This window comes from Pseudomonas sp. S04 (genome assembly GCF_009834545.1).
Taxonomy (GTDB): Bacteria; Pseudomonadota; Gammaproteobacteria; order Pseudomonadales; family Pseudomonadaceae; genus Aquipseudomonas.
Genome location: NZ_CP019427.1, coordinates 3421583 through 3479083 on the forward strand (window position 1 = coordinate 3421583; position 57501 = coordinate 3479083).

At 63.4% G+C, this 57501-nt stretch carries 48 protein-coding genes and 1 tRNA gene (2 of these 49 only partly in view); 26 read left to right on the forward strand and 23 right to left on the reverse strand.

Annotated features, from left to right (window positions below; translation table 11 throughout):
- The 3 genes from PspS04_RS15050 to PspS04_RS15060 form a co-directional block, all read left to right on the forward strand.
- A protein-coding gene (locus PspS04_RS15050; protein WP_159996235.1) for a dihydrolipoamide acetyltransferase family protein crosses the window boundary here: on the forward strand, window positions 1–1241 show its 3' portion. It extends 43 nt beyond the left edge of the window; 1241 of the gene's 1284 nt are visible here — the last part of the coding sequence; its start codon lies off the left edge, out of view; the stop codon is at window positions 1239–1241.
- A 3-nt stretch (window positions 1242–1244) separates the two neighbouring features.
- Window positions 1245–2627 (forward strand): dihydrolipoyl dehydrogenase, encoded by a 1383-nt coding sequence (lpdA, locus tag PspS04_RS15055; protein WP_159996237.1) that lies wholly within the window; start codon window positions 1245–1247, stop codon window positions 2625–2627.
- 242 nt (window positions 2628–2869) lie between these two features.
- The gene (locus tag PspS04_RS15060; protein ID WP_095168736.1) at window positions 2870–3889 is read left to right on the forward strand and encodes a branched-chain amino acid aminotransferase; all 1020 of its coding nucleotides are present in this window, start codon (window positions 2870–2872) and stop codon (window positions 3887–3889) included.
- 36 nt (window positions 3890–3925) lie between these two features.
- On the opposite strand, the gene PspS04_RS15065 is transcribed toward PspS04_RS15060, so the two are convergent.
- On the reverse strand, window positions 3926–4840 hold the full coding sequence (locus tag PspS04_RS15065) for a LysR substrate-binding domain-containing protein (protein ID WP_159996239.1): 915 nt from the start codon (window positions 4838–4840) through the stop codon (window positions 3926–3928).
- Between the two features lie 105 nt (window positions 4841–4945).
- Here PspS04_RS15065 and PspS04_RS15070 point away from each other — a divergent pair, with 105 nt between their 5' ends.
- The gene (locus tag PspS04_RS15070) at window positions 4946–5554 is read left to right on the forward strand and encodes a LysE family translocator (protein ID WP_159996241.1); all 609 of its coding nucleotides are present in this window, start codon (window positions 4946–4948) and stop codon (window positions 5552–5554) included.
- Here PspS04_RS15070 and PspS04_RS15075 read toward each other — a convergent pair.
- Entirely contained in the window at window positions 5551–6315 is a 765-nt protein-coding gene (locus tag PspS04_RS15075) for an ArsR/SmtB family transcription factor (RefSeq protein WP_159996243.1), read from the reverse strand. The genes PspS04_RS15070 and PspS04_RS15075 overlap by 4 nt on opposite strands.
- 80 nt (window positions 6316–6395) lie before the next feature.
- Between PspS04_RS15075 and PspS04_RS15080 the strand changes: the two genes are divergently transcribed.
- Window positions 6396–7502 carry a cytochrome P450 gene (locus PspS04_RS15080; RefSeq protein ID WP_159996245.1) on the forward strand — a complete coding sequence of 369 codons (1107 nt, stop codon included), beginning with the start codon at window positions 6396–6398 and terminating at the stop codon, window positions 7500–7502.
- Window positions 7503–7509: 7 nt separating this feature from the next.
- Here the strand turns inward: PspS04_RS15080 and PspS04_RS15085 are convergent, their stop codons facing one another.
- Window positions 7510–7848 (reverse strand): FKBP-type peptidyl-prolyl cis-trans isomerase, encoded by a 339-nt coding sequence (locus PspS04_RS15085; protein ID WP_159996247.1) that lies wholly within the window; start codon window positions 7846–7848, stop codon window positions 7510–7512.
- Between the two features lie 231 nt (window positions 7849–8079).
- On the opposite strand from PspS04_RS15085, the gene PspS04_RS15090 reads away from it, so the two are divergent.
- Both PspS04_RS15090 and PspS04_RS15095 read left to right on the forward strand, forming a co-directional pair.
- Window positions 8080–9891 carry a monovalent cation:proton antiporter-2 (CPA2) family protein gene (locus PspS04_RS15090; protein WP_095168732.1) on the forward strand — a complete coding sequence of 604 codons (1812 nt, stop codon included), beginning with the start codon at window positions 8080–8082 and terminating at the stop codon, window positions 9889–9891.
- A 216-nt stretch (window positions 9892–10107) separates the two neighbouring features.
- Window positions 10108–11211, forward strand: coding sequence for a DNA alkylation repair protein (locus PspS04_RS15095; protein WP_159996249.1), 1104 nt, complete (start codon window positions 10108–10110; stop codon window positions 11209–11211).
- A gap of 5 nt (window positions 11212–11216) precedes the next feature.
- Here PspS04_RS15095 and PspS04_RS15100 read toward each other — a convergent pair whose 3' ends face one another.
- On the reverse strand, window positions 11217–12113 hold the full coding sequence (locus PspS04_RS15100) for a LysR family transcriptional regulator (protein WP_159996251.1): 897 nt from the start codon (window positions 12111–12113) through the stop codon (window positions 11217–11219).
- A gap of 133 nt (window positions 12114–12246) precedes the next feature.
- On the opposite strand from PspS04_RS15100, the gene PspS04_RS15105 reads away from it, so the two are divergent.
- Both PspS04_RS15105 and PspS04_RS15110 read left to right on the forward strand, forming a co-directional pair.
- A complete protein-coding gene (locus PspS04_RS15105) occupies window positions 12247–13899 on the forward strand; it encodes a GMC family oxidoreductase (protein WP_159996253.1) in 1653 nt (550 codons plus the stop codon).
- A gap of 108 nt (window positions 13900–14007) precedes the next feature.
- Entirely contained in the window at window positions 14008–15630 is a 1623-nt protein-coding gene (locus PspS04_RS15110) for an MFS transporter (RefSeq protein WP_095168727.1), read from the forward strand.
- 104 nt (window positions 15631–15734) lie between these two features.
- On the opposite strand, the gene PspS04_RS15115 is transcribed toward PspS04_RS15110, so the two are convergent.
- The 3 genes from PspS04_RS15115 to PspS04_RS15125 form a co-directional block, all read right to left on the reverse strand.
- Complete coding sequence (locus tag PspS04_RS15115; RefSeq protein ID WP_159996255.1) at window positions 15735–18212, reverse strand: TonB-dependent siderophore receptor; 2478 nt, start codon at window positions 18210–18212, stop codon at window positions 15735–15737.
- 106 nt (window positions 18213–18318) lie between these two features.
- A complete protein-coding gene (locus PspS04_RS15120) occupies window positions 18319–19290 on the reverse strand; it encodes a FecR domain-containing protein (protein ID WP_159996257.1) in 972 nt (323 codons plus the stop codon).
- Window positions 19287–19808 carry a sigma-70 family RNA polymerase sigma factor gene (locus tag PspS04_RS15125; protein WP_095168724.1) on the reverse strand — a complete coding sequence of 174 codons (522 nt, stop codon included), beginning with the start codon at window positions 19806–19808 and terminating at the stop codon, window positions 19287–19289. Before PspS04_RS15125 ends, PspS04_RS15120 begins: the two co-directional genes overlap by 4 nt.
- Window positions 19809–19974: 166 nt before the next feature.
- Here PspS04_RS15125 and PspS04_RS15130 point away from each other — a divergent pair, with 166 nt between their 5' ends.
- The 3 genes from PspS04_RS15130 to PspS04_RS15140 all read left to right on the forward strand — a co-directional run bounded on the left by PspS04_RS15130 (window position 19975) and on the right by PspS04_RS15140 (window position 25897).
- Window positions 19975–20193 carry a DUF4287 domain-containing protein gene (locus PspS04_RS15130; protein ID WP_095168723.1) on the forward strand — a complete coding sequence of 73 codons (219 nt, stop codon included), beginning with the start codon at window positions 19975–19977 and terminating at the stop codon, window positions 20191–20193.
- 922 nt (window positions 20194–21115) lie between these two features.
- Window positions 21116–23830, forward strand: a complete 2715-nt coding sequence (gene mgtA / locus PspS04_RS15135) for a magnesium-translocating P-type ATPase (protein WP_159996259.1) — start codon at window positions 21116–21118, stop codon at window positions 23828–23830.
- Between the two features lie 123 nt (window positions 23831–23953).
- Entirely contained in the window at window positions 23954–25897 is a 1944-nt protein-coding gene (locus PspS04_RS15140) for a DNA topoisomerase III (RefSeq protein WP_159998840.1), read from the forward strand.
- A 286-nt stretch (window positions 25898–26183) separates the two neighbouring features.
- Here PspS04_RS15140 and PspS04_RS15145 read toward each other — a convergent pair whose 3' ends face one another.
- The 4 genes from PspS04_RS15145 to PspS04_RS15160 form a co-directional block, all read right to left on the reverse strand.
- Window positions 26184–26762 carry a hypothetical protein gene (locus PspS04_RS15145; protein ID WP_159996261.1) on the reverse strand — a complete coding sequence of 193 codons (579 nt, stop codon included), beginning with the start codon at window positions 26760–26762 and terminating at the stop codon, window positions 26184–26186.
- Window position 26763: 1 nt separating this feature from the next.
- The gene (locus PspS04_RS15150; RefSeq protein WP_095168711.1) at window positions 26764–28932 is read right to left on the reverse strand and encodes a xanthine dehydrogenase family protein molybdopterin-binding subunit; all 2169 of its coding nucleotides are present in this window, start codon (window positions 28930–28932) and stop codon (window positions 26764–26766) included.
- Window positions 28933–28934: 2 nt separating this feature from the next.
- A complete protein-coding gene (locus PspS04_RS15155) occupies window positions 28935–29396 on the reverse strand; it encodes a (2Fe-2S)-binding protein (protein ID WP_095168710.1) in 462 nt (153 codons plus the stop codon).
- Between the two features lie 159 nt (window positions 29397–29555).
- Complete coding sequence (locus tag PspS04_RS15160) at window positions 29556–30710, reverse strand: NnrS family protein (RefSeq protein ID WP_159996263.1); 1155 nt, start codon at window positions 30708–30710, stop codon at window positions 29556–29558.
- A gap of 358 nt (window positions 30711–31068) precedes the next feature.
- Between PspS04_RS15160 and PspS04_RS15165 the strand changes: the two genes are divergently transcribed.
- The 4 genes from PspS04_RS15165 to PspS04_RS15180 all read left to right on the forward strand — a co-directional run bounded on the left by PspS04_RS15165 (window position 31069) and on the right by PspS04_RS15180 (window position 36168).
- The gene (locus PspS04_RS15165) at window positions 31069–31593 is read left to right on the forward strand and encodes a sigma-70 family RNA polymerase sigma factor (RefSeq protein ID WP_095168708.1); all 525 of its coding nucleotides are present in this window, start codon (window positions 31069–31071) and stop codon (window positions 31591–31593) included.
- A 6-nt stretch (window positions 31594–31599) separates the two neighbouring features.
- On the forward strand, window positions 31600–32592 hold the full coding sequence (locus PspS04_RS15170) for a FecR domain-containing protein (protein ID WP_159996265.1): 993 nt from the start codon (window positions 31600–31602) through the stop codon (window positions 32590–32592).
- Window positions 32593–32704: 112 nt separating this feature from the next.
- Window positions 32705–35185 carry a TonB-dependent siderophore receptor gene (locus tag PspS04_RS15175; protein WP_178112609.1) on the forward strand — a complete coding sequence of 827 codons (2481 nt, stop codon included), beginning with the start codon at window positions 32705–32707 and terminating at the stop codon, window positions 35183–35185.
- A 149-nt stretch (window positions 35186–35334) separates the two neighbouring features.
- Window positions 35335–36168: an AraC family transcriptional regulator gene (locus tag PspS04_RS15180; RefSeq protein WP_159996267.1), complete on the forward strand. Its 834-nt coding sequence runs from the start codon at window positions 35335–35337 to the stop codon at window positions 36166–36168.
- A 3-nt stretch (window positions 36169–36171) separates the two neighbouring features.
- Here the strand turns inward: PspS04_RS15180 and PspS04_RS15185 are convergent, their stop codons facing one another.
- The gene (locus PspS04_RS15185) at window positions 36172–36759 is read right to left on the reverse strand and encodes a LysE family translocator (protein WP_159996269.1); all 588 of its coding nucleotides are present in this window, start codon (window positions 36757–36759) and stop codon (window positions 36172–36174) included.
- 192 nt (window positions 36760–36951) lie between these two features.
- Between PspS04_RS15185 and PspS04_RS15190 the strand changes: the two genes are divergently transcribed.
- From PspS04_RS15190 to PspS04_RS15205, 4 genes are all read left to right on the forward strand, one after another.
- Window positions 36952–37236, forward strand: a complete 285-nt coding sequence (locus PspS04_RS15190; RefSeq protein ID WP_159996271.1) for a hypothetical protein — start codon at window positions 36952–36954, stop codon at window positions 37234–37236.
- Between the two features lie 1460 nt (window positions 37237–38696).
- Entirely contained in the window at window positions 38697–40442 is a 1746-nt protein-coding gene (gene capB / locus PspS04_RS15195) for a caprolactamase subunit beta (RefSeq protein WP_159996273.1), read from the forward strand.
- A 37-nt stretch (window positions 40443–40479) separates the two neighbouring features.
- Entirely contained in the window at window positions 40480–42570 is a 2091-nt protein-coding gene (capA, locus tag PspS04_RS15200; RefSeq protein WP_159996275.1) for a caprolactamase subunit alpha, read from the forward strand.
- Window positions 42571–42667: 97 nt separating this feature from the next.
- A complete protein-coding gene (locus tag PspS04_RS15205; protein ID WP_159996277.1) occupies window positions 42668–43654 on the forward strand; it encodes a helix-turn-helix domain-containing protein in 987 nt (328 codons plus the stop codon).
- A gap of 9 nt (window positions 43655–43663) precedes the next feature.
- On the opposite strand, the gene PspS04_RS15210 is transcribed toward PspS04_RS15205, so the two are convergent.
- From PspS04_RS15210 to PspS04_RS15225, 4 genes are all read right to left on the reverse strand, one after another.
- Entirely contained in the window at window positions 43664–46039 is a 2376-nt protein-coding gene (locus PspS04_RS15210; protein WP_442966554.1) for a TonB-dependent siderophore receptor, read from the reverse strand.
- Window positions 46040–46082: 43 nt separating this feature from the next.
- Complete coding sequence (locus tag PspS04_RS15215) at window positions 46083–46487, reverse strand: hypothetical protein (RefSeq protein ID WP_159996281.1); 405 nt, start codon at window positions 46485–46487, stop codon at window positions 46083–46085.
- A gap of 149 nt (window positions 46488–46636) precedes the next feature.
- Window positions 46637–47587 (reverse strand): FecR domain-containing protein, encoded by a 951-nt coding sequence (locus PspS04_RS15220; RefSeq protein WP_159996283.1) that lies wholly within the window; start codon window positions 47585–47587, stop codon window positions 46637–46639.
- Window positions 47584–48093 carry a sigma-70 family RNA polymerase sigma factor gene (locus PspS04_RS15225; RefSeq protein WP_095168696.1) on the reverse strand — a complete coding sequence of 170 codons (510 nt, stop codon included), beginning with the start codon at window positions 48091–48093 and terminating at the stop codon, window positions 47584–47586. Before PspS04_RS15225 ends, PspS04_RS15220 begins: the two co-directional genes overlap by 4 nt.
- 176 nt (window positions 48094–48269) lie before the next feature.
- Between PspS04_RS15225 and PspS04_RS15230 the strand changes: the two genes are divergently transcribed.
- Window positions 48270–48782: a PaaI family thioesterase gene (locus PspS04_RS15230; protein ID WP_159996285.1), complete on the forward strand. Its 513-nt coding sequence runs from the start codon at window positions 48270–48272 to the stop codon at window positions 48780–48782.
- A gap of 43 nt (window positions 48783–48825) precedes the next feature.
- Here PspS04_RS15230 and PspS04_RS15235 read toward each other — a convergent pair whose 3' ends face one another.
- From PspS04_RS15235 to PspS04_RS15250, 4 genes are all read right to left on the reverse strand, one after another.
- Window positions 48826–49155: a hypothetical protein gene (locus tag PspS04_RS15235; RefSeq protein ID WP_095168694.1), complete on the reverse strand. Its 330-nt coding sequence runs from the start codon at window positions 49153–49155 to the stop codon at window positions 48826–48828.
- Window positions 49156–49231: 76 nt separating this feature from the next.
- On the reverse strand, window positions 49232–50086 hold the full coding sequence (locus tag PspS04_RS15240) for a phytanoyl-CoA dioxygenase family protein (protein ID WP_159996287.1): 855 nt from the start codon (window positions 50084–50086) through the stop codon (window positions 49232–49234).
- Between the two features lie 10 nt (window positions 50087–50096).
- On the reverse strand, window positions 50097–50876 hold the full coding sequence (locus PspS04_RS15245; protein ID WP_159996289.1) for an ABC transporter substrate-binding protein: 780 nt from the start codon (window positions 50874–50876) through the stop codon (window positions 50097–50099).
- Between the two features lie 48 nt (window positions 50877–50924).
- Complete coding sequence (locus PspS04_RS15250) at window positions 50925–52100, reverse strand: M20 aminoacylase family protein (protein ID WP_159996291.1); 1176 nt, start codon at window positions 52098–52100, stop codon at window positions 50925–50927.
- A 192-nt stretch (window positions 52101–52292) separates the two neighbouring features.
- Here PspS04_RS15250 and PspS04_RS15255 point away from each other — a divergent pair, with 192 nt between their 5' ends.
- Window positions 52293–53207: a LysR family transcriptional regulator gene (locus tag PspS04_RS15255; protein WP_095168690.1), complete on the forward strand. Its 915-nt coding sequence runs from the start codon at window positions 52293–52295 to the stop codon at window positions 53205–53207.
- Window positions 53208–53222: 15 nt separating this feature from the next.
- On the opposite strand, the gene PspS04_RS15260 is transcribed toward PspS04_RS15255, so the two are convergent.
- Both PspS04_RS15260 and PspS04_RS15265 read right to left on the reverse strand, forming a co-directional pair.
- Complete coding sequence (locus PspS04_RS15260) at window positions 53223–54092, reverse strand: sensor domain-containing diguanylate cyclase (protein ID WP_159996293.1); 870 nt, start codon at window positions 54090–54092, stop codon at window positions 53223–53225.
- 118 nt (window positions 54093–54210) lie between these two features.
- Window positions 54211–54717 carry a DUF2938 domain-containing protein gene (locus PspS04_RS15265; RefSeq protein WP_159996295.1) on the reverse strand — a complete coding sequence of 169 codons (507 nt, stop codon included), beginning with the start codon at window positions 54715–54717 and terminating at the stop codon, window positions 54211–54213.
- Window positions 54718–54796: 79 nt separating this feature from the next.
- Between PspS04_RS15265 and PspS04_RS15270 the strand changes: the two genes are divergently transcribed.
- Window positions 54797–55258: a helix-turn-helix domain-containing protein gene (locus tag PspS04_RS15270; RefSeq protein WP_159996297.1), complete on the forward strand. Its 462-nt coding sequence runs from the start codon at window positions 54797–54799 to the stop codon at window positions 55256–55258.
- Window positions 55259–55316: 58 nt separating this feature from the next.
- Entirely contained in the window at window positions 55317–56123 is an 807-nt protein-coding gene (locus PspS04_RS15275; protein WP_159996299.1) for a glycosyltransferase, read from the forward strand.
- Window positions 56124–56271: 148 nt separating this feature from the next.
- Here the strand turns inward: PspS04_RS15275 and PspS04_RS15280 are convergent.
- Window positions 56272–56347 (reverse strand) — tRNA-Phe (locus PspS04_RS15280).
- Window positions 56348–56586: 239 nt separating this feature from the next.
- Here PspS04_RS15280 and PspS04_RS15285 point away from each other — a divergent pair.
- Complete coding sequence (locus PspS04_RS15285) at window positions 56587–57096, forward strand: sigma-70 family RNA polymerase sigma factor (protein WP_159996301.1); 510 nt, start codon at window positions 56587–56589, stop codon at window positions 57094–57096.
- A 1-nt stretch (window position 57097) separates the two neighbouring features.
- Window positions 57098–57501: the 5' end (the start) of a FecR domain-containing protein gene (locus PspS04_RS15290; RefSeq protein WP_159996303.1), read on the forward strand. It continues 547 nt past the right edge of the window; only the first 404 of its 951 coding nucleotides appear in the window; the start codon lies at window positions 57098–57100; the stop codon falls past the right edge of the window.

A 57501-nucleotide genomic window follows, 5' to 3' on the forward strand; every position in this document is an offset into this window, starting at 1 on the left:
TTGCAGAAGTAGAACTGTCGGTGTGGCACGTCAAGGTTGGCGACCTGGTGGTCGAAGACCAGGTACTGGCCGATGTGATGACCGACAAGGCGATGGTCGATATCCCTTCGCCGGTGCACGGCAAGGTGATTTCCCTGGGCGGTGTGCCCGGTGAAGTGATGGCCGTGGGCAGCATCCTGATCAGCATCGAAGTCGAAGGCGCGGGCAACTACAAGGAATCCGCACAGCCGGCTGCCGTGGCCGAGGTCAAGGCCGAGCCCGCCAAAATGGCGCCGGCACCCGCACCCAAGGTCGAGACCGTGGCGCCGAGCAAACCTGCAGCAGCCTGCCGACCAGCGCCCCAGGCGCCGGTGGCTCGTACCGCCGACGAACGTCCGCTGGCCTCGCCGGCCGTGCGCAAGCATGCCCTGGACGCTGGTATCCAGTTGCGTCTGGTCCAGGGCACCGGCCCTGCCGGGCGCATTCTCCACGAAGACCTCGACGCCTACCTGGCACAGGGCCCCGGGACAACCTCCACGGCCGGCAATGCCTACCGCGAACGACATGACGAAGAGCAGATCCCGGTCATCGGCATGCGCCGCAAGATCGCCCAGCGCATGCAGGACGCTACCCAGCGTGCGGCGCACTTCAGTTATGTCGAAGAAATCGACGTCACCGCCGTCGAAGAACTGCGCGCACACCTCAACGAAAAACACGGCGCGAGCCGCGGCAAGCTGACCTTGCTGCCGTTCCTGGTGCGTGCCCTGGTGGTTGCCCTGCGCGACTTCCCGCAGATCAACGCCCGCTACGATGACGAAGCCCAGGTGATCACCCGCCTTGGCGCCGTGCACGTGGGTATCGCCACCCAGGCCGACATCGGCCTGATGGTGCCCGTAGTGCGGCACGCCGAAGCCCGCAGCCTGTGGGACAGCGCCGGGGAAATCGCCCGCCTGGCCACGGCCGCGCGCAACGGCAAGGCCAGCCGCGACGAACTGTCCGGCTCCAGCATCACCCTGACCAGCCTCGGCGCCCTGGGTGGCATTGTCAGCACCCCGGTGCTGAACCTGCCGGAAGTGGCGATCATCGGCGTCAACAAGATCGTCGAGCGGCCTATGGTGATCAAGGGCCAGATCGTGATCCGCAAAATGATGAACCTCTCCAGTTCCTTCGATCACCGAGTGGTCGATGGCATGGACGCAGCACAATTCATCCAGGCCCTGCGTGGTTTGCTCGAACAACCCGCTACGCTGTTTGTGGAGTAAGACATGCAGACTCTGAACACCACGCTGCTGATCATTGGCGGCGGCCCTGGCGGTTACGTAGCGGCTATTCGTGCCGGGCAACTGGGCATCAATACCATCCTGGTCGAAGGCCAGGCACTGGGCGGCACCTGCCTGAACATCGGCTGCATTCCGTCCAAGGCGCTGATTCATGTCGCGGAACAATTTCACCAGACCCGCCAACACAACCAGCACTCGGCCCTGGGGATCACCGTCGCCGCGCCGAGCCTGGACATTGGCAAAAGCGTCGAGTGGAAGGATGGCATCGTCGATCGCCTGACCACCGGCGTTGCGGCCCTGCTGAAAAAGCACAAGGTCCAGGTCATCCATGGCTGGGCCAAGGTAGTCGACGGCAAGACCGTTGACGTCGGCGACACCCGCATCCAGTGCGAGCACCTGCTGCTGGCCACCGGTTCGAAAAGCGTCAACCTGCCGATGCTGCCGATTGGCGGGCCGATCATCTCCTCCACCGAAGCCCTGGCACCCCAAAGCCTGCCGAAACACCTGGTGGTGGTCGGCGGCGGTTACATCGGCCTGGAGCTGGGCATTGCCTACCGCAAGCTCGGCGCCGAAGTCAGCGTGGTCGAAGCCCAGGAGCGGATCCTGCCAGCCTACGACGCCGAGCTGACCCAGCCGGTGCACGAAGAGCTGAAAAAACTCGGGATAAAGCTTTACTTGAAACATAGCGTGCAAAGCTTTGATTCTGATGCAAATACTCTGCAAGTCACGGAGCCGGATGGCGGCACCCTGAGCCTTGCGACCGATCGGGTGCTGGTGGCCGTCGGACGCAAACCCAACACCCAGGGCTGGAACCTCGAAGCCCTGAACCTGCAGATGAACGGTGCGGCGATCAAGATCGACAACCGCTGCGCCACCAGCATGCGCAACGTCTGGGCGATCGGCGACTTGAGTGGCGAGCCGATGCTGGCTCACCGCGCCATGGCCCAGGGTGAGATGGTCGCGGAGCTGATCAGCGGCAAAACCCGCGAGTTCAACCCCACCGCCATCGCCGCCGTGTGCTTTACCGACCCGGAACTGGTGGTGGTCGGCAAGACCCCGGACGAAGCCAAGGCGGCGGGCCTGGACTGCATCGTTGCCAGCTTCCCGTTCGCCGCCAACGGCCGGGCGATGACCCTGGAATCGAAAAGCGGCTTCGTGCGGGTCGTGGCACGTCGCGATAATCACCTGATCCTGGGCTGGCAAGCCGTCGGGGTCGGGGTCTCGGAGTTGTCCGCCGCATTCGGCCAGAGCCTGGAAATGGGCGCTCGCCTGGAAGACATCGCCGGCACCATCCACGCCCACCCGACACTGGGTGAGGCGGTACAAGAGGCTGCATTGCGGGCCTTGGGGCATGCGCTGCACCTGTAATCCAGGGGCGATTGGTGGGCATAGGTGATGGCCTCTTCGCGGGCAAGCCCGCTCCCACATGGGTTAGACGTACTGTGGGAGCGGGCTTGCCCGCGATTTCTTGAGGCCAACACGATTAATCTGCCTCTCGTCCGATCGTCTGGGCTGCGAAACCGGCCCGGAATGAAGTATTGTTGTGCCCATCCAGAAAAACGTCAGAAGCCTTGAACCGTTCAGGCGATTGTTAAGTGATAGAGGGTGTCATGGGTAACGAAAGCATCAATTGGGACAAGCTGGGTTTTGACTACATCAAGACAGACAAGCGCTATCTGTCGCACTGGCGTAACGGCGAGTGGGACGCAGGCACCCTGACCGAAGATAACGTGCTGCACATCAGTGAAGGCTCCACCGCCCTGCACTACGGCCAGCAATGCTTCGAAGGCATGAAGGCCTATCGCTGCAAGGACGGCTCGATCAACCTGTTCCGCCCGGACCAGAACGCCCTGCGCATGCAGCGCAGCTGCGCACGCCTGCTGATGCCGTTCGTCGAAACCGAACAGTTCATCGAAGCCTGCAAGGCCGTGGTCCGTGCCAACGAGCGTTTCATTCCGCCATACGGCACCGGCGGCGCGCTGTACTTGCGCCCGTTCGTGATCGGCGTGGGTGACAACATCGGCGTACGCACCGCCCCTGAGTTCATCTTCTCGATCTTCGCTATCCCGGTCGGCGCCTACTTCAAGGGCGGCCTGACCCCGCACAACTTCCTGATCTCCAGCTTCGACCGTGCCGCTCCACAAGGCACCGGCGCGGCCAAGGTCGGTGGCAACTATGCCGCCAGCCTGATGCCCGGCTCCCAGGCCAAGAAGGCGCACTACGCCGACTGCATCTACCTGGACCCGATGACCCACTCGAAAATCGAAGAAGTCGGCTCGGCCAACTTCTTTGGGATCACCCACGACAACAAGTTCGTCACGCCGAAGTCGCCTTCGGTGCTGCCGGGCATTACTCGTCTGTCGTTGATCGAGCTGGCTCAGTCGCGCCTGGGCCTGGAAGTGGTGGAAGGTGACGTGTTCATCGACAAGCTGGCGGACTTCAAGGAAGCCGGCGCCTGCGGCACTGCCGCAGTGATCACGCCGATCGGTGGCATCAGCTACAACGACCACCTGCACGTGTTCCACAGCGAAACCGAAGTCGGCCCGATCACCCAGAAGCTCTACAAAGAGCTGACCGGTGTACAGACCGGCGACATCGAAGCGCCAGAAGGCTGGATCGTCAAGGTCTGATCCAGCGTTCCAGGCACTGAACAGGCCCAGCCGGCGTTAGCGCGTCGGCTGGGCCTTTTTTGTCGGCGCCGTTGCTGCGGACTGGGCGCGCAACCATGCCACGAAGACTTGCGTCTGCTGTGTCACCTGCGGGGCCAGCCCGTAGTAGTAACGCGGCAACGGTATGCGCATTGCGGGCAACGGGCAGATCAGTTGACCATTTGACAGATGGCTGCCCAGCAGCGACGTCGGGCACAAGGCAACACCCTGTCCCTCCACGGCGGCCTCCAGCACCAGATGCATGTGCTCGAACTGGCGTGTCAGTTGGGTGCTCGATTGGGCCTGGCCGAAGTGCATGGCCCAGTTATGCCAGTCTTCGCGCCGCGCCTTGGCGATCAGCAGTCGGTGCCCAACCAGCGCGTCGAGGTCATCGAGGCCGAGGCGTTCGATCAGCGAAGGCGCCGCCACCAGCACCAACTCGTCCTCAAACAACGCCTGCGCCTCAAGGGCCGGCGCCCAGTCGTCACGTCCGCGGCGAATCACCACGTCGAAGCCATCCCGCGCCTGATCGGGCGCCTGGGTCTGGGTGACCACCTGCAGTTCGATCTGCGGGTACAGGGTGCTGAATTCAGCGAGCCTGGGGTTTAGCCAGAGCATGGCGAAGGACGGGCGCACGTTGATTTTCACCGCAGGCAGCGAGGCCTGTCGCTTTAGCTCAGCGGCGGCGCTGGCGATCTGTGCCAGGCCAGCGCTGACCTGTTCATAGAAGCGCTGCCCAGCCGGCGTCAGCACCGACTGACGGATTCGGCGCTCGAACAGCAGTACACCCAGATGCTCTTCAAGCAACTTGATGTGCCGGCTGACGGCGCTGTGGCTGACATGGAGCTCCTCGGCCGCCAGGCTGAAGCTCTGGTGGCGGGCAGCAACGGCGAAGGCACGAACAGCATTCAAGGGCGGGAGTTGAGTGATCATGGGTCTAATTTAGTCACATATGCGTGGCAATTAAAGCGTTTGTCACGTGCTCGGCGTCGCGCCAACCTTTGCACACCCAGCCGACACCTTCTGACGGAGCACGACATGCACACCTACGGACTGTTTTTACTGTTCGCCACCCTGACCATCCTGAGTCCCGGACCTGGTGTGCTGCTGACCCTGTCCAACGCCCTGCGGCACGGCTGGACCGGTGCACTGCCAGGTATTCTGGGCATCGCCTCGGGTGCCTTCCTCGTGGCTTCGATCAGCGCCACCAGTGTCGGCCTGATTCTCAGTACCTCAGCGCAGGCCTTCAGCGTACTGAAATATGCAGGTGCCGCTTACCTGCTGTACCTGGGGTACAAAAGCTGGCGCTCCGACCGTTTCAGTGCGCGGCTACACGCCTCACCTACGAGTCCCGGCTATCGTTACCTGGAAGCCGCGTCGATCCAGTTCCTCAACCCCAAGGCAGTGTTTTTCTTTCTCGCGGTTTTCCCGCAGTTCATCGATCCTTCGGCGCACTTCTACAGCCAGTTCTTCAAGCTGGTCGCGTCCTACGGCGTGGTGGTAATCCTCGTACATACCAGCTATGCCCTACTCGCCAACGCCGCCAGAGGCTGGTTGTCGAGCCCGAAAGGTGCCTGGTTGACGGCCAAGATCTCGGGGGCTACCTTCGCCGGTTTCGGCGTGTTGATGGCTTCCGCCAACCGCTAGGGCCCAGGGCTGACGAGCGCTCGGCGTACGGTTTTGCGAGCCCCAGCTGATGCTGGCGGCAACTGGGCCGGCAACGGGACGCCGAACCGGCTGCCGAGTTCTTTGTGCCCGGTTGCCGTCAGTGCCAACGCCCGGCTGTCCAGGTCCTGGATCAACCACCTGCGCTTGAGTGCGGTCGCCAACAAGGCTGCCCCCAATGCGCCACCCAGGTGCGGGCGGCGCATGCTCCAGTCCAGGCACGGACAGGCAAAGCGCCGGCGCAGTGCGCTCAGCTCACTGACCTCAATGCCCAACTGCTGGAATCCCGCCTCGCCGCTGGCACTCAACCGATACGACTGTTGCTCGGTAACCAGCAGCCAGCCGGTCTCGAGCATCCTGTCGTGCAGCAACACCGCCAGGGTGCCGGCCATGTGGTCGTAGCAGGTACGGGCAAATTGCAGGCGATCCGGGGTACGTGGGGTGAAGGTCGGCGCGGCGTTCTGGCCGATCACCATCAGTGCTTCCAGGGCCTGGGCGACCTGCTGATTGGCAAGACTGTAATAACGATGGCGGCCCTGTACGTGCAGGCGCACCAGCGCCAGCTCCTTGAGCCGGGCCAGATGGGCACTGGCGGTCGACGTGCTGACTTCGGCAATGCTCGCCAGCTCGGTGCTGGTACGGGCATGGCCATCCATCAACGAACAGAGGATTTTGGTCCGAGCCGGCTCGGCGATCGCTGCCGCCACCTGCGAGACACCAACGTCGTGTTGTTCTGCACTCATATTTCGCTCCCGGACGAATCGTCGTCCTGCCGAACCCCGGATAGTAACAAGACTTACCACTACCCATAAGGCCGCGTCCCATGGACCCGATTATCGCCGCGACTCACGCCGATCCCTATCCCTACTACGCCAGTCTGCGCGCTGCGGGCGGGTTCGCCTTCGACCAGGATCTGGGTCTGTGGGTGGCCAGCAGCGCCCGGGCGGTGGCTGCTGTGCTGGCGCATGCCGACTGCCGGGTGCGCCCGGCACTCGAACCGGTGCCCGCTGCAATTGCCCAGGGTGAAGCCGGCCAGGTGTTCGCGCGCTTGATGCGGATGAACGACGGCGAACCCCATCGCTGCCCGCGCTCGGCCATGGCGCCGGCGCTGGAGCGGGTCGACACCGAGCAGGTTGGCGAACGGCTGCGTGCCCGGCTGATCACGGCAGACGCCGCCGGCCTGCACCAGGCCATGTTCCTGGGGCCGGTGGCGGTGCTCGCTGCAATGCTGGGCTTCGCGCCCAGCGAAGGCAGGACCCTCAGCCAGTTGACCGCGGATTTCGTCGCCTGCCTTTCACCCTTGAGCACTGCCGCGCAACGGGTCGCGGCCCACCAGGCCGCCGAACAATTGAAGGGTTATTTCATCGAGCAACTGAGCGCCGAGGACGCAAAGAGCCCGCTACTGGAAAGCCTGTGCCAGGGCCTGACTGATCGCGAAGTCCTGCTGGCCAACCTGATCGGCCTGCTCTCCCAGACGTACGAAGCCAGTGCCGGGCTGATTGGCAACGCCGTACTGGCGCTGATCCGCGAGCCAGGGCTACTGCCGGAGCCCGGGCGAGTCGATGGGTTTGTGGCAGAGGTTCAGCGCTTTGACCCGCCAGTGCAAAATACCCGGCGCTTTGTCAGCGCACCCTGCGAGATCGAGGGCGTGCGCCTGGCACCCGGCGATAGCGTGCTGCTGTTGCTGGCCTCGGCCAACCGCGACCCGCAACTCAACCCAGAGCCCGAGCGCTTTGTACTCGAACGCCCGGCCCGGCGCAGCTTGAGTTTCGGTGCCGGACGCCACCACTGCCCCGGCCAGGCATTGGCCATGAGCATCGCCAGTGCCACCCTGCGCGAGTTGCTGGCGCACAGGGAGCACTTCGGCCGACTGGCCTGGCACTACCGCCCCTCGCTGAACGGGCGGATCCCCCTGTTCAGCGAAAAATGAGCATCGATCAGTCGTCCCGCGTCAGCACTTCCAGCAGTTCGATCTCGAACACCAGGTTGGAATTGGGCGGGATGCTGCCCATGCTGCGCTCGCCGTAGGCCAGGTGCGCAGGCACCCGCAGCTGGCGTTTACCACCGACTTGCATGCCAAGGATGCCCTGGTCCCAGCCCTTGATCACGCGCCCGGTGCCGATCACGCACTGGAACGGCTTGCCGCGGCTCCAGGAAGAGTCGAACTCGGTGCCGTCTTCCAGGCAGCCGCGGTATTGGGTGGTGATCAACGCGCCTTTTACCGCAGCTTTGCCGCTGCCCACCAGCAGGTCGATGACCTGTAATTCGTCGTTCATTGCTGCTCTCGTCTGTTCACTGGCCCGACTGGCCAGTGGGCAATCTTAACCCAGACAGCGTGCTGGATTCGCGACATCACGCCAGGCGCTCCGCGGCGTAACACTCGCTTGTCAGACTGGCCAACGGCTGATCCAGCGATGCAGTCAACGTGCCCCACCGTTACACTGCGCGTCGAACCAGACGGAGTGTCAGCCCCGTGTTTAATCTTTTTGACTGTCCAGGAGTGACTCATGCCCCATGAAGGCAACCTGTTGCAAGCCGCTGTGGTGTTTCTGTTTGCGGCGGTGCTCACCGTGCCTTTGGCCAAACGCCTGCAACTGGGGGCCGTGTTGGGCTACCTGCTGGCCGGGGTCCTCATCGGCCCCGCCGTGCTGGGGCTGATCGGCAACCCGCAAAGCGTGATGCATATTTCCGAGCTGGGCGTGGTCCTGCTGCTGTTCATCATCGGCCTGGAACTGTCGCCGCGCCGACTGTGGGTGATGCGCAAGGCGGTGTTCGGCGTCGGCTTGGCCCAGGTGGTCTTGACGGCCTCGGTGATCGGCGTGCTGGCGTTCTATATGTTCGGCCAGAAACTCAACAGTGCCATCGTGCTCGGCCTCGGCCTGGCCCTTTCATCCACCGCCTTTGGCCTGCAAAGCCTGGCCGAACGCAAGGAGCTGACCAGCCCTCACGGGCGCCTGGCGTTTGCCATCCTGCTGTTCCAGGACATCGCCGCGATCCCGTTGATTGCCATGGTGCCGCTGTTGGCCGGGGGCAATGACACCACCACCCCTGCCGAAGACCTCAACCATGGGTTGCAGGTACTCGGCAGTATCGCCGTGGTGGTCGTGGGTGGGCGCTATCTGTTGCGCCCGGTATTTCGCATCGTCGCCAAGTCCGGCCTGCCGGAAGTGGCCACTGCCACGGCGCTGCTGGTGGTGATCGGCACCGCCTGGTTGATGGATGAAGTCGGGGTGTCGATGGCCCTCGGCGCGTTCCTCGCCGGCCTGCTGCTGGCGGACTCTGAATACCGCCACGAACTGGAAGCGCAGATCGAACCGTTCAAGGGCCTGTTGCTGGGGCTGTTTTTCATGAGCGTGGGCATGGGCGCCAACATCAGCCTGCTGTTCAGCGCCCCGGTTGCCGTGCTCGGCCTGACCGTGCTGCTGATTTCGCTGAAGCTGCCGCTGCTGTACCTGGTCGGACGCATGGCCGGTGGCCTCAACCGCGTGAGCGCGGTGCGCCTGGGCATCGTCCTGGCAGCTGGCGGCGAATTTGCCTTCGTGGTGTTCAAGATTGGCCGCGACCAAGGCTTGTTCGATGCCCGCCTGTATGACCTGCAGGTGCTGACCATTACCCTGTCCATGGCCGTCACCCCGTTGCTGTTGCTGCTGTGCGCACGCCTGGCCAAACCCAAGGTCGAGCCGGTGGCCGTGCCGCCGCACCTGCGTGAGATCGACACCGACACCCCGCGCGTGGTGATCGCCGGCATGGGCCGCATGGGGCAGATCGTGGCGCGGATCCTGCGGGCGCAAAAAATCCGCTTCGTGGCCCTCGACACCTCGGTGGAAACCATCGAACTGTCCCGCAGTTTTGGCGGTGTGCCGGTGTTCTACGGCGACCCGATGCGCCCGGAAATCCTTAGCGCGGCCAAGGTCGAGCAGGCGGAGTTCTTCGTGATTGCCACCGACGACCCGGACACCAACATCAAGACCGCGGAACTGGTGCGCCGGCTCTACCCACACATGAAAATCATCGCCCGTGCCCGTAACCGTCAGCACGTCCATCGCCTGGTCGACCTGGGCGCCGAGGCGGTGCGGGAAACCTTCCATTCCAGCCTGGAAATGAGCCGCATGACTCTGATCGGCCTGGGACTAAGCAAGGCCCAGGCCGCAGCGCGCATCGAAACCTTCAAGCAGCACGACGAACAAGTGCTCGAAGCCCAGCGCGCGATCTATGACGATGCCGCCAAAGTCATGCAGACCGCCCAGGAAGCACGGGAGGAACTGGCCCGGTTGTTCGAGGCCGACCAAACGCAAGAGGACACCCCCAAGCCGGCGTAGAAACCCGCTTTGCGCCCCCTCCACCACCGTAGGAGCGAGTGCCCGCTTGCGAGCTTGCTCGCGATGGTCGTAAGCACGACGCGTTTATTCAGGTATAACGCGTCATAGTTGACGACCATCGCGAGCAGGCTCGCTCCCACACGTATCCATAAATTGTGGCGTCCCAGGCAGGCGCCATTGCGAGCAAGCTTTGCTCCAATCTTCAAAGGACCCTCAATGAGCACCCCTGAGCAATCCTCCCCGGCCTTGAAGGAGATCTTCAACGCCGAGCGCTTTGCCCACATCGCCAGTGAACTGCGCGCGGTGTATCCAGCGTTCGATCACCAGGCGTTCCTGGCCATGGCCTGCGACGGACTCGAACCTCTGTCGGTGATGCAGCGCATGGCCCATACCGCCGAGTGCCTGCATGCAGTGCTGGGCCTGGACTACGAGCAGACGCTGGAGGTCCTGCGCCTGTTGGCGCCACGCCTCAACAGCGGCTTCGTCAGCATGTTCCTGGCCCACTACGTCGCCCGCTACGGCAGCCACGCGTTCGAATTGTCGATGGACGCGCTGCAGCACTTCACTCGCTTCGGCTCCTCGGAATTTGCGGTACGGCACTTCCTGCGCAGCGACTTCGAACGCACCCTGGCCCTGATGCACGACTGGTCGCTGGACCCCAACGAACACGTGCGCCGGCTCGCCAGCGAAGGCAGCCGACCCCGCTTGCCCTGGTCGTTCCGCCTGGAGCAGGTCCAGGCCGACCCGACCCTGGCCGCCGAGATCATCGACAACCTCAAGGCCGACAGCAGCCTGTACGTGCGCAAGTCAGTGGCCAACCACCTCAACGACATCACCAAGGACCACCCGGACTGGGTGCTGGACACTCTCGAGGGCTGGTCGCTGGAGGATCCTCGTACCGCCTGGATCGCCCGTCATGCTCTGCGCAGCCTGATCAAGCAGGGCAATCAACGGGCGCTGACGCTGATTGGCGCAGGGGGCAAGCCTGAAGTCGAGATTCATCAGCTGAGCATTGAACCCGCCGTGATCGCCTTGGGGCAAAGCATCAGCCTGTCGTTCGACCTGCAGTCCACCGCCGATGTCGCCCAGCGCCTGGTGGTGGATTACGCCATCGAATACGTCAAGGCCTCGGGGGCGACGTCAACCAAGGTGTTCAAGCTCAAGGGCCTGACTCTGCCCGCCCGGAACCGGCAGAAAATCAGCCGAGCCCAGCGGATCCGCGACATGACCACCCGCAAGCACTACCCCGGCACCCACGCGGTGCACATCATGGTCAACGGCGAGCGACTGGCGAGCACGGCCTTCGAAATCACCCGCTGAAGCGCCTACGCCAGTTCCGGGCCCAGCAACAGGCCCTGCTCGCGCTCACACAGCTGCACCACATAGTCCCACAGCACCCGCAGCCGCACCGACTTGTGCAGCTCGCGGCGGGTGCTGATCCAGTAGCTGCGCTGGATGCTTTCGGCCGGCAGCAGCGGCACCAGGTCCGGGGCGCCACTGGCCATGTAGCACGGCAATACGGCGATCCCCAGGCCCGCGCGCGCCGCCTGTTGCTGGGCGATCACGCTGGTACTGTGGAACACCACCTGGGGGCTGCGGCAGAAGCTGTTGAGGAACATCAGTTCCTGGCTGAACAACAGGTCGTCGACATAGCCGATCCAGGCGTGATGGCCCAGGTCTTCGCGGCTGCGCAGGGGCGGCGCGCGGTCGAGGTAGTCCTGGCTGGCATAGAGCGCCAGGCGGTAATCGGTGAGTTTGCGGGTGACCAGCATGTCCGCCGACGGCCGCTCCAGATGAATGCTGATCTCGGCTTCGCGGTTGAGGATGCTGACGAACCGCGGCACGGCCACCAACTCCACCTCAAGTCCAGGGTAGCGGTCGAACAGGCCCTTCATGCGGCTGGCGAGAAACATGATGCCCAGCCCTTCCGTGACCCCCACGCGGATCTTGCCCAGGGGCGCCGTGGACTGGGTGATTTCCTCCTGGGCCAGCAACGCGACATTTTCCATGGCCTCGGCATGTTTAAGCAGCGCTTCGCCGGCCGGGGTCAACTGGTAGCCCTGCGCCTGCTGGACAAACAACGCGGTGCCCAGGCTCTGTTCGATGGCCTCGATATGCCGCGCCACCGTGGCATGCGTGGTTTTCAAGCGCTTGGCCGCGGTCAGCAAGCGGCCGCTGCGTTGCAGCTCGAGAAAAAACCGCAGGTCATTCCAGTCGAACATCGGTCTTCCTTGTTAAACGTGGACTTGGCGCTGTCTATAAACGCACAGCGGCTGAGCAAAAACTAACATTCTTTTGTCGAAAACTAACAACTAGGATGAAGCGCAATAAGAACAACACGCTGCGAGGTCATGGATGTCACCTGCCGTTGATGCATACGATTACATCGTGGTCGGCGCCGGGCCCGCCGGATGCCTGCTGGCCAATCGGCTGAGCGCCAACCCACAACACCGGGTGCTGCTGCTCGAAGCCGGCGGGCGCGACAACTATCCCTGGATCCACATCCCCGTCGGCTACCTGTTCTGCATCGGCAACCCACGCACCGACTGGTGCTACAAGACCCAGGCCCAAGCTGGCCTGCAGGGCCGCAGCCTGAGCTACCCACGGGGCAAAGTGCTCGGTGGCAGCTCGTCGATCAACGGCATGATCTACATGCGCGGCCAGGCCGGTGACTACGATCGCTGGGCCAGCGAAGGCAATCCCGGTTGGAGCTGGAACGAGGTACTGCCGCTGTTTCGCCAAAGCGAAAACCATTTTGCCGGCGCCGACGACTTTCACGGCGCCAGCGGCGAATGGCGGGTTGAACGCCAGCGCCTGTCATGGCCGATTCTCGACGCCTTTCGCAACGCCGCCGAACAGACCGGCATCGCCAACATCGACGACTTCAACCAGGGCGACAACGAAGGCTGCGGCTATTTCCAGGTCAACCAGAAGGCCGGCGTGCGCTGGAACGCCGCCAAGGCGTTTCTCAAGCCCGTCGCCCAGCGGCCTAACCTGACGGTACTGACGGGGGTCGATGTCGACCGCGTGCTCCTGGAAAACGGCCGGGCCTGCAAGGTCACCGCGCGCTGGCAGGGCCAGGCCAGCACCTTCACCGCACGCCGGGAAATCATCCTCAGCGCCGGCTCCGTCGGCTCGCCCAGCATCCTCCAGCGCTCCGGCATCGGCCCGGCTGGCCTGCTCAAGCGCCTGGGCATCAACCTGGTGCATGAACTCAATGGCGTGGGTGGCAACCTGCAGGATCACCTGCAACTGCGCTTGATCTACAAGCTGGAAAACGCCCGCACCCTGAACCAGATTGCCGGCAGCCTGTGGGGCAAGATGGGCATGGGCCTGCGCTACCTGTACGACCGCAGCGGCCCGCTGTCGATGGCCCCCAGCCAACTCGGCGCCTTTGCCCGATCAGGGCCCGAGCAGACTTCGGCCAACCTTGAGTACCACGTCCAGCCGTTGTCGCTGGAGCGTTTCGGCGAACCGCTGCACCCATTCCCGGCATTCACCGCCTCGGTGTGCGACCTGCGTCCGCAAAGCCGTGGCCGGATCGAGATCAGTTCGGCCGACCCACAGCAGGCGCCGCTGATCCAGCCCAACTACCTGAGCCACCCCGAAGACCTGCGCGTGGCCGCCGCCGCCATTCGCCTGACCCGGCGGATTGTCAGCGCCAAAGCCCTGCAACCGTTCAAGCCGGTGGAGTATCTGCCGGGCGCCGAATTGCACACCGAGGAGCAGTTGCACGAGGCCGCCGCGCGGATCGGCACCACCATCTTCCATCCGGTAGGCACCTGCCGCATGGGCCAGGATGACGATGCGGTCGTCGATGCCCAACTGCGGGTGCATGGCATTCCCGGCCTGCGCATCGCCGACGCCTCGATCATGCCCCACATCACCTCGGGCAATACCTGTTCACCCACGCTGATGATCGCCGAGAAAGCGGCGCAACTGATTCTCGCCCCACCGACAAGGAGCAACGCCACACCCACAGAACGGGCAACCGTACCGCACCTGTAGGAGCAAGCTTGCCCCTACAGGGCAGATGCATGACAGCAGACGCGCCAGCCCGTAAGGCAGGCGCCGACAGTGGAACAACAATAAATAATCACTGTGAGGGATACCCGTATGTCAGACCAGGCACCCGCCGTGGCAGGAACGCTGAGCACCGGCACCAGCAAGGACACCCAGAAAGTCATCTTCGCCTCGTCCCTGGGGACGGTTTTCGAATGGTATGACTTCTTTCTCTATGGCGCCCTCGCGGCGGTCATCAGCAAGCAGTTCTTCGCCGGGGTCAACGACACCACCGCGTTCATCTTCGCCTTGATGGCGTTCGCCGCCGGGTTCATCGTGCGGCCGTTCGGCGCGCTGGTGTTCGGCCGGTTGGGGGACATGATCGGGCGCAAATACACCTTCCTCGCCACCATCATCCTGATGGGTGTGGCGACCTTCTGCGTCGGCCTGCTGCCGACCTACGCCAGTATCGGCATTGCCGCGCCGATCATCCTGGTGGTGCTGCGCATGCTCCAGGGCCTGGCCCTGGGCGGGGAGTACGGCGGGGCCGCGACCTACGTCGCCGAGCACGCACCGATGGGCAAACGCGGATTCCACACCAGCTGGATTCAATCTACCGCGACCCTCGGCCTGCTCCTGTCGCTGCTGGTGGTGCTGGGGTGCCGCTACTTCACCGGCGACCAGTTCGAAGTCTGGGGCTGGCGTATTCCGTTCCTGCTGTCGATCGTGCTGCTGGGCATCTCCACCTGGATCCGCCTGAGCCTGCATGAATCGCCGGCCTTCCTGAAAATGAAAGAAGAAGGCAAGTCCTGCAAGGCGCCGATCCGCGAGTCCTTCGGCAACTGGGAAAACCTCAAGGTGGTGCTGATTGCGCTGTTCAGCATCAACGCCGGGCAAGCGGTGACGTTCTACGCCGCGCAGTTCTACGTGCTGTTCTTCCTCACCCAGTTCCTCAAGATGGACCCGGCCCTGGCCAACACCCTGCTGATTGTCAGCGTGGTGATCGGCGCGCCGTTCTTCATTTTCTTCGGCTGGCTGTCGGACCGGGTCGGGCGCAAACCGATCCTGATGCTCGGCCTGCTGCTGGCGACCGTGCTGTACTTCCCGATCTTCAAGACCCTGGCCCACTACGCCAACCCGGCCATCGACCGCGCCAGCCAACAGGCGCCGATTACCGTACTGGCCGATCCAGCCACCTGCACCTTCCAGTTCGACCCGGTCGGCAAGGCTCGTTTCGACAGCCCGTGCGACAAGGTCAAGACCTTCCTGGTCAAGCAGGGCCTGCCGTACAGCAGCGCCGCCGCACCGGCCGGCAGTGGCGTGCAAGTGAGCATTGGCGAGGTGAAAATCGACGGTTACGACGAAGCCGCCCTGCGCGGTGCCGTGACCCTGGCCGGTTATCCGCAGACCGCCGATACCCAGCAGGTCAACAAACCGATGATCGTCGCCCTGATCGTGGCGCTGATCATCATCTCGGCGATGTGCTACGGGCCGCTGGCGGCCTTGATGGTCGAACTGTTCCCGACCCGCATCCGCTACACCTCGATGTCCCTGCCCTACCACATCGGCAACGGCTGGTTCGGCGGCTTCCTGCCAACGGTATCGTTTGCCCTGGTGGTGTACACCGGCGATATCTTCTACGGCCTGTGGTACCCGGTGCTGATCACCGGCGTGAGCCTGGTGGTGGGTATGTTGTGCCTGCGGGAAACCAAGGACGTCGACCTGGAGAAGAACTGAGCCCGAAGGGCCCCGCTCCTACAGGTCCTGTGTAAATCGGGCCCTGTAGGCACCGCAAACCCTGTGGGAGCGGGCACTCGCTCCCACAAGTTCCTGCATTAACTTCAGAAGTCGGCTTTTACCGAGACCATGAAATTACGCGGCTCGCCGTAGTAGTTACCAAAGGTCTCGGTGCCGATGGTGCTGTAGTAGCGCTTGTCGAACAGGTTGTTGCCATTGAGCGCCAGCGACCAGGTGTCGTCGATGCGGTAGCCGACCCGGCCGTTCCACACGGCGTACCCGCCCTGGCTGATCTTTTCGCCACTCAAGGGTGACACGCGGAAGTTGTCGCTTTGCGCATTGACCCCGGCCCCCAGGGTGAATCGCTCCAGCGCTCCCTCCAGGGCGTAGTCGCCCCACATACGCAGCACGTGGCGTGGCACATAGCTGTTGAACGCCTCACCGTTGAGACTGGTGTCGATGTCATCGAGGGTCTTGGTCTGGGTGTAGGTGTAGCCGGCGAGCAACTGCAGACGCTCGATCAGCTCACCGCTGACCTCCGCTTCGAAGCCTTGGGCGCGGACTTTGCCGGCGTTGACGTAGCAATAACCGTCCGAGGATGGGCAGGACGAGTTGTAGTCGGTCTGGGCCTGGTCTTTCTGGATGGTGCGGAACAGGTTGAACGAGCTGTTGAGACGGCCACCGTACCACTCGCCCTTGATCCCCAATTCATAGCTCTGCCCTACCAGCGGCTTGAGCGCCGCGCCGCTTTCGGAGCGCAGGTTGCCTTGCGGGGTGAAGATTTCCGAATAGCTGGTATAGGCCGTGAGGTTTTCATTGAGGTCCAGCAGCAGCCCGGTAAACGGCGTGACCTGCCCGGTTTCCTTGGTCTTGGCCGTCTGTGAAATACCCGAGTTGATGAACAGCGAATCGGTTTCGGAGTCGTACCAGCTGACCCGCCCACCGAGGACAAAGGTCAAGGGGTCGGCCAGTTTCAGGCGGGCCGTGGAGTAAACCCCATACTGCTTGGTGACGCTGTCCACCGGACCACCACGGGTCGAGTTGGCGATGAAATAACTGTCATCGGGTTTCGGCAGGTGCTTGTCGGGATTGAATACGTCCTGGGTCTGCGGCAGGAATGCCACCGAGTAGAAGTCGTTCTTGTTCGAGCGACTGCCATTGAGGCCGACGATCAACTCATGCTCGCGCCCCAACGCCTCGAATTTGCCGTCCAGGTAAGCATCCAGGCCATAGTCGACCTGATCGTAGTCGTACATGCTGCCCAGCATGCGCACGGTGCCGTTGCCTGGGGTGATCGCGCCGGACGGGAACGCGTATTTGATGTCCTGGGTGTTTTTGCTATAGACCCCGGCCACTTTCAGCGCCCAGTTGTCATTCAACTGGTGCGCCAGGTCACCGAAGGTGGTGGTGCGCTGGCTGCGCCAGGTATTCCAGGACGGGTCCAGGCAGGTCGAGCGGCTGAGCTTGAGGTCGCTGCCATCGCGGTAGCGCGGCATGCCACCCCAGCACGGGTTGGCGTCGACATCTTCGTAAGCAATGCCCAAGCCCAGGGTGGTGTCGGCGGACAAGTCGTAATCCAGTGCACCGTAATAGACCTGGTCCTTGCGACTGGCATCGTCATAGAAGTAATGCTTGCTCTGCTCGGCGATCACCGCACGGCCACGCAACGTTCCGGACTCGTTCAGCGGGCCGCCGGTATCGACCTGGCCTCGGTAGTTGTCCCAGGTTCCGCCGGACAGGCTCAACTGGGTCTGCGGGGTACTTTGCCCGCGCTTGCGCACAAAGTTGACGCCACCGGCGGTGCCGCCCGAGCCCTTCATCATCCCGGCTGCCCCGCGCAGCACCTCGACCCGATCGTAGTAGGCCATGTCACTGCTGAAACTGTCGGCCTGGACATAGGAGTTGCCCATGTCCAGCGGCACACCGTCGTACTCATACTGCCCGGACATGCGAAAACCCCGGGAGTAGAAGTACTTGCCGCCCATGGTCGAGTCATAGACGGTAATGCCCGGGGTCTTTTCCATGACCTGGTCGATGGTGTTGAGATTCTGGTCGTCGAGCATCTTGCGGGTGATCACGGTCACCGATTGCGGGGTTTCCCTGAGCGAATGGGCCCCCTTGGCGATGGTCACCGCACCGGTGGTGTACGAACCGCTGCCTTCGGTCGTCGCCCCGAGTTCCTGGGCATTGACGTTGGTCGCCGCCAACTCCAGGGCCGAGCCTGCGGACGGACGGGGACGCAGCACATAACTGCCGTTGGCCTGGGGTTCGGCTTGCAAGGCGCTGTTGGCGAGAATCCGCGCAAACCCATCGCCGACGCTATAGGTACCGCGTAAACCCGCTGATTGTTGGCCCGCGGTCTGCCGTGCGTCGAACGAGATGGCCGCGCCCGCCGCACTGGCGAATCGGCTCAGCACCTCGGTCAGGCTGCCGGCCGCGATATCGTAGGATTGCACCGCCTGCTGCGACGGCGCCGCGGCCTGGGCAGTCGCCACACCAGCGCCGCTGGCTGCCAGCGCGAACAGGCCAATCCTCACCGCAGTCGCCAACCGACCCGCACCCGGCTTGTACACAAAAGACATGCTTACCCTCCCCCAGAACCATCCAAATGAAATCACTGAGGGATGAGCCGAACGACGTCGATAAAAAGTGCACATGAGAATCAATTAATTTTCTGGCCGCCGCGCTTCAGGCCGCTGCAGGCCCGGAAACATTGACCCAATAGCGACTGTAGTGCTGGATCTTCAGACCGAAGCCGCTGTGCAGCGCAGCCAGTGCCCGGTCAGTGTCATCCACCGGAAAGGCGCCGGAAATCTTCATCCGCGCAATCTGCTGGTCGCAGCGCAGTACCCCGGGACGATAGCGCGAGAGATCGGCGAGCAACTCGCCCAGCGGTCGGTCGATGGCGATGATGCTGCCCTGCTGCCAGGCGCCGACCGTGGCATCGTTCTGGCGAAGCGTGCCCAAGGTCTGGGAGGTGAAATCCAGGCGTTGCCCGGCGTCGAGACGAACCGGTTGCCCGCCCCGCGCCAGGCTCACCTGCAAGGTGTTATCCAGCACCGCCACCTCACCGCCAGCGACCTGGGAGCGCACGATAAAGCGCGAGCCCAGGGCCAATACCTGAGCGTGAGGGGTGCTGACGCGCAGCGGCCGCTTCAGTGAATCCTGCGCGCTGCTGACCAGCATTTCCCCCCACAGTAATTCCAGCACCCGTTGCGCGCCGTCGAAGCGCACGTTGACCGAAGTGTCGGTGTTGAGCAGCAACGAACTGCCGTCCGCCAGACGCACCTCACGCCGCTCGCCCACGGCAGTGCGGTAGTCGGCCAACAGGTTCTGGGTGGTCTCGCTACGCCAGCCCAACCACCCCAGGGAACCGGCCGACGCCAGCACCAGCACACTGCGCAATACCTGCCGGCGCGAGTGCTGGACACCGTGCAAGGTCGGCGCCACGAAGTTGCCCGGCACCAGGTCCATCTGCTGGCGTACTGACTCGATGCGTTGCCAGGCCTGGCGGTGCAGCTCATCGGCAGCCTGCCAGGCATGCCAATCCTGTCGATCCTGGTCGCTTGCCTGACCGGACTGCAGCCGTGCATACCACTGCGCGGCCGCACTCAGCGCCTGCAGTTCAGGACCGGACAAGCTGGACTTGAGGTGACTCATGACAGCTGCAACTGCAGTTGCATCAGGCAGCAATGCTCCATGGCCTTGGCCATGTGGTTATTCACCGTACGCGTGGAAATGCCCAGGCGCTCGGCGATGCGCGGATACGTCAGGCCTTCGAACTGCGACAGGATGAACACCTGCTTGACCTGCTTGCCCAGGCCTTCGAGCATGCGGTCGATGTCCAGCAGCGCCTGCAGCATGATCGCCTGCTCTTCGAGCGACGGTTGCTGAGATTGCGGGGCGCTGGCCAGGACTTCAAGGTAGGACTGCTCCAGCGAACGCCGGCGAAACAGATCGATCAACAGGCCCTTGGCGACCTGCGACAGGTACGGCCGCGGCTCACGAATCTCTAGCGCATTACGTGCCTTGAGCACCCGCACGAAAGTGTCCTGCGTCAAGTCTGCCGCATCGCAGGCACTGCCCAGGCGCTGGCGCAGCCAGCCCTGCAACCAGCCGTGATGCTCGTGGTACAGGTCGTGGACGGCACTGCGCAGGGAAAGATCGTTGGCGGACATGACGGCGCAGGTTCGTGATTGATAATGTTTCGCATTGTCATGTGGCGCGGGTGGGCTTGGCAATAGGCAGTTGCCATTCGTCTGCCGCACCCACCCTTGGTCGCCAGGGATTAAATCTGGTCTAGGCTTGAAGCCACCTCTACGTGCATGCAGGAGCTGCCACGTCATGTCATTCCAAGCCTATCTGGACAACATCCAGGCCAAGACCGGCCAATCACCGGCTGACCTCAAGCAATTGGCCAACGCCAAAGGGTTCGCCGAAGACGGCAAATTGAAAGCCGGAGTCAAGGCCGGCCAGATCATCGAATGGTTGAAAGCCGACTTCGACTTGGGTCATGGGCATTCCATGGCCATCTATGCATTGCTCAAGGGTAAAGAGTCATAATGATAAATTGTCATCTTACTGTCATATACAAACGACAGCTAAACGCTAACTTACACCGATTACGACTGCTTCCTGTCTAATTGCTAAACAACTGTTAATTCACCGTTGACTTAAAACACTCGCCTGAGTAGATTGCCCCGGGTCGGTAAACCCGGCCCTTTTTTCAACTCACAAAAGAATTCAATGGACACAGTATCTAGACGCTGCCCGACCGATACGTATACGCCAGGTCGGGCCACTTACCCAGTCATCGACGGGACTCGACCTCGGTCGGGCATGCTGCGCTAGAGCCTGAGGCTCCAACGTAACCTGCCTCGCCGGCGTCAGTCCGGTTGCGAGGCATGTTATGAACTTCATCTGCACCTACATCCCAGGGGTTCGCCCCCTTGCCACAGCGGCGCGAGCCCTGCTGCGCCGCCCGCCAGCGGCCCTCCCACGGGCGCTTTTCAACGCCCCGCCTGCACGCCTGCGATCTCACCCGCTGGGGCATTGGCATGTCTGCTCGGCGAGTGGCCAGCTCGAGCAACGCTGGAGCCTCGATGACGGCCAGGAACCTCCAAGTCGGGGCTTCGTGCACCTGATGCAACAGGCCATTTTGCTACTCGGCCGGTTGCTCGGGGCGCGCACTTTCAGTTGATCTGAAAGTTCTCCAGGCACCAATTATCGACGTTTTCCTTATTCAGGAATTCGGCAACTTTCTATTGCCCGTTAAACCATTAATAGAGCGAGGACAAGCATGGACGACGCCAGTAGACGGTTCGCTGTATGCCTGTGTTCCAGCGGTGTACGGCGAACATTAAAACAGCATAACAACAACTCCCAGAATCGATCGCTGCCGGGCGATTCGATGCACTTTCGCTCGCCTTTTATTAGTTGAGTGGTTGCTGTGTCGTGCCGCCAGCCAGCGGCAGGAGCATCCAGCATGAACACAGTAAAAACCGCAAAAAAAGTCCTCAAGGGTAGCCCACGCGACGCCGGCAAACTGTCAATGCGTGCCGCCCGTGAAGCGCAGAACGGCCTGGCCGTGACCCTAGCCAACCTCAAGACCAGCAGCGTCGGCCTGACCGAACTCGACGCCGAAGGCCGCCTGCTGCGCGACGGCAGCAACGAGGTGGCGCACGACCAGCCACCCCACGCCCTGGTGCAAGTACTGAAGGCCTTCAACAACCCCTTTATCTATGTGCTGCTGACCCTGACGGTCATCAGCTTCATCACCGACTTCTGGATCCCTCTGCGGGACGGCGAAGACACCGACCTGACCGGCGTCATCATCGTCCTGGTGATGGTCCTGGCCAGTGGCCTGATGCGCTTCTGGCAGGAGTACCGCTCGGGCAAATCCGCCGAAGCCCTGAAGACCATGGTGCGCACCACCGCCAGCGTGCTGCGCCGCGACCAGCCGGGCAGCACGCCGACCCTGCGCGAAGTACCCATGCGCGAACTGGTGGCAGGCGACATCGTGCAGCTGTCGGCCGGCGACATGATCCCCGCAGACATCCGCCTGCTCGAATCCCGGGACCTGTTCATCAGCCAGGCGGTGCTGACCGGTGAAGCCTTGCCGGTGGAGAAATACGACACCCTGGGGGATGTCGCGCAGAAATCCGCGGCGAGCGTGACCAGCGAGCAGAACAACCTGCTGGACCTGTCCAACATCTGCTTCATGGGCACCAACGTGGTCAGCGGCACCGCGCGCGCCGTGGTGGTCGCCACCGGCCCACGCACCTACTTTGGCTCGCTGGCCAAGGCCATCGTCGGCTCGCGCACGCAAACCGCCTTCGACCGGGGCGTCAACAGCGTCAGCTGGCTGCTGATCCGCTTCATGCTGGTGATGGTGCCGGTGGTGTTGCTGATCAACGGCTTCACCAAGGGCGACTGGAGCGAAGCCTTCATGTTTGCCCTGGCCGTGGCGGTCGGCCTGACCCCGGAAATGCTGCCGATGATCGTCAGTGCCAACCTGGCCAAGGGTGCGGTGGCGATGGCCAAGCGCAAAGTGGTGGTCAAGCGCCTCAATGCGATCCAGAACTTCGGTTCGATGGACGTGCTGTGCACCGACAAGACCGGCACCCTGACCCAGGACAAAATCATCCTCGAGCATCACCTCGACAGCGCCGGCCAGCGCGACGACGCCGTGCTGGAACTGGCCTGGCTCAACAGCCACCACCAAAGCGGCATGAAAAACCTGATGGACCAGGCGGTGGTGCAGTTCGCCCGGCAGAACCCACATTTCAAGCGACCCTTGGCCTACCGCAAGGTCGATGAATTGCCGTTCGACTTCATTCGCCGGCGCCTGTCGATCATCGTCGAAGATAACTGCGCCGATCACCTGCTGGTGTGCAAGGGTGCGGTCGAGGAAATGCTCGCCATCAGCAGCCACCTGCACGAGGACGGCATAGACGTGCCCCTCGATGACCGGCGCCGTCAAGCCTTGCTGCGCCTGGCCAACCAATACAACGAAGACGGCTTCCGCGTGTTGGTGCTGGCGACCCGGCACATCCCCAAGGCCCAGAGCAAAGCCCAGTACGCCACTGGCGACGAGCGCGACCTGGTGATTCGCGGCTTTCTGACCTTCCTCGATCCGCCCAAGGAAACGGCCGGCCCGGCGATTGCTGCGCTGCGGGACATGGGCGTGACCATCAAGGTGCTGACCGGCGACAACCCCGTGGTGACCTGCAAGATCTGCCGTGAAGTCGGCCTGGAACCCGGCAAGCCGCTGCTCGGCCAGGACATCGAGCCGATGGACGACGCGACCCTGCAACAACAGGTCGAGACGCGCACGGTGTTTGCCAAGCTAACGCCGCTGCAGAAATCCCGGGTGCTCAAGGCGCTGCAAGCCAACGGCCACACTGTCGGTTTCCTCGGCGACGGGATCAACGACGCCCCGGCCCTGCGCGATGCCGACGTCGGCATCTCGGTGGACAGCGGCACCGACATTGCCAAGGAATCAGCCGACATCATCCTCCTGGAAAAAAGCCTGATGGTGCTCGAGGAAGGTGTGCTCAAGGGCCGCGAGACCTTCGGCAATATCATGAAGTACCTGAACATGACCGCCAGCTCCAACTTCGGCAACGTGTTCTCGGTGCTGGTGGCCAGCGCGTTCATTCCCTTCCTGCCGATGCTGGCGATCCACCTGTTGCTGCAGAACCTGATGTACGACATCTCCCAACTGGCCCTGCCGTGGGACAAGATGGACAAGGAATACCTGAGCAAACCGCGCAAATGGGATGCGCAGAACATCGGGCGGTTCATGCTGTGGATCGGGCCGACTTCGTCGATCTTCGACATCACCACCTTCGCCCTGATGTGGTACGTGTTCGCGGCCAACAGCGTGGAAATGCAGAGCCTGTTCCAGTCCGGCTGGTTCATCGAAGGGCTGCTGTCCCAGACCCTGGTGGTGCACATGCTGCGCACCCGCAAGATCCCGTTCTTCCAGAGCACCGCGGCGCTACCGGTAATCCTGATGACCGGCCTGGTCATGGTGCTGGGCATCTACATTCCGTTCTCGCCACTGGGCAACCTGGTCGGCCTGACGCCGCTGCCGTGGTCCTACTTCCCGTGGCTGGTGGGCACCCTGCTCAGCTACTGCGTGGTCGCCCAGGTGATGAAGACGCTCTACATCCGCCGTTTCAAGCAGTGGTTTTGAGGGGCTGAGGGGCTGAGGGGCTGAGGGGAGTTATTTTGCTGTACATCCATACATATAAAGATTGATCCAGACCGCTGCACCGCGCATGCTGTGCAGCTTGTTACCTGAAGACTGATGGTCGATATGCGTCTGTATCTGTGTGAAAAACCTTCCCAGGCCAAAGACATTGCCGCGGTGCTCGGCGCCAGCCGGCGTGGCGATGGCTGCTGGCTGGGGTCGGGGATCACCGTCACCTGGTGCATCGGCCACTTGCTGGAAACCGCGCCACCGGATGCCTACGACGCCCGTTATAAACGCTGGGTGCTGGCCGACCTGCCGATCATTCCCGAGAAGTGGAAGATGCTGGTCAAGCCCAAGACCGCCAGCCAGTTCAAGGCGGTCAAGCGCCTGCTGGGCGAGGCCCAGGAACTGGTGATCGCCACCGACGCCGACCGGGAGGGGGAAATGATTGCCCGCGAACTGGTGGAGCACTGTCGTTATCGCGGGCCGATCCAGCGGCTGTGGTTGTCGGCGCTCGACGATGCCTCGATCCGCAAGGCCCTGGCGGCCCTCAAGCCGGGAGCGGAAACCTTCAGCCTGTATCACTCGGCACTGGGTCGCTCGCGGGCCGACTGGTTGATCGGCATGAACATGAGCCGGCTGTTCACCCTGCTCGGGCGCCAGTCCGGTTACCAGGGCGTACTGCCGGTGGGTCGGGTGCAGACCCCGACCCTGCGCCTGGTGGTGGACCGCGACCGCAGCATCGCCGACTTCGTGCCGGTGCCCTATTGGGCGATCGACGTGCAGTTGCTGCACGACGGTATGCCGTTTACCGCCCAATGGCGGGCGCCGTCGGACCTGTGCGATGAACAGGACCGTTGCCTCAATCAAGCACTGGCCCAACAAGCGGCGCACGCCATGCGCAATGCCGCCAGTGCGCGCCTGGTCACACTGCGCACCGAGCGGATGCGGGAGGTCGCACCACTGCCGTTCGACCTCGGCACCCTGCAGGAAATCTGCTCGAAAAAGCTCGGCCTGGGGGCCCAGGAAACCCTCGACGTGGCGCAGGCGCTGTACGAAACCTACAAAGTCATCACCTACCCGCGCAGTGACTGCGGCTACCTGCCCGTGAGCCAGCATGGCGAAGCGGCGGCGATTCTCCAGGCCCTGGGCCGCGCGGACCCAAGCCTCGCGCCGTTGCTCCAGCACCTGCAACCGCAACGCCGCTCCAGGGCCTGGAACGATGCCAAGGTCAGCGCCCACCACGGCATCATCCCCACTGCCGCCGCCCACAACTTCGAGCGACTGAGCGGCAAGCACCGGGCGGTCTACACCTTGATTCGTGCGCGCTACCTGGCGCAGTTCCTCCCCAACCATGAGTACGACCGCACCCAGGCCGACTTCGACTGTGCCGGCCAGGCACTGCGCGCGGTGGGCAAGCAGGTGGTGGAACCGGGTTGGAAACGCGCCATGCCCGAGGCCCTGGCAGCGGCCAAGGGACGCGAACCAGCCGCCCCGCAAAACCTGCCACCCTTGACCCAGGGCAGCGACTATCCAGTTGCCGGCGTCAACCTCAAGGACCTCTGGACCCAGCCACCCAAGCCGTTTACCGAAGGCGACCTGATCAAGGCCATGAAAAACGTGGCCAAGCTGGTACAGGACCCGCTGCTCAAGCAAAAGCTCAAGGACACCACCGGCATCGGCACCGAAGCCACCCGCGCGGGGATCATCCAGGGGCTGCTGGACCGTGGTTACCTGGTCAAGCACGGCAAGGCGCTGGCTGCCACGCCGGCGGCCTTCAGCCTGATCGACGCCGTCCCCCGGGCCATCGCCGATCCCGGCACCACGGCCATCTGGGAACAAGCCCTGGACATGGTGCAGAGCGGTGAGATGAGCCTGGAAGAGTTTGTCGCCAAGCAGGCCGCCTGGATGAGCAAGCAAGTGGGCCGCTGCACCGGCCTGCGCCTGACCATCAGCGGCCCGGCAAGCCCGGCCGGCAAAGGCGCGACGCCCTGGAAAGGCAAACGCAAGAGCACTGCGCGCAAAACCGCAACGACCGGCAAACGCAAGGCCAAGCCCAAGGCCTGAGGCAACTGCCAAACTTGTAGGAGCGAGCTTGCTCGCGATGGCGGTGCGTCAGGCACCATCGATGTTGAATGTGCTGACCCCATCGCGGGCAAGCCCGCTCCCACAGTGTTTTTGCCTGACCGCAGATCTCGCATGCACCCAACAAACCTGTGGGAGCGGGCTTGCTCCGGGCGGCGTTCCGACGATGGCGGTGCGTCAGGCACCATCAATGTTGAATGTGCTGACCCCATCGCGGGCAAGCCCGCTCCCACAGTGTTTTTGCCTGCCCGCAGATCTCGCCTGTCCCCTAACTCCCCGCCCCCGGACACGGCCCGCCCGCCTCGGCCCACAGCTTGAACTGGCTGACAAACACATCATGGGGCACCGGCACCGGCGCTCGGTTACCGCCGGGGTTCCAGCCCCAAAGCACCAGCTTGTCATCGCTGACATGCTTGATCAGCGCAGCAAAGTCGCGGTCGCCGTTGCTCGAACGGTCCTTGATCATCTGGCACAACTGATCGGCCGGCAGCCCGATCCAGGCCATTTTGTGCGCGGCCGGTGGCAGGCTCCAGTGAGGGGCACCGGGTGGCGCGTGGGGGCCATAGCTGGCCGGAGGATTGGACTCGGCATGACAAGTAGCACAGGGCAAGCCAGCAGACCCCTTGCCCTCCACCCCGCGCACCACATTCATCCCGTGGGTCAGCCCGGCATCGAACTGCAAAGGCGCATCCCCAGGAATATGGCAGTTCTGGCAGCGCGGGCTCTGGAACACCTTCTGCACCGTGCCAAATGCGCTCAGCGCTGGCGACTCTTCGGCGAACAGGTCCGAGGTGTAGCCGCCCACCCCGAGCAACAGCAACGTGGCCAAAAACAGGTGGCGTCTCATCTCACACCCCCTCCAGTTGCAACGGCAACTCACGCAAGCGTTGTCCGGTCAGGGCATACACCGCATTGGCCACCGCCGGCGCAGTGGGTGGCACGCCAGCCTCGCCAATACCACCCGGCTTCTCGTTGCTGGGCAGGATGTGCACCTGCACCTCGGGCATTTCGTTGAGTCGCAGCACCTGGTAGTCGTGGTAGTTGGACTGCACCACCTGGCCGTCCTTGAAGGTCACCTTGCTGTGCAAGGTGAAACCCAGGCCGAAAGTGATGCAGGACTCCATTTGCGCGGCAATGCTCGCCGGGTTCACCGCAATCCCGCAATCGACGGCGCAGACCACCCGGTGCACGCGGATTTTCAGGTTGTCCTGGGACACTTCCGTGACTTGCGCGACATAACTGCCAAAGGACTCGTGCACCGCCACACCCAGGGCATGTCCCGCCGGCAAGGGTGCCTGCCAGTTGGCTTTTTCTACGGCCAGGTTGAGCACCCCTAGATGCCGTGGATGGTCCTTGAGCAAGGTCCGCCGGTAGTCCACCGGGTCCTTGCCCGCCGCTGCGGCCAGTTCGTCGATCAAGGATTCCATGACAAAGGCGGTGTGGGTGTGCCCCACCGAACGCAGCCACAGCACGCTGATGCCGGTCTTGGGTGAGTGCAGGTCGACCCGGTGATTGGCCAGGCCGACCAGGTAGGGACTGTCCGCCACCCCTTCGACCGAAGTCTTGTCGATGCCGTCCTTGACCATGCTTGCCTCCAACATGGTCCCGGCCATGATCGACTGGCCCACCAGCACATGCTGCCAGGCCAATGGCAAGCCGTCCGGCCCCAGGCCGATCCGCGCGTGATGCAGGAAGGCCGAGCGGTAATAGCCGCCACGGATGTCATCTTCGCGCGACCACACGGTTTTCACCGGCGCACCGGCGGCGTGGGCCACTTGCACCGCCTCACTGACAAAATCCGAGGTCGGGTTGGCCCGCCGGCCAAAACCGCCGCCAAGGAATTCGGTATGAATCACCACCTGCTCGGGCTTGAGCCCGGTGATCTTCGCCGCGACCATCTGGTCCAGGGTCTGGAACTGGGTGCCAGTCCAGATCTCGCATTGCTGGTTGGTAATGCGCACCGTGCAGTTGAGCGGCTCCATCGGCGCATGCGCCAGATACGGCACGCTGTACTCGACATCCACAGTCTTCGTCGCCTTGGCCAACGCCGCGCTGACATCCCCCGCCTGGCTGGCCGGGGTGCCCGCGGTGGTGGCCAGCTTGCGAAAGCCCTGCAGCAGGGCAACGCTGTCCAGGCCAGCATTGGGACCCAGGTCCCAGTCGATTTTCAGCGCATCGCGCCCCAGCTTGGCGGCCCAATAATGATCGGCCACCACCGCCACGCCCGTGGGCACCTGCAGCACCTTGTGCACTCCGGGCACCGCCAGCGCGGCCTGAGCGTCGAACGAGCGGACGCTGCCGCCCAGTACCGGTGGACGGGCGACCATGGCGGTGAGCAGGCCCTCGAACTGCACGTCCATGCCGAACTTGGCCTGGCCGGTGATTTTTTCCGGGGAGTCCAGGCGCTTGGTCGGCTTGCCGATCAGGGTCCAGTCCTTGGCTTGCTTGAGCTTGATTGAAGCCGGATCCGGCACCGGCAGTTGCCCCGCCTCATTGGCCAGTTCGCCATAGCTGGCCCGCTGCTCGCCGGCAATTACCACTCCCGCCTCAGTGCGCACCTGGGATGGCGCAACGTTGAAGCGCTTGGCGCCAGCCTCGATCAACATCAGGCGCGCGGCGGCACCGGCCTGGCGATAGCGGTCGAACTCCATCCAGGTCGAAGTCGAGCCCCCGGTGATCTGCATGCCGCCAAAGGCTGGCAGGCCGTACAACGCCGCCGATGCCGGGCCGTGTTCGACGCGTATCTTGCTCCAATCCGCGTCCAGTTCCTCGGCGATCAGCATGGTCAGGCCGGTCCAGATGCCCTGGCCCATTTCCGAGTGCCCCAACAGTATGGTGACGCTGCTGTCCGGGGCGATCCGCAAAAACGCGTTGGGCGCAAAGCCAGGATCGGCGGCTGTGGCAGCGCGGGCAAAACGGTTGGCCCCGGGGATCACAAACCCCACCACCAGGCCGGCGCCCAGCACGGCGCTGCCTTTGAGAAAGGACCGGCGCGAGCTATCAATGAGTACGCTCATGCTCAGGCCTCCCCGATTTGCGCAGCACGCTTGATCGCCGCCCGAATACGCGGGTAGGTGCCACAGCGGCAGATGTTGCCCGACAGCGCCTGATCGATATCGCTGTCGGTCGGCGCGGGAATTTTCGCCAGCAAGGCCACTGCCGACATGATCTGCCCAGACTGGCAGTAACCGCATTGCACCACGTCGATCTCGGCCCAGGCCCTCTGCACCGGGTGCGAGCCGTCGCTGGACAAGCCTTCGATGGTGACAATCTTCTGTCCCTTGGCCACCGCCGCAGCCGGGGTGATACACGAGCGCAAGGGCGCACCGTCGACATGCACGGTGCAGGCCCCGCATTGCGCCATGCCGCAGCCGAATTTGGTCCCGGTCAAGTGCGCGACATCGCGCAACACCCACAACAGTGGCATGTCGCCGGGCACTTCCAGGGGTTGATCGATGCCATTGATATTGAACGTCAGCACGGCAATCTCCTCAGGGACGGTCAGGACTCACGGTGTCCTGGGTCAGCGTCGCTGTGGCATCGAGTGCCTACGCGCGCTGGTGGTTGTCCCTTGAGCTAAGCGCAATTCCCCCGGCAATTGGGCTGGCGCGACCACCGGTCAGGCACCGATCTAACCGTCCTACACCCTGGGCCCGCTTAAAATCCGCGTGTAACCCTGCAAAAACAGGGCGAACGCCAGGCACCAGCACAACGCTGAAATCCCCAGGCCATGGCTGTTGAACGGCACCAGCAACACCCGGGACAGACCGGCCAGCAGCACCAGGGCGAATCCCAGCACCACCCCTTTGGGCGGCTGCAGCGGGCGCCCGGTATGCCCCAGGCTGACCCGGGCGATCATCGCCAGCACCAGGCCGCCGATGCCGCCGACCGCCAGCGCGTGGGTGGCCAGGCTCTGTTGCGCCAGCACCCCCAGTTGCCACAGCGCCATGGCCAGCGCGGCCACCAGCAGCCAGGCATAAGCCAGGTACAGCGACCAGAGCAGTGGTACGCGCCAGATGCCCCGGTCATGCCAACGCCACAGGCGCGCCAGGTGCAGTCCACCGATCAACAAGTACAGCGCCGCCAGCCCGGGCCGCGGCAGGTCGTTGCTGCCGATGCCGATCAGCACCGCCGCCAGCAGGCTGGTTACCAGCAGCACCCGGGTCGGCAGCGGGCTGGCCGCAGGACCTGGCGCGCGTTGCAGGCCGCGTTGAATAAAGAAGGGAATCACCCGCCCACCAATGACACTCATCAACCCCGCCACCAACCACAGTGCCGCCAACACCCCACGGCGCTGCCAGGCCAGGTCCTCGTGGGCCATGCCCCACAGCGTCAGCCACTGACAACCGGCCAACAAGCCGATCATCAACAGGATCGGGTAGTTCTCGGTTTTACCCGCCGCGATCAGGTCCCGTCCAAGCAACAGTGCCAGTAACGGCAGGAACGGCAGTTGCAGAACCAGCAAGGCACTCGCGTCGATCGGCAGCAGCCAGGCCAGGCGCGCCAGCAGCCATACCAGCACCAGGCCCAGCAGCGGCCAGCCGCACACCCCGCGGCGGCCGGTCCAGTTGGGGACCGCCGTCAGCAGGAACCCGGCAATGATCGCCGTGGCAAAACCAAAGGGCATTTCGTGCCGATGCCAGGCGACCATGCCGCCCAGGGGCTGGGCCGCCGGCAAGCGCCCGTACAACCACAGACTCCAGATCGCCAGCGCGACACAGGCAAACCCGGCGCCGGCAAGAAAAAACGGGCGAAAACCCAAGCTCCACAGGGGAACATCCTTGATCGAAGGCATGTCAGGCCACCCCGTCTATCAGCCATAGATTGCTGCCGAACATTGTTCGTCACTCCCTAATCCGTCAGTTGTAGCTGATAGCTATCAAGTCCCGTGCCAGCTTCAACCTCCGGCAAACCCTGGCCTTGACAGCTTGAGAGTCATATTGACTGCACACCATTCAGGTCATAACGACCACACCGCACGTCATAATGACTACTTGAACCGGCTGCCTGGACGAATTTACCGTCGGCCGCAGCAATCAAGTGCCTAAAAGCAAACCAATATCATTTGCACCCTGACACACCTTTTGTTTTAATCGCGACCAATTCCCATTTGCACCTCTGGTGCCATCACGCCGTATGGAAATGCGCTCTTTATGATGGTCGTCGAAACCTCACTCGTGCAGAACCTCTACACCAGCCACCATCGCTGGTTGTACGAGCTGCTGCGTCGTCGCCTGAGCAACGCCTTCGATGCCGCGGACCTGGCCCACGACACCTTCATCCGAGTCCTCAAGCGCCCGCAGGAGTTCCAGGGCGAAGTCCATGAGCGCTCCTACCTGGCGACCATCGCCCGTGGCCTGTGCATTGATCACTGGCGCCGCCGACAACTGGAACAGGCCTGGCTGCAGGCACTGAGCGAACGCCCCCAGGCCGTGCAACCCTCTCCCGAGCAACGGGCGATCATCGTCGAAACCCTGCACGAAGTGGACGCCATGTTGCAGCGCCTGCCGCAGCGGGTCAGCGACGCGTTCATCCTCGCGCAACTGCACGGCATGCCCTACAAAGCCATTGGCCTGGAGATCGGCGTGTCCGAGCGTATGGTCAAGAAGTACCTGGCCCAGGCCCTGATGCACTGCGCCATTCTCGAGGCCGAACTCGACGGCCTGCTGATCGAGTAACCGCCCTTGCCCACCCCTGCCTTGAACAAACTCAGTCACGCCAGCCTGCAACAAGCGGCCCATTGGTACGTGCAACTCAACGACCAACAGGTCGGCGAGCAGGAGCGCCTGCGCTGGCAAGCCTGGCTGGCCCAGAGCGGCGAGCATCAGGATGCCTGGCGGTATGTGCAGCGGGTCGGCGAGCGCTTTGCGCCACTGCAGGGCGACACCGATACCCAAGCGGCGAGCAAGGTCTTGCGCGGTTCCGGACGCACCAGCGTCACGCGGCGCCAGACCCTCAAGTCGTTGTTGATCCTGACCTCGGGCAGCCTGCTGGGCTTCGGTGCCTGGCGCCAGACCTCGCTGCCCGCCACCCTGGAGCGCTGGACCGCCGACCTCTCCACCGGCACCGGTGAAATACGCGAAACCCGGCTCAGCGATGGCAGCCAGGTCTGGCTCAACGCCTTGAGCGCGCTGGATGTACGCTTCGACAGCCACCAGCGGCTGCTCAACCTGCGACTCGGCGAAATCCTGATCGACACCGCCAAGGACGCCCTCAGGCCGTTGCGTGTGCACACCGACCAAGGCCTGCTACACGCCCTGGGTACACGCTTCAGTGTGCGCCAGGGCCAGGGCCAGGATCGGACCTTGCTCAGCGTGTTCGAAGGTGCGGTCCAGGTGCGCCTGGCCAACGCCCAGGTGCAGGTGGTGCCCGCTGGCCGACAAATGGCCTTCAGCCAGGATCGCTTCGAGCCTCAACACCCGGTCTCCCCCGCACGCGAAGCCTGGCGCCGTGGCGTGCTGCTGGCGGACAACCTGCCCCTGGGCCAGTTGCTCGAAGAACTGAGCCGCTACCGCCACGGCCATCTGGCCTGCGACCCGGCCGTCGCGCAGATGCCGGTGATGGGCTCCTTCCCGCTCAAGGACACCGACCAGGCCCTGCGCCTGCTGGCCGCCGCGCTGCCAATCGCGGTGGAAAAGCCCATGCCGTGGTGGGTCAACGTCAACGCCAGAAGCTAAAGATCAATCAATTACGAATTATTTTGATTCGCGGTTCCCTTTTGCGTTTTTCGTTCGGATAACCCTGCACAAGTACTTCAATTGCCGATCGACTCGATCCAAAGGGACCCCCATGCCGCACCACGTCGCTGCCCGTTTTCGATTTGCCTTGCGCCCCCTGGCGCTGGCCCTGCCGGCCGCTCTGCTGAGCCTTGCCCCGGCAGTCGCCCATGCCGCTGAAACCGCCGCCAGCGAACAGTCCAGCAGCAAGCGCCAATACAGCATCGCCAGTGGCTCGCTGGTCGCGGCCCTGAACAGCTACGCCGAGCAAAGTGGGGTGTTCCTCGCCGGGCACAACGACCTGGCCAGCGGCAAGCGCAGCCCGGGCCTCAAAGGTAACTTCAGCGCAACCGAAGCCCTGCAGCGCTTGCTGCAAGGCAGTGGCCTGCAGGCCCAGGCCCTGGACAATGGCGGCTACATCCTGCAAGCAGCCCCCAAGGGTGACGGCACCCTGGAACTGGGCGCCACCACCATCTCCGGCCAGGGCCTGGGCGCGACCACCGAAGATACGCACTCCTACACCACCGGCTCGACCGCCACCGCCACCGGACTGCCGCTGTCGCTGCGCGAAACCCCGCAATCGGTGACCGTGATCACCCGCCAGCAAATGGACGACCGTGGCGCCCAGAGCGTCGGCGATGTGTTGCGCAATACCCCAGGCATCAGCCAACAGGCCTACGACAGCGACCGCATGGAGTTTTCCTCCCGCGGCTTTGCCATCACCAACTACCAGTACGATGGCATCAACCGTCCCTACGACGGCGTCTACGGTGAAGCGGCGACCAACGTCGACGCCGCCACCCTGGACCGCATCGAAGTGGTCAAGGGCGCAACCGGCCTGATGACCGGCTCCGGCGACCCCTCCGCCACCGTCAACCTGGTCCGCAAGAAGCCGACCAAGGAATTCAAGGCCTCGGTCAGCGGCACGGCCGGCTCCTGGGACGCCTACCGCACCGAGGGTGATATCTCCGGCCCGCTGAACGACAGCGGTAGCGTGCGCGGGCGCTTTGTCGGCGCCTATCAGGACAAGAACTCCTACCTGGACCACTACAGCCAGAAAAAGGACCTGTTCTACGGCATCCTCGAAGCCGACCTGACCCCCGACACCCTGCTGACCTTCGGCATCGACAAGTCCAGCGTGACCCCGCGTGGCACCTCGTGGACCGGTAACCCGACCTACTTCGCCGACGGCGGCCGCACCGACTTCCCACGGCACTTCAACCCGGGTGCCGACTGGAGCCGTCGCGACTTCGACGACATCACCTACTTCACCTCCCTGGAACAGGCCCTGGCCAACGACTGGACGTTCAAGGTCAGCCTCGACCAGAAAACCACCGACCACGACACCCGCCTGGCCTCGGCCAGCGGCGGCAGCCCGGACCGTGCCACCGGTGAAGGCATGTTCCTGTACTGGGGTCGTTGGGAAGGTCACCGCGTGCAGAACACCGCCGACGCCAACGTCTCGGGGCCGTTTACCCTGGGCGGGCGTGAACACGACCTGGTGGCCGGCGTGATGACCTCGCACTCGCGCCAGACCGGCTCGACCTTCGACACCAGTGCCTTCAGCCAGGTGCCGGGCAGCATTTATGACTGGGACGGCGACCTGCCGTACCAGGAGTTCCCGAAAAACGGCAAGTACGAGCGCACCCAAAGCCAGAACGGCATGTACCTGGCTACCCGTCTGCGTCCTACCGATAACCTGTCGTTCATCCTCGGCAGTCGCGTAAGCACCTTCAAGTACAACGAAGACTATTCCTACACCCAAAGCGCGGGCCTTGACGACACCCACGCCAGCTACAAGGAACACGGGGTCGTCACCCCCTACGCCGGGGTCGTGTATGACCTCAACGATACTTACTCGCTCTACGCCAGCTACACCTCGATCTACCAACCGCAGACCTACAAGGACATCGACGGCAAGACCCTGGCACCGGTCGAAGGCGACAGCTACGAAACCGGGATCAAGGCCGCCTACCTGGACGGCACGCTGAACGCCAGCCTGGCCCTGTTCCGCATCGAACAGGACAACGTCGCCGAGTCGATCGGCACCAACCCGGTCACCAACGAAGGCATCTACAAGGCCATCGACGGCGCGACCACCCAGGGCATCGAGCTGGAGCTGGCCGGTGAGTTGCAAGAAGGCTGGAACCTGATGGCCGGCTACACCTATGCCCGCACCCGTGACCAGGATGAGCAACGGATCTTTGGTTATCCGCTGACCACCTCCAAGCCGGAGCACGTGTTCCGCACGTTCACCTCCTACCGTCTGCCGGGCGCACTGGACAAGGTCACCGTCGGCGGCGGCGTCAGTTGGCAGAGCTCGTTCTACGGCAACATCTACAGCTCAAGCGTGGGTGACTACACCCGGATCAAGCAAGGCGGCTACTCCCTGGTCGACCTGATGACCCGCTACCAGTTCAACGAGCACCTGAGCTTCACCGCCAATGCCAACAACGTCTTCGACAAGAAGTACCTGTCAGGCCTGGGTAACTTCGACACCACCTACTACGGCGAGCCACGCAACCTGATGCTCACCACCAAGTGGGACTTCTAAACCTGTGACACCCGCACGCTGCCCGCTCCCCGGGCAGCGTGCGGTTTCCCCCGCCTGACTACCGACAATCGTCATCCCCCCACAACCACGAGCCTTTGCCGTTGCGAGCCATTACACTGGCCCACCGGACTGTCAAAGGACGTTGACCGATGAAGCACGCCATCACCAAAGATGCCGACAAAGCCCCGCGCTTCTGGCGTGATGCGGCCCTGCCCTTCATCGAGGCCCGCGCCATCGCGAATGGCCGCGAAGTCTGCTACGCCCGCCATTCCCACGAACACTTTTCGATCGGCGCAATCACTGCCGGACGCAGCACCTACGTGCATGAACAGGGGTCCTGGCAAGTGGCGACCGGCACCGTGGTCCTGATGAATCCTGGCGACGTGCACGCCTGCAATCCCATCGACGATCAACCCTGGTCGTACCTCATGTTGTATGTCGACACGCCCTGGCTGACTGACCTGCAGCATCAGTTGGGCTTTGCTGCCGAGCTGGATTTTCGTCGGTTCGCCTGCGCCCATACCGCCGACCACGCGCTGTTCGATGGCCTTACCCAGCTGTATGAACTGTTGCTCGATGCCCAGGCCTCCACCCTGCAGAAGCACAGCGCCACGGTGGCGTTTTTCACCGAGGTGCAGATCCGTCTCAACCCGGCCCAGGTCATGCTCGATGAGCCCAACAGCAAGCTCGAACGGGCTGCCGAATACATCCGCGAACACTGCACCCAGGCGCTCAAGCTCGATGACATCTGCGCGGCCGCCGAGCTTTCGGCCTCGTACCTGATCCGCGCGTTCAAGCAGCAGTACGGCATGACGCCCCATGCGTACCTGGTCAACCGCCGCATCCAGTTCGCCCGCCAGCAATTGCGCCAGGGTAGGCTGATCGCCGACGTGGCGCTGGACGCCGGGTTTGCCGACCAGGCGCATTTCCAGCGGGCGTTCAAACAGCACCTGGCCGCGACACCCGGGCAGTATCGCGGCTGACCCTCAGGGCAACAGCAGGTAGCCGGCACTCACCGCCAACAGCAACGCCATCACCCGATTGAACAGGCGCAGGCCTCCAGCGTTGCTCAAGTACTGGCGCAGGAACGTCCCGGCATAGGCCCAACAGGCCACCGACAGATAGCACACCACCAGGTACACCGCGGCAAACTGCCAGACCAGTCGCGTATCGCCGTCCGCGACAAACGCCCCCATCCCCGCGACACAGGCCAGCCACGCCTTGGGGTTGAGCCATTGCATCAAGGCGCCGTAGAACAGGGTTGGCGCCTGTGCGGCATCGGCGGTGCCCAGGCGTCCGTCATCGGTGGCAAGCTTGCAGGCCATGAACAACAGGAATGCCACCCCGGCCAGTTGCACCACCCGGGTTAACCCCGGCCAGAGTTTGAGCAGCTCATGCAGCCCCAACCCCATCAACACCAGCAACAGCACAAAGCCCAAAGTGGCACCCAGCACATGCCGCTGACTGGCACGAAAGCCATACTGCGCACCCGAACTCAAGGCCACGATATTCACCGGCCCCGGCGTGATAGACGCAGCCAGCGCAAACGCGGCCATGGACATAATCAGACTCATTGCACTTTTCTCCAGCAACTGGGGAACATCCCTGGGTGCAAGGTAAAAGCCCGGCCAACGCCTGTATTGAAGAAAAACACCCAACCACTCACCCACCGAGAAATTGGTTGCGGGCCCATAGGGAACAGAACCCGGGTAGCTGCGCGCTGTCACTAACTGTATGGGGATATGTCACACGAAGGAGGGCCACCCATGGTGACTCACTACAAGACCGCCGGGCACCTTGCCTGCGGTCATCACGGCAAGAACCTGGTTTCCACCACCGAGTTCGCCCGGGTCAAATGCCGCAGCTGCCGCAACACCGATGCATTCAAGGACGCCCGCAGAGAAGCGCGCAACGCCGCCCGCCGCGCCGCCCGCAAGGCCAAGGTGGCCCATGCCGCCCTCGACTGGCGCGCCGCCTGGCTGCAACGCCTGAGCGACCTGCCCGGCCGCCAACGCCTGCCACGGGGATTCAGCGGCCAGCCGTTCGTTTGACGCGCTGCGTCATCGTTGACGAGCATCGCGAGCAGGCTCGCTCCTACGGTGATTTCGGCTGCACGCAGATTGCGCATACACCCACCAAACCTGTGGGAGCGGGCTTGCCCGCGATGGCGGAGTGTCAGGCGCCATATAGGTTGGCTGTACCGGCCTGATCGCGAGCAAGCTCGCTCCTACAGTGATTTCAACTGCCCGCAGATTGCGCATACACCCACAAAACCTGTGGGAGCGGGCTTGCCCGCGATGGCGGTGTGTCAGGCGCCATATAGGTTGGCCGTACCGGCCTGATCGCGGGCAAGCCCGCTCCTACAGTGATTTCGGCTGCACGCAGATCCCGCATACACCCACAAAACCTGTGGGAGCGGGCTTGCCCGCGATGGCGGTGTGTCAGGCGCCATATAGGTTGGCTGTACCGGCCTGATCGCGAGCAAGCTCGCTCCTACAGTGATTTCGGCTGCTCGCAGATTGCGCATACACCCACAAAACCTGTGGGAGCGGGCTTGCCCGCGATGGCGGTGTGTCAGGCGCCATATAGGTTGGCCGTACCGGCCTGATCGCGGGCAAGCCCGCTCCTACAGTGATTTCGGCTGCACGCAGATCCCGCATACACCCACAAAACCTGTGGGAGCGGGCTTGCCCGCGATGGCGGTGTGTCAGGCGCCATAGATGTCGCCTGTGCTGGCCTGATCGCGGGCAAGCCCGCTCCTACAGTGATTTCGGCTGCTCGCAGATTGCGCATACACCCACAAAACCTGTGGGAGCGGGCTTGCCCGCGATGGCGGTGTGTCAGGCGCCATAGATGTCGCCTGTGCTGGCCTGATCGCGGGCAAGCCCGCTCCTACAGTGATTTCGGCTGCACGCAGATCCCGCATACACCCACAAAACCTGTGGGAGCGGGCTTGCCCGCGATGGCGGTGTGTCAGGCGCCATATAGGTTGGCTGTACCGGCCTGATCGCGGGCAAGCCCGGTCCTACAGTGATTTCGGCTGCACGCAGATTGCGCATTCACCCACAAAACCTGTGGGAGCGGGCTTGCCCGCGATGGCGGTGTGTCAGGCGCCATATAGGTTGGCTGTACCGGCCTGATCGCGGGCAAGCCCGCTCCTACAGTGATTTCGGCTGCACGCAGATCCCGCATACACCCACAAAACCTGTGGGAGCGGGCTTGCCCGCGATGGCGGTGTGTCAGGCGCCATATAGGTTGGCTGTACCGGCCTGATCGCGAGCAAGCTCGCTCCTACAGTGATTTCGGCTGCTCGCAGATTGCGCATACACCCACAAAGCCTGCTCGCGATGGCGGAGTGTCAGGCGCCACCGTTGTTGCCAGTACCCTCCCCGTCAAATCCCAGTGCACTGGCTGACAAGCCAGCCACCCGCGCGTCGGCGTAGCTTGGTGGCGTGGGCGAACGACGCGATATGCGCTCCAACCTCAATAACAACAAGACCCCTGGTGACCCATGAGTACAGTAGATCCGATCACCCTGGCGGTGGTGCGCGGCGCGCTCGAGACTGCGCAGCGGGAAATGACCCTGACCCTGGAAAAAACCGGTCGCTCGAGCGTGTTCAACCTCGCTCACGACTATTCCAATGCCCTGTTCGATCACCTTCCGGAAATGATCCTGCAAGGCCAGGACATCCCCATCCACCTCGGCTCCCTCATCCCGGCCATGAAATGCGTCGCCGGCTTCTTCGGCGACGACATCCTCGAAGGCGATGTGATTTACCACAACGACCCGGCCTACAAAGGCAGCCACATCCTCGACTGCTGCATGTACAAACCGGTGTTCTACCAAGGCGAACTGGTGTTCTGGGCCGTGTGCAAAGGCCACCTGACCGACATCGGCGGCCCCGTACCCGCCGGCTACAACCCCGACGCCAAGGAGATCTACGCCGAAGGCCTGCGCATTCCGCCGGTCAAGCTCTGGTCCCAGGGCAAGCGCCGCGAGGACGTGATCAACCTGCTGCTGACCAACATGCGCGCCCGGGCCTATCAGGAAGGTGACCTCAACGCCCAATACGGCGCCTGCACCGTCGGCGAGCGGCACCTGCTGCAACTGCTCGAGCGCTATGGCGTGGAGCAGGTGCGGGCCTGTATCGCCGAGCTCAAGGACATGGCCGACCGGCACATGCGCGCGCTGCTGCGTGAAGTCCCCGACGGTTTCTACAGCGGCACCGCGGTACTGGAAGACTCCGGCCACGGCCTGGGCGAACTGGCGATCACCGCGCGGGTGGAGATTCGCGGCGACGAGGCCCACGTGCTGATCGAAAGCCCGCCGCAGGTGCCGTACTTCATCAACTCCTATGCCGGCAACTCGGTGTCGGGGGTGTACCTGGGGCTGATGATGTTTGCCCAGGTACCGCCGCCCTACAACGAAGGCCTGTACCGCTGCGTGTCGGTCGACCTCGGGCCACCCGGCACCCTGTGCAACGCCTCCGAACCGGCGCCCCACGTCAACAGCACCACCACGCCGATGGAAACCCTCGCCGATGCGGTACGCCAGGCCCTGGAGCAAGCCGCGCCAGAGCGAGTCACAGCGTCCTGGGGCCACGCCAGCGGGATCAACATTGCTGGCCACGACCCCCGCAACGGCAACGCCGAATACGTGACCATGGTCCTCGCCTCGATCATCTCCGGCGCGGGTGCCAACCAGGCCATGGACGGCTGGCCGGCGTGCGGGCCGCTGTGCTGCTTCGGCGCGCTGATGTCCGGTGACATCGAGTTGCTCGAGTACTCCTACCCGATCCTGATCCACCGCTACAGCATGATGACCGACAGCGGTGGCGCCGGTGAATTTCGTGGTGGCTCAGGCACCCGTATCGAAATCGAACCGCTGGACCACGCGATGACGGTGGTCGGCTTCGGTGAAGGCCGGCAACTGCCCACGGCGGGTGCGGCGGGTGCCAGCAACGTCCTGCTGGAACCGAAACTGGGGCGGCTGATCCACCGCAAGGTCGATGACGCAGAAGACCACTTCACCTACAACGCACAACTGACGGCCCAGCCCGGCGAACGGGTGATCAACATCAACCCCGGCGGTGGCGGCTACGGCAACCCGTTGCGCCGACCTGTGAGCAGTGTGCTGGAGGACGTGCGCAACGGCCTGGTGTCGCTTGAAGGCGCGCGTCGCGAGTACGGCGTGGCCATCGACGGCAACGGCCAGGTCGACGACGCCGCGACCCATGCCCTGCGCACCGCGCACTGATCACGCCAGCCCCTTGAGCCATCTGGAATCCGACACCATGAGCCAACCACAATATCGCCTGGGCATCGACGCCGGCGGCACCTTCACCGACTTCATCCTCGCCGATCGCCAGGGCAACGTGCAGTTGTTCAAAGCGCCCTCCACACCCCAGGACGGCACGCTGGCAATCCGTAACGGCCTGGCGCAGATCGCCGATGCCATCGGCCGCACCCCGGCCCAGATCATTGCCGACTGTGACCTGTGCATCAACGGCACCACCGTGGCCCTCAACGCCCTGATCGAAAAGACCGGGGTCAAGGTCGGCCTGCTGTGCACCGAAGGGCATGAGGACAGCCTGGAAATCCGCCTCGGCCACAAGGAGGACGGGCACCGCTACGACGCCAGCTACCCGCCCGCCTACATGCTGGTGCCGCGCCACCTGCGCCGGCCGATCAGCGGCCGGATCATCAGCGATGGCCGCGAGCATACGCCGCTGGATGAGCAGGCGATCCACGCGGCCATCGAGTACTTTCGCCAAGAACAGGTCAAGGCGGTGGCAATCTCCTTCGTCTGGTCGGTGCGCAATCCCAGCCACGAACAACGCGCCGCCGAACTGGTACGCGCGGCGCTGCCGGACGTGTTCGTCTGCACCGGCAATGAAGTGTTCCCGCAGATCCGCGAATACACCCGCACCTCCACCACCGTGGTCAACGCCTACCTGAGCCCGGTGATGGGCCGCTACATCGAGCGCATCGACGCGCTGTTCGAGGAACTGGGAGCACGCCAGCCGACTCGCTACTTCCAGTCCAACGGTGGCCTGGCCCCCGGCCTCGTGATGCGCGAGCGCGCGGTCAACGCCATCAACTCCGGCCCTGCCTCCGCGCCCCAGGCCGGCCTGTGCGTGGCCCAACCGTTCGGCATCGACAACGTGATCACCGTCGACATGGGTGGCACCTCGTTCGACATCACCCTGAGCAAGGCCGGGCGTACCAACTTCAGCAAGGACACCGACTTCCTGCGCTACCGCATCGGCGTGCCGATGATCCAGGTCGAAACCCTCGGCGCCGGTGGCGGCTCGATTGCCTTCCTCGACGACTTCGGCATGCTCCAGGTCGGCCCACGCAGCGCCGGGGCCAATCCTGGGCCGGTGTGCTACGGCAAGGGCGGCGTCGAGCCAACGGTCACCGACGCCAACCTGGCCCTCGGTTACCTGGCCGATGGCGCATTGCTTGGCGGCAGCATTCGCTTGAACCGCCAGGCGGCGATCGAGGCGATCCGCAGCAAGATCGCCGAGCCCTTGGGCATCAGCGTGGAGCGGGCGGCCACTGGCATCATCACCCTGGTCAACCTGAACATGGTCAGCGGCATCCGCCGGGTCTCGGTGGAACGCGGCTACGACCCCCGGGATTTCGCCCTGATCGGCGCCGGAGGCGCAGCGGGCATGCACGTCATGCGCCTGGCCGAGGAGATCGGCAGCAACGTGGTGCTGATCCCCAAAGTTGCCTCGGGGCTGTGTGCCTACGGGCAGATTCTCTCGGACATCCGCTACGACCAGTTGACCACCCTACCCATGCGCCTGGACGACGACCGGGTCGACCTGCCCCTGCTCAACCGGACGCTGTGCGCGCTGCGCGAGCGGGGCATGGATAACCTGCGTGAAGACGGCTTCGGCGCCGGCAACAACGTCGAGTGCCAGTACCACCTGGAAATCCGCTACCTGGGCCAGATCCACGAATGCAGCGTCGAACTGTCCTGCGACCAACTCGAACCAAGCGCCCTGGCGACCTTGCGCGAGGCCTTCCACACCCGGCACAAGGCACTGTTCTCCTACAGCGAACCGCAGAGCCCGATCGAACTGGTCAACCTTGAGTGCTCGGTGATCGCGCGCCTACAACGCCCACCCATGCCCGAGTTGCCGCCAGCCACCAGCGACGCCCCGGCCCAGGCCAGCAGCCACCGCTCGATGCTGTTCGATGCCCAGGCGGCCTGGCAGCAGACCCCGGTGTACAACGGCGAGCACCTGCAGTCCGGGCAGACGGTCGAGGGTCCCTGCGTGATCGAGGAAGCGACCACCAACATCGTGGTACCGCCAGGCTGGCGCGCGACGCTCGCGCCGTCTGCCACCTACCGGCTGACGCGTGGCGGTTGACCCCCTGTAGACATTGGCAAATGATGGCCTCCCAGCGGCGCCGCCAGTCCTTGACCGGCGGCGCCGCCCTCAGAAAAACAACAACACGAGGGCAGCCATGGCACACACCGTCTCCACCCGCCACTGGTCCGACAGCGAACGCCAGCCCCGCTGGGCGCAAGCGATCGGCAGTGCCTACTTCCCGTTGTCGCTGGAATTTGCCGCCAGCGACCGTTTCAGCGGCAACCTGCAGATCTGGGAAACCGCCAGCACCCCCCTGACCCTGTCGCGCCTGCGCTCCAGTCAGCTCGGCTATTCGCGCAGCAAGGCCCAGGTCAGCGAAGACCAGCAAGCCTGCTACCTGGTGACCGTGCCCCGGCGCAGTGAAGTGCATTTCGAGCAGGACGGCCGCGCCCTGCATTGCCAGCCCGGCGGGTTCATTTTCGAGCGCGGTGACGCGCCCTATCGCTTTCACTACGCCAGCGACAACGACCTGTGGGTGTTCAAGCTGCCGGAACAAGCGCTGCACGGCCAGCTGCGCGGCGCCGAACGCTATACACGCTTTTGTTTCGACGCCCGGCGAGCCCTGGGGCGGATCTTCGTCGATCAGTTGGCCATGTGCGCCGCGCGCTTTGACGAGTGCGCTCCCAGCGCGCGCCACATGTTGCTGGAACAGGCCCTCTCGACCCTGCTGATGGCCCTGCGCGACGATGAGCGCGTGCTCAGCAGCGAGAGCTCGAACCTCGCCGCCCTGCACCTGCAACGCATCGAACGCTACGTTGAACAACAGCTGGGCAACCCCGACCTCAACCCGCAGCTGATCGCCGAGGCCTGCGGGGTGTCGGTGCGCTACCTGCACAAACTCTTCAGCAGCACCCCCTACAGCCTGGGCGAGTGGATTCGCCGGCGCCGGCTCGAGGCCGTGCACCGTGGCCTGCTCGATCCCAACTGCTACTTGTCGATCGGCGCCCTGGCGATGCGCTGGGGCTTCAACGACCAGGCGCAGTTCACCCGCAGCTTCCGCCAGCATTTCGCCTGCACCGCCAGTGAAGTCCGCGCCAACGCCCGGCACGGCCGGGATCCAGGGGCACGGTTGATCCAATAGACGCCGGCCTCAGAACCCCACCGTGGCCGACAGCAGCCAGGTGCGCGGGGTCGACAGGGTCAGGCCCGCCGCACTGTCGGACGAGGTGGCGGCCGAGGCCCAGTAGGTCTTGTCGAGGACGTTTTCCACGGCGGCGCGCAGCGTCACTGGGCTGTCGCCAACCTTGAAGGCATAACGGCCGCCCAGGTCGTAGCGTTGCCAGGCATCGATCTCTTGGTCGTTGGCCGGGTCCAGGTACTGGGAACTGGTGTGGATGGCCCGTGCGGTGAGGGTCAGACCCTGTACCGCAGGAATGTCCCATTCCGCACCGAGGTTGGCGTTGACCTGCGGTGCGCCGGTGCCACGATTACCGTCGTACTGGCCATCGGTGGTATCGCTCTGCTTGCTGTCGAGCAGCATTACCCCACCCAGCAGGCGCACACCGTGCAGCGGTTCACCGAAAACGTTGAACTCCAGCCCCTGGTTGACCAACTGGCCGTTGGGCTTGAAGTTGTTCTGGTCATCGTACTGGTAGGCCGGCTGCTCGATGCGGAACAGGCTGCTGGTCAGGCCGAAGGTGCCATGGTCGTACTTGATGCCGACCTCGCCCTGCTTGCTGCGGTACGGCGCGAAGACCGTATCGGCATTGTTCGCCGTGCTCGGCGCAGTTTCGCCCTGGGTCAGGCCTTCAACGTAGTTGGCAAACACCGACAGCCGATCGCTGGCCTTGAACACCACGCCCAGGGCCGGTGAAGTGTCGGTCTCGTCATTCACCGGCTCATCGCGCACGCCATTGCTCCAGGAGGTGACCTTGACCCGTTGCAGGCGCGCGCCAAGGGTCAGCAGCAGGCGGTCCTCGAACAGTCCCAGGGTGTCGGCCAGGGCCACACTGGTGAAGCGGTCTTCGGTGTGGGTGCTGGTATCGATGCGATTGGGCTGGCCCGGATAGGCCACCTCCACCGGCTGGTAGATATTGCCGATGCTGCGCAGGTAGCGCTCACCGGCGTTGTCGAAGTCCATGTCGAAGCGGTTCAGGCTCAGGTTCAGGGTGTGGTTGACCGTGCCGGTGCTGAACCATTGGCGGGCACCGAGGGTGGCGGTCTGCACGTCTTCATCGCGGCGGAAGGTGCGCGGTACCAGGGTGAAGTTGCCGTTGTCCTGGGTGTTCTGCACGCCATGGCGCAGGAAATCGTAGTTGCCTTTGCGCGCGCCATAAGCGGCGTAGAGCATCAGTGAGTCGCTGACATCAAACTCGCCACGCAGCGCACCGAAGGAGTCCTTCGATTGCGCATAGGTCCAGGGTTGGGCGAAGTTGCGGTCGATGTCTTCGGCCTTCGGCACCTTGGCCCCGGGTGCCAGTTCGACCCGCTCCTGAGGGGCGTCGGCGCGCCGCTGCTGGTGTCCGATGTCCAACGACAGGCGGACCCGCTCTTCGCGCAGGTCGAGGCCCAGCACCCCGGTTTCCCGCTCGATGGCCTGGTGGTCCCACTCGGTGTCGCCGGACTGCTGTACACCGTTGAAGCGCACACCAAAACGCTGGTCCTCGCCAAAGCGCCGGCCAATGTCCAGGGCACCGCCGAACTGTCCGGCAGAGGCATAGTTAGCCGTGATCTCGGTAACCGGTGCATCCGTGGCGCGCTTGGGCACGATGTTGATGCCGCCGCCGATACTGCCACGCGGGGCAATGCCAGAGAGCACCGCGCTCGGGCCCTTGAGGATGTCGACGCGCTCGGCGATTTCCATGTCGATGGCGTAGGTCGGGAGGATGCCGTACAGGCCACCGTAAGCCACGTCACTGTTGAACAGGCTGAACCCACGGATGGTGAACTGCTCGAAACGCCCGCTGGCCGGGTTGGTGGTGCGCACCGACGGGTCGGCGGCCACCACGTCGCCGAGGGTCCGGGCTTGCTGGTTCTTGATCGCCTGCTGGGTGTAGGAGGTGACGCTGAACGGGCTGTCCATGAAGTCCTGGTCACCGAGCATGCCCTGGGAGCCGGCACGATTGACCTGGCCACCGGCATAGGGCACCACGCCCTGCTCCGCCGTGGCGCCCACAATCGCGGTGGCCGGCAATTGCAGGCTGCCGGCGTCCGGCGCCGGCACCAGGATATAAGCCTGCTCACCCACTGCCTGCAATTGCAGACCGGAACCCTGGAGCAATCGGGCAAAGCCCTCTTGCACCGCGAATTCGCCGGACAACCCCTGGCTGGTGCGCCCGCCGACCAACGCCGGATCCACCGCAAGGTTGACCCCGGCCTGCCCGGCAAACCGGGTCAAGGTGGCACCCAGGCTTCCGGCCGGCACCTGATAGCTGCGCCGGGCGGCGTCTTCGGCCCAACTGCTGGCGATCAATAACGGACTGGCGTTCAGGCTCAGCATGAGGCTCAGGTGCAACAAAGGACGCATACGGCTTGGCACTGCGGGCATTGGAAGAGTCTCTGGTTTTTGTTCACTTGCCAGGAATGACCGGCGAGACGCAGAAAAGGGACAGGCTTGCAGGAAATTCTGGAAAAAATAAATAAATCGCCCTGCCACTGCGCACACCCACCACGGGGGCCCACAGATCCCGCAGCCAGCCGCCAAACCTGTGGGAGCGAGCTTGCTCGCGATGGTCGTCAACGATGACGCACACTGCCTGGATGTCCGTGTCGCCCTTGAGGTTTTCGCGAGCAAGCCGCAAGCGGGCACTCGCTCCTACAGTGGTTGCGCGAACCCACAGATCCGGCAGGCAGCCGCCAAACCTGTGGGAGCGAGCCTGCTCGCGATGGTCGTCAACGATGACGCACACTGCCTGGATGCACGTGTCGCCCTTGAGGTTTTCGCGAGCAAGCTCGCTCCTACAGTGGTTGCGCAAACCCACAGATCCGGCAGGCAGCCGCCAAACCTGTGGGAGCGAGCCTGCTCGCGATGGTCATCAACGATGACGCACACTGCCTGGATGTCCGTGTCGCCCTTGAGGTTTTCGCGAGCAAGCCGCAAGCGGGCACTCGCTCCTACAGTGGTTCAGCCCAACTGGTCACGGGGAACCAGGGTCACCCAATAGCGGGTGCGCGTATGCACTTCCAGCGCCAGGCTGGCTGCCAGCAAGGCCAGTACCCGGTCGGTGTTGTCGAGGCGGAAGCTGCCGGTCACCCGCAGCTTTTCCAGGGCCGGCTCCCAGCGCAGCAGCCCGGGACGGTAGCGGCTCAGTTCCCGCAGAAAATCCCCCAATGGCTGGTCCTGCGCCGTCAGCACCCCGCTGCGCCAATCCGCCACGGAGGGGTCGAAGGCGCTCACCGGGCCAGCGCCCGAAGCTTGCAGGTCGACCCGCTGCCCGGCATTGAGCACCAGCAGCGGCCCATGCAAGGGCTGCAACTGCACCGCACCGCTGACCACCGAGACCTGGCAATGGCCGTCATTGAGGCGCACGCACACTTCGCTGCGGCTGACGTTGATCTGCCCATAGGGCGCTTGCAAGGTCAGGGGCGCCGGGCCAGGAACCTTGAGCGCCACCTCGCCGCGTACCAGGCTCAAGTGGCGGGTCCCCAGGTCGAGGTTGACCGCGCTGGCGCTGTTCAACTGCAGCGAGCTGCCATCCGCCAGGGGCAGCCGCCGCTGTTCCCCGGTGCCGGTGTGCAGGTCGGCGCGCCACACGTCCAGCGGCAACTGCCGGCTCAGCAACCAGGCGCTGGGAACCAGCACCGCCACCCCCAGGGCACGCTTGAGCACGGCCCGTCGACCCGCATCCGGGCGGTCCAGGGTGGCCAGCGCCAGCGCCGACGGCAAGTCGCAAAAGCGTTGGCGCAACGCCTGCGCTCGCTGCCAGGCGCTCTCGTGGCTGCCATGGCTGTTGCGCCACTGCTGCAGGCGCTGATGATCGTCTTCACTGGCACTGCCCGATTCCATCAGCGCCAGCCACTGGGCCGCCGCGCGCGCCACTTCGCGGGCTTCGCTGGAAGGCGCGGCACGACTCACAGTTCCACCAGCAGGCAATGTTCGTAGGCATGGGCCATGTAGCGCTTGACCGTACGTTCACTGACTTGCAGGCGTTCGGCGATCTCGCGATAGCCGAGGCCGTCGAGCTGACTCCAGAGAAATGCCCGGCGCACCAGCACCGGCAGGCCATCGAGCAATTCGTCGAGGGCCTGCAGGGTTTCCAGTAGCAGCCAGCGTTGCTCCGGCGAAGGCACGCTGTCCTCCGGCAATCGGGCCAGGGCATCCAGGTAGGCCTGCTCCAGGTGGCGCCGGGTGTAGAAGTTGCTCAGCAGGCGCTTACCCACCGTCAGCAGGTAGGCACGGGGCTCGCGCATCTCGGCAATCTGCTGCGAGCTGGACAGTACCCGCAGGAAGGTATCCTGACTCAGGTCCGCGGCATCCCAGGCATTGCCCATGCGCCGCCGCAACCAGCACTCGAGCCAGCTGCGATGGTCACGGTACAAGGCGTGGAGGGCATGCTCCGGAGGCGTCGCTGCGTCAATCATGTCAAGAGGCCCTGCGCGAAGGATATGTCAAATGAGAGTGATTCTAATTAATACCTTGTCACTTCACCATGTCCTTTTTGCACATTCAGCGATTACCGCGGCTTGAGTTCGCCCCCGGTTCTGCTTCAGGAGGAAATCCGCTAGGCTTGGTTTTTCTCTTCAGGATGGACCCAGGAATGCCCGTGCTCGACACCTCCCTGCAAGACACCGCCGCCCCCGAGGGCGTTTGTTATGGCTGCGGCAGCCGCAACCCCCATGGCTTGCACATCAAGAGCCGCTGGCATGAGGATGGTGTGCACGTGGTGGCCGAGCACCTGCCCGATGCCAAGTATTGCGGCTGGCCGGACCTGGTCTATGGCGGGCTGATTGCCATGCTGGTGGACTGCCATTCCAACTGGGCAGTGATGGCCTACCACTACCGCGCCGAACAGCGCGAACCCGGCAGCCTGCCGCGCATCAACTGCGTCACCGGCAACCTGGGCATCAAGTTCATCAAGCCCACCCCCATGGGCGTGCCGCTGACCTTGCGCGCGCGGGTCGAAGGTGAAGTCGGGCGCAAGAGCCGGGTGATCTGCGAGGTGTATGCCGGCGAGGTGCTCACCGCCGTCGGCGATTCGGTGTTCGTGCGGGTCGACACCGGACAACTGGCCGCTGCCGCCCACGGCCGCGAGACCACTTCGGACACTTAAGGATGATGGGCGGACAGCGCCATGACGCTGCCCGCCCCTGGCGCTACTTGCGCGCCACCTTATAGCGCAGGCAATCCTTGTAGAAGCTCTCGCGCACCGCCGCCGGCTTGAAGCGCGACGGGCTGTCGTAGGTCTGCTCGGTAATACCCAGGGCCATCATGCGCATCCACGACTTGTTGAACTTGTAGGTCTGGATCTTCTGCCGTGCGGCATACAGGGAAACCCCCGACAGCTTGAGCTCCTGGGCCCTGGCCGCAGTACCGGCGCCCCAACTGCAGACATACCGGTCGTTGGCCGGCAACTCCTTGGCCTGTGCAGACGCCACGACGCTGACCAGGGCAACCGGGATCAGCGCGCTGAGTAGATTTCGCATTAAATATTCCGTTTAACCACCTGAAATTCCGGCGATTTTGACGACACATCGAATGCTCAGGGGCCAGCAAATTGCCTTATCGCTGCAGCTGGCGCTGCCAAAGGGGCGGAAACAGTTCGTGCTCCATCGGCACATCGGCGGCCAGTGCCTCGCGCAGCCCCGGAAAATCCGGGGACGTCGCCCAGGGTCGCGGGGCATGGCGCACGTCATCACCGATCACCCGCACCGAAAACGCCCGCCGCCGATTTTTTCCGCCCACCCCTGAGGACGCATGCAGGGTCAGCATGTTGAAGCACACCATGTCCCCAGGCGCCAGCTCCCAGCCGAGGATCGGGAAATCCTCGCGGTGATTCTCGATGTCGGGCAATTCGCCCAGGGTGCCCTCGGCAAACCATTTGGCCTGGCTGTCCATGAACGAGCGCGGCATCAGCCACGGGCCCTTGTGCGAGCCGCCGATGAATTCCAGGGTCGCGGCCCTGGGCACCGGGTCGACCGGAATCCAGAAGCTCACGGTGTCCGAACCGCTGATGTTGTAGTACGGCTGGTCCTGGTGCCAGGGGGTACGTTGGCGGGTGTTGGGCTCCTTGACCAGCAAGTGGTCATGGTGCAAGCGCACCTGCTGGCTGCCGAGCAAGGCTCCGGCGATCGGCCCCAGCGCCGAGTTGAAGATGAAGTCGCGGTAGTCGCGGTTTTCCTGCCAGTTGCAGAAGTCCTCGAAGAACCAGCCCGGGTCGCTGGCACTGCTGGCGACCTTGGCCCGTGGGCTGGGAGCGGCCAGGTTGGCCTCGATGCCCGCGGTCAACTGGCTGATTTGTTCTGGGGTAAAAGCGTTGCGGATGCACACGGCGCCCTGGCTCTGGTAGGCCTGCACCGCCTCTGCGCTGATGGGGCAGGTAAAGCCGGCATCGGCAAATCGGGTCATTTCGTTCATGACGTTGGCCTCACTCACCGTAAATGTCGAAGTTGAAGTACTTCTTGGCGATCTGCTCGTATTCGCCGGACTGGCGGATGCTGGCCAGGGCGGTGTTCAGTTGCTGCTTGAGCTCGGGTTCGTTCTTGCGGATGCCGATGGCCACGCCGTCGCCAATGATGCTTTTGTCGGTGATCGGCTCGCCGGCAAAGGCAAAGTCCTGGCCTTGGGGTTTTTGCAGCAGCCCGGCATCGGCCTGCACCGAAGCCTGGAAGGTGGCATCCAGGCGCCCGTTGATCAGGTCGGAAAACACCTGGTCCTGGGTCTGGTAGGTATGGATGTTGACGCCCTGGTTGCCCCACTGCGCGCGGGCGAAGGCTTCATGCAGGGTGCCTTGCACCACCCCCACGGACTTGCCCTTGAGGGAGGCGGCGGTGGGCAGCAGCCCGCTGTCTTTCCTGGCCACCAGCGACGACGGTGCGGTGTAGATCTTGTCGCTGAAGTCCACCTGCTGGCGGCGCGCGGCGGTGGCGCTGAAGGCCGACAGGATGGCGTCGAACTTGCGTGCCTTCAAGGCCGGGACCATGCCGTCGAAATTCTGCTCGACCCAGATGCACTTGACTTGCAATTCGGCACACAGGGCGTTGCCCAGGTCGATATCAAAACCGCTCAGCGAGCCATCCGGCTGCTTTTGTTCGAACGGAGGGTAACTCGGGTCGACGCCAAATTTGATCACCGGTTGGGCCTGGGCCAGCGGCGCGAACAGTACGCCGAGCAACAGGGCGCGGTAGCGAAGTTTCAAGAGTTGCATGTAGACCTCGTCTTTTATTGGTTTTCACGGTTGGGCAGGTCGTCATTCTCAAGGGTTGAGCGGTAAAAAGGCCTCGGTCAGCTTGACCCAGAAACCGGCACCCCGAAGCAGGATGTCGTCGTTGAAGTCGTAGCGCGGGTCGTGGGCCATGCAGCTTTTTTCCCCGTCGCCGTTGCCGATGATCAGGTAACAGCCAGGGACCTGCTGCAGGAAGTAGGCGAAATCCTCGCTGCCGTTGAAGGGCACTATGTCGTTCAGGACCTCGGCCTCACCCAGCCAGTCGGTGGCTACCTGGCTGGCGAAGCGGGTCATCTGGGGATCATTGACCAGCAGCGGGTAGTCGGCACTGTAGTGGATATCGGCGGTCGCGCCGAATGCCTGGGCCTGGGCGTGGATCAGTTGCTTGATCTGGCTTTCGAGGCGGTCGCGGACGGTGTTGTTCAGCGCCCGCACCGAAATCAGCATCTGTGCGCTGTCGGGGATCACGTTGGAGGCCTTGCCGGCGTTGATCGAGCCGACGGTGATCACGCTCATGTCCTGGGGCGAGACATTGCGCGAGACGATGGTCTGCAAGGCCATGATGATGCTCGCGCAGACCACCACCGGGTCCACGGTCAGATGGGGCATCGCGCCGTGGCCACCCACGCCGTGGATGGTCACCGTGACCTGGTCGGCGGAGGCCATGAACGGTCCGGCGCGAAAACCCAATTTGCCCACCGGGTAGCCGGGCATGTTGTGCGCCGCGAACACCGCGTCACAGGGGAACTGTTCCAGCACCCCCTCCTGAATCATCCGCCGGGCACCCGCCAAGCCCTCCTCGGCCGGCTGGAAAATCAAATGCACGGTGCCATCGAACGGGTGGTCATGGGCCAGGGCATAGGCCGCCGCCAACAGCATCACTGTGTGCCCGTCGTGCCCACAGGCGTGCATCTTCCCCGGGATCCGGCTGGCATACGGCAGGCCGGTCTTCTCCAGGATCGGCAGCGCGTCCATGTCGGCGCGGATGCCGATCACCCGTTTGCTGGTACCTTTTTTCAGGGTGCCGATCACCCCGGTCTCCGCCAGCCCGCGCGTCACCTGATATCCCCACTGGCGTAGGCGCTCGGCGACCAGGGCGCTGGTCTCGACTTCCTGGTAGCCGAGTTCGGGGTTGGCGTGGATCTGATGGCGCAGCGCGCGCATCTCCTGTTCGATTTCTTGCAACAGCGGCAGGGACTGGGTCATGGTCAGCAATTTCCTTGTTGAACGTCAGGCCGGGATTGCGCACAGTGCCAAGGCGTTTTCTGCCAGGTCCTGTTGCTCCCTGGCACAGGTGCAGGGCTTGGGCGCTATGGGTCCGAGCTTAGAGGCAGGGAGCCGGCGCCGACAGGCAATCGAAAGTCAACAGGGCAACCCAGGGTTAACAGCGGTGACACCATGAAGTTCTATCAACTCAATGCACTGGTGGCCGTGGCCGACGCGGGCAGCATCCGTGGCGCCGCCAAGCGCCTGGACACCTCGCCGGCCGCGGTGACCAAGGCGATCCAGAAGCTTGAAGCCGACACCGCGACCCAGTTGCTGATCCGCAACACCTCGGGGATCGTGTTTACCGAACTGGGCAAGAAGCTGTTGATCCAGGCCCGCCTGCTGGTGGCGCAGATGCTCAACGCACGCCAGGTGCTGGCCGACAACAACGGCGAACTGGTGGGACGTTTGTCGGTGGCGGTGACCCCCTGGCTGGCGATGACGCTGATGCCCAAGGCGGTGGTGCGCTTTCGCCAGTTGTTCCCGCAGGTGCAACTGGAACTGTATGAGGGGCTGTCATCGGTGGCCTGCCCGCTGCTGCGCGATGCCAGTGTCGACCTGTTCATCGGGCGCCTGGACACGCGTTTCTCCAGCACCGACCTGACCTACCTGCCGCTGTTCACCGCCGACTGTGCGGTGGTGGCCCGCCGGGAACACCCGCTGGCGGACAGCCGGCGCATGGAGGACCTGGCGGCGGCCGACTGGATCATGGCGTCGCAGCAAGACGGCACGATCTCCACCCAGGGCCATGTGCACTTCGCCCATTCGCTGTCGATCATCCTCAGCCTGCTGCGCGAAACCGATATGCTCAGCGTCTTTCCCTGGCCGCTGGTGGAGCTCTGCGCACAACGCGAAGGCCTGTGCGCCCTGCCCTTGCGCGAGCCGGTGGGCAGCGCATCGGTCGGTGCCATCAGCCGCAGCGGACAACCCCTGCGGCCAGCGGCGGAGCGGTTCCTGGAATGCCTGATCGAAACCATCCACTTCGAGATGGGCCACGCCCACTCGCCGTATCGACGTATGTTGCAGACCGTCGATTTGCTGGTTTGAGGTGGCTAGCGGTAGTCAGGATCTCGCCGTTGCAGACCTGTACCTCTTGACCCGGTACATCTCACCATCCGCATGGCTGAGCAGCGTATCGGCATCTTGGCCGTCGGCGGGATAGCAGGCCACGCCGATGCTGCACGACGGCGTGCTGATCGCACCAAACTCGGCACCCAGCGGCTCAGCCATGGCCGCGAGAATCTGCTCCACCTTGTGCGCCACCGCGTCCGGCGACTGGATATCGGTCAACAGCACCGTGAACTCATCACCGCCCATCCGCGCCACCGTGTCGGTCTCGCGGACGCACGCTTGCAGTCGGCGAGCGATCGCACAGAGCACCCGATCGCCGGCGGCGTGGCCATGGATATCGTTGATCTGCTTGAAGTCGTTGATGTCCAGAAACAGCAACGCCAGCGTGCTCTGGTGCCGGTGGGCGGCGTGCAGCGCTGAGTCCAGCCGATCATTGAACAGCGAACGATTAGTCAGTTGGGTCAGCGGATCATGATGGGCGAGGAACCGTAACTCCTCCTCGGCCTGCCACAGGGCCGTCACGTCTCGAGCGACGCCGATCCGCGCGCCCACCTCCTCGGACCAGAACGCCGCCCACAGGATGTGGACGATAGCGCCATCCTTGCGCAGATAGCGGTTGCGGAAATCGACATGGGGCCGGCCATTCATGACCCGGACAATCGAAGCCCGGGTGGCCGCCAGGTCGTCAGGGTGCATATAGTCGGTGATCGGGGTGCCGATCAGCTCATCGGCGCGGTAACCCAGCAGCGTCTCGCAGGCATCGCTGACAAACGCAATCTGGTTATCCCGGTCGACGACAAACACCGTGTCCAGCATCAGATGGATCAGTTTGGGATAGAGCGCTTGCAGGTCTACGGGCATAGGTCAGTGCAATCTGGTTCGAATCGCCTGATCATGCCCGATCACCCGGGGCGACGGCTAGAATTCCTTGAGCAGACGCAATCAATCGCTGATCCACGAACTACTCGCTCACCCCGCACTAGTACCCCGCAGGAAACCCCTGCAGCAACAACCACCCCGCCACAAAGAGCCCAACACCGAACGTCAGGTGCGCGATCACACTCCTGCGCCTCGCCACATTCGGCGCCGCGGTTCGCGAAGCGGCGATGCCCAGGCCGAATGCGGGCTGCAGGATGAAAAACGGCGCAATCACACTGACCAGGCCCGCCACCAATGCGGGCAGCAGCGTGGGGTTGTGGAGCCAAGCGAGTCCTTGGACACCAACCAGCAGCGTGGCGAAGAAACACCCGGTGAGGTAGTGAAACACCCAACCCAACAGGCGTTCATGCCTGACTCGGGGCGCCGTCACAATCGAGGCGTGCCAAAAGCGGCCTCGCACCATGTGCCCCAACCACCGCCCGACGAGCCCGTAGTCCAGCGACGCCAAGCCCAATAACCGCGCCTGGATAAACGCCGACAAGTCCATGATCAACGTCGCCCCCATGCCAACCAACAGAATGCGCAGTAGCGCCTCCCCTACTCCCATGTCATCTCCCCTTGCCTTCGGCCTGTTTTAGCGATTTGATCCGGGCAGTCTGCAAGTTCAAGTCGACTTGAGGTCAAGCATGAAAGAGATGGAAATCGGTGAAGTGGCACGTCGTTCCGGCCTGCCGGCTTCAACCCTGCGCTACTACGAAGAAAAAGGCCTGATCCGCTCGATCGGTCGCCGTGGCTTGAGCCGCGTGTTCGGCGCGGATGTACTCCAGCAGTTGTCATTGATCGCCCTCGGGCAATCAGCGGCGTTTTCCCTGGACGACATCGCCACCATGCTGGACGCCGAGGGCCAGCCCGCCATTGATCACCAGCGCCTGGCACAAAAGGCCGACGAACTGGACCGCACCATCGAACGCCTTAGCGCCATACGCGACGAGCTTCGCCGTGCAGCATCCTGCCCTGCTCCGCGGCATATTGAATGTCCAAAGTTTCAGGACATGTTGAGTGCTGCTGGGAAACTGGAGACCAGGAATAGAGCAGGTAAAGGAAGGTCGCTGCCTAACGTTCGCCAACCCGCACTCGGAGAAAATTAAGCTTGAAATAAGGTAGGAACCTTATCTTTTGGTTTTTTTGGATCTGAGCATTTCGAGCATGGGCACCTTTAACGCGGAGTCGAAACCCCTTTTCAGTATCGTTCTGGTGAATTACAAGACCCTGGATTTGACCAAGGTCTGCCTGGATCTTTTATCTGCACATGCACAAAAAGCCGGCATTGCGGTATGGGTAGTCGATAACGGATCTGCGGATGCCAGCACTGAGTATTTGCGCTCACTCGATTGGATCAACTTGATTGAACGCAAGTCGCTCACCCCAGAGCCAGGCCACATTGCCCACGGCAACGCCCTGGATATGGCGCTGGAAAAGGTTGATACCGATTACGTGTTTCTGCTGCATACAGATACATTCGTTTTCGATCCACAGGTATTTACGATGATGCTGGAGCACTGTCGTCAAGATCCGACAGTCGTCGCCGTCGGTTGTACTGAGCAACTCAATCGAGGAGTGCCCAGGACACTTTGGCGATTCACTTCGCGCCTGGCGAAACATCATTTCAGGCGCCTGAAGCTGTCGCTAGGTTTGCGCTCCAGAGATCCGAAACCTTACAGGGAAACCCACCTGAAGAGCTTTTGTACGCTTTGGAACAGCAAAATCATCAAGCAGCACGGCTTGCATTTTCAGCTCGATGAGCGAGTACCTGGCTATGCATTGCAGGACGGGCTGATCGATATCGGCTACAAGGTTGTGTTTCTTTCACCGCGAAAAATCTTCAAGTATCTGGACCACATCCAGGCGGGAACGGTCGCTGCCGGCGGTGGTTATGGTCAACATCACCGACGCACAAAGATGTACGAAAATATTCTCAAACGCTTCAATACGTTGAACACGCCCACAGCCTGAACATGGCTAATGCCGGCCATAGGCTCTGCGGGATCTGAATTCAGTGGCTTGCAAGGCTACGGTAGGAAACCGCAGACAACAAAAAACCCGCGCTAGGCGGGTTTTTTGGTTGTTTCAGGTGGTATTGCAAGCACCTGAAAACAAAAGGTGGTGCCCAGAGACGGAATCGAACCGCCGACACGGGGATTTTCAATCCCCTGCTCTACCGACTGAGCTATCTGGGCCGCGGCGCAATTAAACGTTTTTTACCACCGTGGCGTCAACCACGAAATCAAAAAAAACTAACGAATACCTATGCTTACGACTGTCCTTGACGACGAAAAAAGTCAACGGCCGCGGAGTGTCTAGATAAAGGTGGGATTTGGCTGCGACAGGCACTCATTGCGTCAGGGTATTGCCAAGTCAGCAAACCTTAGAAGAAAATGAGAGTCATTATCAAATATCTTCGTTGCGGGCCACCCCCATGTCCTCTGTCGACCACTCTCAACAACATGCCGTGCAGACGCTCTACGAGAATCACCATCAGTGGCTCTGTGGCTGGTTACGCCAGCGGCTTGGCTGTGTCGACAACGCGGCGGACCTGGCCCAGGACACGTTCATCCGGGTACTGACGCAACGCAAGGCGCCTGAATTGCGTGAGCCTCGCGCCTACTTGAGCACCATTGCGCGCAGTTTGATGATCGATATGTTCCGCCGTCGGTCCCTGGAACAGGCGTACCTGGAAACCCTCGCGCTCAGCCCCGAACCGATCGATATCTCGCCTGAAACCCGCACCCTGATCATCGAAACCCTGATGGAAATCGACCGCCTGCTCGATGGCCTGGGTGGGCGCACCCGTGAGATTTTCCTGTTGGCACAGCTCGACGGGCTGAGCTACGTGGAGATCGGCCGACGCCTGAACGTCTCGGTGAACACGGTCAAGAAACACGCGGTGCGCGCCCTCACGCATTGCCTGCTGTTGGCAGACGACTGAAGTGCGCCCGCTCGCCTTGGATCACGCGACACTCGAAGCCGCAGCGCGCTGGTACGTCGACTTGCGTACAGAAGTGCCCGACGCCGCCATCCGAGAAGCACACCGACGCTGGCTGGAGTGTGACCCTCGCCATGTCCAGGCATGGGAGCGCCTGACCCGCCTGCAGGACAAACTCGGCCAGGTCGCACCGGGTATCGCCCGGCCGACACTGACCAGTGCCCGGGCCAAACGCCGTGACGTGCTCAAGGTCCTGTCGATTGTCTTGGCGGCTGGCGGGGCTGGTTCGCTGGCCTGGAACACAACACCCTTGCCGACCCTGATGGCCGACCAGCGGACCGCCACCGGCGAACGGCGTCGGGTGCTCCTGGATGACGGCAGCCTGGTGCGACTCAATACCGCGACCGC

What these genes read in the sequence shown, in the direction of transcription:
- PspS04_RS15235 (WP_095168694.1), bottom strand. Translation starts at nt 49,155, where the DNA reads ATGCGAAATCTACTCAGCGCGCTGATCCCGGTTGCCCTGGTCAGCGTC.
- PspS04_RS15175 (WP_178112609.1), top strand. Translation starts at nt 32,705, where the DNA reads ATGCCGCACCACGTCGCTGCCCGTTTTCGATTTGCCTTGCGCCCCCTG.
- PspS04_RS15250 (WP_159996291.1), bottom strand. Translation starts at nt 52,100, where the DNA reads ATGACCCAGTCCCTGCCGCTGTTGCAAGAAATCGAACAGGAGATGCGC.
- capB (WP_159996273.1), top strand. Translation starts at nt 38,697, where the DNA reads ATGAGTACAGTAGATCCGATCACCCTGGCGGTGGTGCGCGGCGCGCTC.
- PspS04_RS15115 (WP_159996255.1), bottom strand. Translation starts at nt 18,212, where the DNA reads ATGTCTTTTGTGTACAAGCCGGGTGCGGGTCGGTTGGCGACTGCGGTG.
- PspS04_RS15145 (WP_159996261.1), bottom strand. Translation starts at nt 26,762, where the DNA reads ATGAGACGCCACCTGTTTTTGGCCACGTTGCTGTTGCTCGGGGTGGGC.
- PspS04_RS15275 (WP_159996299.1), top strand. Translation starts at nt 55,317, where the DNA reads ATGGGCACCTTTAACGCGGAGTCGAAACCCCTTTTCAGTATCGTTCTG.
- PspS04_RS15070 (WP_159996241.1), top strand. Translation starts at nt 4,946, where the DNA reads ATGCACACCTACGGACTGTTTTTACTGTTCGCCACCCTGACCATCCTG.
- PspS04_RS15270 (WP_159996297.1), top strand. Translation starts at nt 54,797, where the DNA reads ATGAAAGAGATGGAAATCGGTGAAGTGGCACGTCGTTCCGGCCTGCCG.
- PspS04_RS15210 (WP_442966554.1), bottom strand. Translation starts at nt 46,039, where the DNA reads ATGCGTCCTTTGTTGCACCTGAGCCTCATGCTGAGCCTGAACGCCAGT.
- PspS04_RS15110 (WP_095168727.1), top strand. Translation starts at nt 14,008, where the DNA reads ATGTCAGACCAGGCACCCGCCGTGGCAGGAACGCTGAGCACCGGCACC.
- PspS04_RS15150 (WP_095168711.1), bottom strand. Translation starts at nt 28,932, where the DNA reads ATGAGCGTACTCATTGATAGCTCGCGCCGGTCCTTTCTCAAAGGCAGC.
- PspS04_RS15160 (WP_159996263.1), bottom strand. Translation starts at nt 30,710, where the DNA reads ATGCCTTCGATCAAGGATGTTCCCCTGTGGAGCTTGGGTTTTCGCCCG.
- PspS04_RS15240 (WP_159996287.1), bottom strand. Translation starts at nt 50,086, where the DNA reads ATGAACGAAATGACCCGATTTGCCGATGCCGGCTTTACCTGCCCCATC.
- PspS04_RS15140 (WP_159998840.1), top strand. Translation starts at nt 23,954, where the DNA reads ATGCGTCTGTATCTGTGTGAAAAACCTTCCCAGGCCAAAGACATTGCC.
- PspS04_RS15260 (WP_159996293.1), bottom strand. Translation starts at nt 54,092, where the DNA reads ATGCCCGTAGACCTGCAAGCGCTCTATCCCAAACTGATCCATCTGATG.
- PspS04_RS15205 (WP_159996277.1), top strand. Translation starts at nt 42,668, where the DNA reads ATGGCACACACCGTCTCCACCCGCCACTGGTCCGACAGCGAACGCCAG.
- PspS04_RS15060 (WP_095168736.1), top strand. Translation starts at nt 2,870, where the DNA reads ATGGGTAACGAAAGCATCAATTGGGACAAGCTGGGTTTTGACTACATC.
- PspS04_RS15265 (WP_159996295.1), bottom strand. Translation starts at nt 54,717, where the DNA reads ATGGGAGTAGGGGAGGCGCTACTGCGCATTCTGTTGGTTGGCATGGGG.
- PspS04_RS15230 (WP_159996285.1), top strand. Translation starts at nt 48,270, where the DNA reads ATGCCCGTGCTCGACACCTCCCTGCAAGACACCGCCGCCCCCGAGGGC.
- PspS04_RS15255 (WP_095168690.1), top strand. Translation starts at nt 52,293, where the DNA reads ATGAAGTTCTATCAACTCAATGCACTGGTGGCCGTGGCCGACGCGGGC.
- PspS04_RS15125 (WP_095168724.1), bottom strand. Translation starts at nt 19,808, where the DNA reads ATGTCCGCCAACGATCTTTCCCTGCGCAGTGCCGTCCACGACCTGTAC.
- PspS04_RS15130 (WP_095168723.1), top strand. Translation starts at nt 19,975, where the DNA reads ATGTCATTCCAAGCCTATCTGGACAACATCCAGGCCAAGACCGGCCAA.
- mgtA (WP_159996259.1), top strand. Translation starts at nt 21,116, where the DNA reads ATGAACACAGTAAAAACCGCAAAAAAAGTCCTCAAGGGTAGCCCACGC.
- PspS04_RS15225 (WP_095168696.1), bottom strand. Translation starts at nt 48,093, where the DNA reads ATGATTGACGCAGCGACGCCTCCGGAGCATGCCCTCCACGCCTTGTAC.
- PspS04_RS15085 (WP_159996247.1), bottom strand. Translation starts at nt 7,848, where the DNA reads ATGAACGACGAATTACAGGTCATCGACCTGCTGGTGGGCAGCGGCAAA.
- PspS04_RS15100 (WP_159996251.1), bottom strand. Translation starts at nt 12,113, where the DNA reads ATGTTCGACTGGAATGACCTGCGGTTTTTTCTCGAGCTGCAACGCAGC.
- capA (WP_159996275.1), top strand. Translation starts at nt 40,480, where the DNA reads ATGAGCCAACCACAATATCGCCTGGGCATCGACGCCGGCGGCACCTTC.
- PspS04_RS15165 (WP_095168708.1), top strand. Translation starts at nt 31,069, where the DNA reads ATGATGGTCGTCGAAACCTCACTCGTGCAGAACCTCTACACCAGCCAC.
- PspS04_RS15065 (WP_159996239.1), bottom strand. Translation starts at nt 4,840, where the DNA reads ATGATCACTCAACTCCCGCCCTTGAATGCTGTTCGTGCCTTCGCCGTT.
- PspS04_RS15180 (WP_159996267.1), top strand. Translation starts at nt 35,335, where the DNA reads ATGAAGCACGCCATCACCAAAGATGCCGACAAAGCCCCGCGCTTCTGG.
- PspS04_RS15075 (WP_159996243.1), bottom strand. Translation starts at nt 6,315, where the DNA reads ATGAGTGCAGAACAACACGACGTTGGTGTCTCGCAGGTGGCGGCAGCG.
- PspS04_RS15120 (WP_159996257.1), bottom strand. Translation starts at nt 19,290, where the DNA reads ATGAGTCACCTCAAGTCCAGCTTGTCCGGTCCTGAACTGCAGGCGCTG.
- PspS04_RS15190 (WP_159996271.1), top strand. Translation starts at nt 36,952, where the DNA reads ATGGTGACTCACTACAAGACCGCCGGGCACCTTGCCTGCGGTCATCAC.
- PspS04_RS15185 (WP_159996269.1), bottom strand. Translation starts at nt 36,759, where the DNA reads ATGAGTCTGATTATGTCCATGGCCGCGTTTGCGCTGGCTGCGTCTATC.
- lpdA (WP_159996237.1), top strand. Translation starts at nt 1,245, where the DNA reads ATGCAGACTCTGAACACCACGCTGCTGATCATTGGCGGCGGCCCTGGC.
- PspS04_RS15105 (WP_159996253.1), top strand. Translation starts at nt 12,247, where the DNA reads ATGTCACCTGCCGTTGATGCATACGATTACATCGTGGTCGGCGCCGGG.
- PspS04_RS15245 (WP_159996289.1), bottom strand. Translation starts at nt 50,876, where the DNA reads ATGCAACTCTTGAAACTTCGCTACCGCGCCCTGTTGCTCGGCGTACTG.
- PspS04_RS15080 (WP_159996245.1), top strand. Translation starts at nt 6,396, where the DNA reads ATGGACCCGATTATCGCCGCGACTCACGCCGATCCCTATCCCTACTAC.
- PspS04_RS15090 (WP_095168732.1), top strand. Translation starts at nt 8,080, where the DNA reads ATGCCCCATGAAGGCAACCTGTTGCAAGCCGCTGTGGTGTTTCTGTTT.
- PspS04_RS15285 (WP_159996301.1), top strand. Translation starts at nt 56,587, where the DNA reads ATGTCCTCTGTCGACCACTCTCAACAACATGCCGTGCAGACGCTCTAC.
- PspS04_RS15095 (WP_159996249.1), top strand. Translation starts at nt 10,108, where the DNA reads ATGAGCACCCCTGAGCAATCCTCCCCGGCCTTGAAGGAGATCTTCAAC.